The sequence below is a fragment of the Streptomyces tailanensis genome (assembly GCF_008386495.1).
GTDB lineage: Bacteria > Actinomycetota > Actinomycetes > Streptomycetales > Streptomycetaceae > Streptomyces > Streptomyces tailanensis.
Map to the genome: position 1 here is coordinate 1 of NZ_VTHJ01000008.1, position 57,671 is coordinate 57,671.

Annotated in this window: 49 protein-coding genes and 3 pseudogenes (1 of these 52 running past the window's edge); 42 read left to right on the forward strand and 10 right to left on the reverse strand. The window is 69.4% G+C overall.

Going from position 1 to position 57,671, the window contains the following annotated elements:
- Positions 1-132: 132 nt before the first annotated feature.
- Positions 133-1,344: pseudogene (locus F3T56_RS08630) on the reverse strand (MFS transporter).
- Positions 1,345-1,545: 201 nt separating this feature from the next.
- On the opposite strand from F3T56_RS08630, the gene F3T56_RS08635 reads away from it, so the two are divergent.
- From F3T56_RS08635 to F3T56_RS08730, 20 genes are all read left to right on the forward strand, one after another.
- Entirely contained in the window at positions 1,546-2,139 is a 594-nt protein-coding gene (locus tag F3T56_RS08635; protein ID WP_149824117.1) for a TIGR03086 family metal-binding protein, read from the forward strand.
- Positions 2,140-2,205: 66 nt separating this feature from the next.
- The gene (locus F3T56_RS08640) at positions 2,206-2,955 is read left to right on the forward strand and encodes an MBL fold metallo-hydrolase (RefSeq protein ID WP_149824118.1); all 750 of its coding nucleotides are present in this window, start codon (positions 2,206-2,208) and stop codon (positions 2,953-2,955) included.
- 183 nt (positions 2,956-3,138) lie between these two features.
- On the forward strand, positions 3,139-3,786 hold the full coding sequence (locus tag F3T56_RS08645; RefSeq protein WP_149824119.1) for a GntR family transcriptional regulator: 648 nt from the start codon (positions 3,139-3,141) through the stop codon (positions 3,784-3,786).
- 72 nt (positions 3,787-3,858) lie between these two features.
- Complete coding sequence (locus tag F3T56_RS08650) at positions 3,859-4,770, forward strand: dihydrodipicolinate synthase family protein (protein WP_149824120.1); 912 nt, start codon at positions 3,859-3,861, stop codon at positions 4,768-4,770.
- Positions 4,767-6,497, forward strand: a complete 1,731-nt coding sequence (araD, locus tag F3T56_RS08655; protein WP_149824121.1) for an L-arabinonate dehydratase — start codon at positions 4,767-4,769, stop codon at positions 6,495-6,497. The genes F3T56_RS08650 and araD overlap by 4 nt, the downstream gene beginning before the upstream one ends.
- A gap of 204 nt (positions 6,498-6,701) precedes the next feature.
- Entirely contained in the window at positions 6,702-7,646 is a 945-nt protein-coding gene (locus F3T56_RS08660) for a carbohydrate ABC transporter permease (protein ID WP_149824122.1), read from the forward strand.
- Positions 7,643-8,545, forward strand: a complete 903-nt coding sequence (locus F3T56_RS08665; protein ID WP_149824123.1) for a carbohydrate ABC transporter permease — start codon at positions 7,643-7,645, stop codon at positions 8,543-8,545. The genes F3T56_RS08660 and F3T56_RS08665 overlap by 4 nt, the downstream gene beginning before the upstream one ends.
- Positions 8,542-10,029, forward strand: a complete 1,488-nt coding sequence (locus tag F3T56_RS08670; protein ID WP_246203498.1) for a pectate lyase family protein — start codon at positions 8,542-8,544, stop codon at positions 10,027-10,029. The genes F3T56_RS08665 and F3T56_RS08670 overlap by 4 nt, the downstream gene beginning before the upstream one ends.
- A complete protein-coding gene (locus tag F3T56_RS08675) occupies positions 10,026-11,183 on the forward strand; it encodes a Gfo/Idh/MocA family protein (RefSeq protein WP_149824124.1) in 1,158 nt (385 codons plus the stop codon). The genes F3T56_RS08670 and F3T56_RS08675 overlap by 4 nt, the downstream gene beginning before the upstream one ends.
- Positions 11,183-12,028, forward strand: coding sequence for a DUF6807 domain-containing protein (locus tag F3T56_RS08680; protein WP_149824125.1), 846 nt, complete (start codon positions 11,183-11,185; stop codon positions 12,026-12,028). Before F3T56_RS08675 ends, F3T56_RS08680 begins: the two co-directional genes overlap by 1 nt.
- The gene (locus F3T56_RS08685) at positions 12,025-13,533 is read left to right on the forward strand and encodes a glycoside hydrolase family 43 protein (protein WP_149824126.1); all 1,509 of its coding nucleotides are present in this window, start codon (positions 12,025-12,027) and stop codon (positions 13,531-13,533) included. The genes F3T56_RS08680 and F3T56_RS08685 overlap by 4 nt, the downstream gene beginning before the upstream one ends.
- A gap of 34 nt (positions 13,534-13,567) precedes the next feature.
- The gene (locus F3T56_RS08690; RefSeq protein WP_149824127.1) at positions 13,568-15,553 is read left to right on the forward strand and encodes a pectinesterase family protein; all 1,986 of its coding nucleotides are present in this window, start codon (positions 13,568-13,570) and stop codon (positions 15,551-15,553) included.
- A 48-nt stretch (positions 15,554-15,601) separates the two neighbouring features.
- Positions 15,602-16,957: an ABC transporter substrate-binding protein gene (locus tag F3T56_RS08695; protein WP_149824128.1), complete on the forward strand. Its 1,356-nt coding sequence runs from the start codon at positions 15,602-15,604 to the stop codon at positions 16,955-16,957.
- Between the two features lie 163 nt (positions 16,958-17,120).
- Entirely contained in the window at positions 17,121-17,921 is an 801-nt protein-coding gene (locus tag F3T56_RS08700) for a rhamnogalacturonan acetylesterase (protein ID WP_149824129.1), read from the forward strand.
- 74 nt (positions 17,922-17,995) lie between these two features.
- Positions 17,996-19,267 carry a pectate lyase family protein gene (locus F3T56_RS08705; protein ID WP_425473552.1) on the forward strand — a complete coding sequence of 424 codons (1,272 nt, stop codon included), beginning with the start codon at positions 17,996-17,998 and terminating at the stop codon, positions 19,265-19,267.
- A gap of 107 nt (positions 19,268-19,374) precedes the next feature.
- The gene (locus tag F3T56_RS08710; protein ID WP_149824131.1) at positions 19,375-20,508 is read left to right on the forward strand and encodes a pectinesterase family protein; all 1,134 of its coding nucleotides are present in this window, start codon (positions 19,375-19,377) and stop codon (positions 20,506-20,508) included.
- A gap of 1 nt (position 20,509) precedes the next feature.
- On the forward strand, positions 20,510-21,538 hold the full coding sequence (locus F3T56_RS08715) for a pectinesterase family protein (protein WP_149824132.1): 1,029 nt from the start codon (positions 20,510-20,512) through the stop codon (positions 21,536-21,538).
- A complete protein-coding gene (locus F3T56_RS08720; RefSeq protein ID WP_172638859.1) occupies positions 21,531-22,793 on the forward strand; it encodes a pectate lyase family protein in 1,263 nt (420 codons plus the stop codon). Before F3T56_RS08715 ends, F3T56_RS08720 begins: the two co-directional genes overlap by 8 nt.
- Positions 22,780-23,841, forward strand: a complete 1,062-nt coding sequence (locus F3T56_RS08725) for a dienelactone hydrolase family protein (RefSeq protein WP_149824133.1) — start codon at positions 22,780-22,782, stop codon at positions 23,839-23,841. Before F3T56_RS08720 ends, F3T56_RS08725 begins: the two co-directional genes overlap by 14 nt.
- 55 nt (positions 23,842-23,896) lie before the next feature.
- The gene (locus F3T56_RS08730; RefSeq protein ID WP_149824134.1) at positions 23,897-25,009 is read left to right on the forward strand and encodes a right-handed parallel beta-helix repeat-containing protein; all 1,113 of its coding nucleotides are present in this window, start codon (positions 23,897-23,899) and stop codon (positions 25,007-25,009) included.
- Between the two features lie 5 nt (positions 25,010-25,014).
- Here F3T56_RS08730 and F3T56_RS08735 read toward each other — a convergent pair whose 3' ends face one another.
- Entirely contained in the window at positions 25,015-27,231 is a 2,217-nt protein-coding gene (locus tag F3T56_RS08735; RefSeq protein ID WP_149824135.1) for a glycoside hydrolase family 43 protein, read from the reverse strand.
- Positions 27,232-27,466: 235 nt separating this feature from the next.
- Between F3T56_RS08735 and F3T56_RS08740 the strand changes: the two genes are divergently transcribed.
- From F3T56_RS08740 to F3T56_RS08750, 3 genes and pseudogenes are all read left to right on the forward strand, one after another.
- Positions 27,467-28,621 carry a right-handed parallel beta-helix repeat-containing protein gene (locus F3T56_RS08740; protein WP_149824136.1) on the forward strand — a complete coding sequence of 385 codons (1,155 nt, stop codon included), beginning with the start codon at positions 27,467-27,469 and terminating at the stop codon, positions 28,619-28,621.
- Between the two features lie 600 nt (positions 28,622-29,221).
- A complete protein-coding gene (locus F3T56_RS08745; RefSeq protein WP_172638860.1) occupies positions 29,222-30,691 on the forward strand; it encodes a carboxylesterase/lipase family protein in 1,470 nt (489 codons plus the stop codon).
- A 161-nt stretch (positions 30,692-30,852) separates the two neighbouring features.
- Positions 30,853-32,507, forward strand: a pseudogene (locus F3T56_RS08750) (IS1182 family transposase).
- Between the two features lie 110 nt (positions 32,508-32,617).
- Here F3T56_RS08750 and F3T56_RS08755 read toward each other — a convergent pair.
- From F3T56_RS08755 to F3T56_RS08770, 4 genes are all read right to left on the reverse strand, one after another.
- Complete coding sequence (locus F3T56_RS08755) at positions 32,618-34,300, reverse strand: rhamnogalacturonan lyase B N-terminal domain-containing protein (protein ID WP_149824138.1); 1,683 nt, start codon at positions 34,298-34,300, stop codon at positions 32,618-32,620.
- 30 nt (positions 34,301-34,330) lie between these two features.
- On the reverse strand, positions 34,331-35,161 hold the full coding sequence (locus tag F3T56_RS08760) for a pectate lyase (protein ID WP_149824139.1): 831 nt from the start codon (positions 35,159-35,161) through the stop codon (positions 34,331-34,333).
- A gap of 83 nt (positions 35,162-35,244) precedes the next feature.
- A complete protein-coding gene (locus F3T56_RS08765; protein WP_149824140.1) occupies positions 35,245-36,123 on the reverse strand; it encodes a hypothetical protein in 879 nt (292 codons plus the stop codon).
- Positions 36,120-36,752, reverse strand: a complete 633-nt coding sequence (locus F3T56_RS08770) for a SigE family RNA polymerase sigma factor (RefSeq protein ID WP_149824141.1) — start codon at positions 36,750-36,752, stop codon at positions 36,120-36,122. The genes F3T56_RS08765 and F3T56_RS08770 overlap by 4 nt, the downstream gene beginning before the upstream one ends.
- Positions 36,753-37,021: 269 nt before the next feature.
- Between F3T56_RS08770 and F3T56_RS08775 the strand changes: the two genes are divergently transcribed.
- Positions 37,022-38,473, forward strand: a complete 1,452-nt coding sequence (locus F3T56_RS08775) for an NCS2 family permease (protein WP_149824142.1) — start codon at positions 37,022-37,024, stop codon at positions 38,471-38,473.
- A 71-nt stretch (positions 38,474-38,544) separates the two neighbouring features.
- Here the strand turns inward: F3T56_RS08775 and F3T56_RS08780 are convergent.
- Together F3T56_RS08780 and F3T56_RS08785 are read right to left on the reverse strand one after the other, a co-directional pair.
- Positions 38,545-39,006 (reverse strand): annotated as a pseudogene (locus F3T56_RS08780) (penicillin-binding transpeptidase domain-containing protein); the annotation flags it as partial.
- A 381-nt stretch (positions 39,007-39,387) separates the two neighbouring features.
- On the reverse strand, positions 39,388-40,161 hold the full coding sequence (locus tag F3T56_RS08785) for an IclR family transcriptional regulator (RefSeq protein WP_149824143.1): 774 nt from the start codon (positions 40,159-40,161) through the stop codon (positions 39,388-39,390).
- Between the two features lie 111 nt (positions 40,162-40,272).
- Here F3T56_RS08785 and F3T56_RS08790 point away from each other — a divergent pair, with 111 nt between their 5' ends.
- From F3T56_RS08790 to F3T56_RS08820, 7 genes are all read left to right on the forward strand, one after another.
- Positions 40,273-41,802 carry an aldehyde dehydrogenase (NADP(+)) gene (locus tag F3T56_RS08790; RefSeq protein ID WP_149824144.1) on the forward strand — a complete coding sequence of 510 codons (1,530 nt, stop codon included), beginning with the start codon at positions 40,273-40,275 and terminating at the stop codon, positions 41,800-41,802.
- An 89-nt stretch (positions 41,803-41,891) separates the two neighbouring features.
- The gene (locus tag F3T56_RS08795) at positions 41,892-42,500 is read left to right on the forward strand and encodes a DUF1349 domain-containing protein (RefSeq protein WP_149824145.1); all 609 of its coding nucleotides are present in this window, start codon (positions 41,892-41,894) and stop codon (positions 42,498-42,500) included.
- A 250-nt stretch (positions 42,501-42,750) separates the two neighbouring features.
- The gene (locus tag F3T56_RS08800; protein WP_172638866.1) at positions 42,751-43,263 is read left to right on the forward strand and encodes a GNAT family N-acetyltransferase; all 513 of its coding nucleotides are present in this window, start codon (positions 42,751-42,753) and stop codon (positions 43,261-43,263) included.
- A 79-nt stretch (positions 43,264-43,342) separates the two neighbouring features.
- Positions 43,343-44,059 (forward strand): DsbA family oxidoreductase, encoded by a 717-nt coding sequence (locus tag F3T56_RS08805; protein WP_149824146.1) that lies wholly within the window; start codon positions 43,343-43,345, stop codon positions 44,057-44,059.
- A gap of 106 nt (positions 44,060-44,165) precedes the next feature.
- Positions 44,166-45,218 (forward strand): aminotransferase class V-fold PLP-dependent enzyme, encoded by a 1,053-nt coding sequence (locus tag F3T56_RS08810; protein ID WP_149824147.1) that lies wholly within the window; start codon positions 44,166-44,168, stop codon positions 45,216-45,218.
- Between the two features lie 45 nt (positions 45,219-45,263).
- Positions 45,264-45,872 (forward strand): RNA polymerase sigma factor, encoded by a 609-nt coding sequence (locus F3T56_RS08815; RefSeq protein ID WP_149824148.1) that lies wholly within the window; start codon positions 45,264-45,266, stop codon positions 45,870-45,872.
- 76 nt (positions 45,873-45,948) lie between these two features.
- Positions 45,949-46,980: a maleylpyruvate isomerase family mycothiol-dependent enzyme gene (locus F3T56_RS08820; protein ID WP_149824149.1), complete on the forward strand. Its 1,032-nt coding sequence runs from the start codon at positions 45,949-45,951 to the stop codon at positions 46,978-46,980.
- 297 nt (positions 46,981-47,277) lie between these two features.
- Here F3T56_RS08820 and F3T56_RS08825 read toward each other — a convergent pair whose 3' ends face one another.
- A complete protein-coding gene (locus tag F3T56_RS08825) occupies positions 47,278-47,847 on the reverse strand; it encodes an N-acetyltransferase (RefSeq protein ID WP_246203499.1) in 570 nt (189 codons plus the stop codon).
- Positions 47,844-49,118: an NsdA family TPR-like regulatory protein gene (locus tag F3T56_RS08830; RefSeq protein WP_484422098.1), complete on the reverse strand. Its 1,275-nt coding sequence runs from the start codon at positions 49,116-49,118 to the stop codon at positions 47,844-47,846. The genes F3T56_RS08825 and F3T56_RS08830 overlap by 4 nt, the downstream gene beginning before the upstream one ends.
- Before the next feature lie 314 nt (positions 49,119-49,432).
- Between F3T56_RS08830 and F3T56_RS08835 the strand changes: the two genes are divergently transcribed.
- From F3T56_RS08835 to tgmC, 11 genes are all read left to right on the forward strand, one after another.
- Complete coding sequence (locus F3T56_RS08835; RefSeq protein ID WP_149824151.1) at positions 49,433-49,954, forward strand: hypothetical protein; 522 nt, start codon at positions 49,433-49,435, stop codon at positions 49,952-49,954.
- A 159-nt stretch (positions 49,955-50,113) separates the two neighbouring features.
- Complete coding sequence (locus F3T56_RS08840) at positions 50,114-50,500, forward strand: DUF6415 family natural product biosynthesis protein (RefSeq protein ID WP_216372937.1); 387 nt, start codon at positions 50,114-50,116, stop codon at positions 50,498-50,500.
- A gap of 69 nt (positions 50,501-50,569) precedes the next feature.
- The gene (locus F3T56_RS08845; protein WP_149824152.1) at positions 50,570-51,226 is read left to right on the forward strand and encodes a hypothetical protein; all 657 of its coding nucleotides are present in this window, start codon (positions 50,570-50,572) and stop codon (positions 51,224-51,226) included.
- The gene (locus F3T56_RS08850) at positions 51,223-52,398 is read left to right on the forward strand and encodes a GntR family transcriptional regulator (RefSeq protein WP_149824153.1); all 1,176 of its coding nucleotides are present in this window, start codon (positions 51,223-51,225) and stop codon (positions 52,396-52,398) included. The genes F3T56_RS08845 and F3T56_RS08850 overlap by 4 nt, the downstream gene beginning before the upstream one ends.
- Positions 52,399-52,536: 138 nt before the next feature.
- A complete protein-coding gene (locus F3T56_RS08855) occupies positions 52,537-53,457 on the forward strand; it encodes a phosphotransferase (protein ID WP_149824154.1) in 921 nt (306 codons plus the stop codon).
- Positions 53,458-53,466: 9 nt separating this feature from the next.
- A complete protein-coding gene (locus F3T56_RS08860) occupies positions 53,467-53,724 on the forward strand; it encodes a hypothetical protein (protein ID WP_149824155.1) in 258 nt (85 codons plus the stop codon).
- Positions 53,721-54,635 (forward strand): lactate/malate family dehydrogenase, encoded by a 915-nt coding sequence (locus tag F3T56_RS08865; RefSeq protein WP_149824156.1) that lies wholly within the window; start codon positions 53,721-53,723, stop codon positions 54,633-54,635. The genes F3T56_RS08860 and F3T56_RS08865 overlap by 4 nt, the downstream gene beginning before the upstream one ends.
- On the forward strand, positions 54,626-55,756 hold the full coding sequence (locus tag F3T56_RS08870; RefSeq protein WP_149824157.1) for a phosphoenolpyruvate carboxykinase (ATP): 1,131 nt from the start codon (positions 54,626-54,628) through the stop codon (positions 55,754-55,756). The genes F3T56_RS08865 and F3T56_RS08870 overlap by 10 nt, the downstream gene beginning before the upstream one ends.
- Before the next feature lie 93 nt (positions 55,757-55,849).
- Positions 55,850-56,146 (forward strand): putative ATP-grasp-modified RiPP, encoded by a 297-nt coding sequence (gene tgmA / locus F3T56_RS08875; protein WP_149824158.1) that lies wholly within the window; start codon positions 55,850-55,852, stop codon positions 56,144-56,146.
- Positions 56,143-57,096 carry an ATP-grasp ribosomal peptide maturase gene (tgmB, locus tag F3T56_RS08880; protein ID WP_149824159.1) on the forward strand — a complete coding sequence of 318 codons (954 nt, stop codon included), beginning with the start codon at positions 56,143-56,145 and terminating at the stop codon, positions 57,094-57,096. The genes tgmA and tgmB overlap by 4 nt, the downstream gene beginning before the upstream one ends.
- A protein-coding gene (tgmC, locus tag F3T56_RS08885; RefSeq protein ID WP_149824160.1) for an ATP-grasp peptide maturase system methyltransferase crosses the window boundary here: on the forward strand, positions 57,093-57,671 show its 5' portion. It continues 552 nt past the right edge of the window; 579 of the gene's 1,131 nt are visible here — the first part of the coding sequence; its start codon is at positions 57,093-57,095; its stop codon lies beyond the right edge, outside the window. Before tgmB ends, tgmC begins: the two co-directional genes overlap by 4 nt.

Consider the following 57,671-nt stretch of genomic DNA (forward strand, 5'->3'; position numbering starts at 1 on the left):
CTACCGGATCCGCCACACCGCGCGGGCCGGATCCGCCAGATTGATCGAAACCAGATACGCGCCCTAGAGCGCGCCTTTGATGACCTCGCAACGGCGTATCCCGTTACGCCTCCGGCCGAACTGTTGGAACGCTTACGGCAGCACTCCGCGTACATCGCCCCCTCTCTCTCGCCGGTCGCCAGCAGCCACGCCCCGGACAGTACGAAGGCCGAGCCCAATCCCACCAACAGGGGCCCGGAGATCCACCAGGTCCACCACTTCCGCGCCGATCGCCATTCCCAGCGCGGTCGGGGCGAAGAGGAGGGTGTGGGCGGTGGCGGTCGCGCGGCCCAGTAGGGCGGGTGGGGTTTCGTGTTGGAGGAGGGTGAGCGTGGCGGTCAGGGCACAGGGGAGGCCGAGGCCGATCGCGGTGCTGCACGCGAGGGCGATCGTGTCGTCGGGGATCGAGCGGAGTGCGACTGCGGCTCCTGTCATGGCTGTGCCGTAGGCCGCGAAGGGGAGTTCGCCGAGGCGGCGTAGGAGGGTGCCCGTGGTCAGGCCGATGGCGGTCGAGCCCACGCCCTGTGCCGCGTAGAGGAGGCCCGTGTACGCGGGGAGTGGCCCAGGGATTCCGCCACCGTGTAGATCAGCGCGCCGTTGCTGCCGGAGAGCAGCACGGTCGTGCCGCCGGCCAGGAGGAGGGGGCGCAGGCGTGGGTGTGTCAAGAGGTAGCGGGCGCCTTCCGTGGTGTGGGCGCGGGGTTTTCTGGTGTGAGTCGGCTTAGCCTCGTGGGCCCGCAGCAACCCGTACAGCCCCGCCGCCACCGCGAACGTGATCGCGTCCAGGAGTGCCACCGTCGCGCCGCCGTACGCGGCGTAGAGGCCCGCCCCGGCCAGCGCTGCAACGAGTTTCATGCCCTCGTTGGCCGTCATCCGCAGGCCGTTGAAGTCGGCCAGGAGGGTCTTGTCGACCGTCGTGGCGACGAGGGCCGACTCGGCGGCATCGTGGACGACGCCTGCGGCTCCGTACGCCAGGAGGACCAGGTAGAGGAGCCACAGGTCGGCCGGTGCGGCCACCGTGCAGAGGGTGAGGAGGAGGGCGGCCAGGCCCAGGTTGGTGGTGATGAGGAGGGGTGGCGGGGGGCGTGGTCCGCGAGGGTGCCCAGGAGGGGCCGGCGGCCATCGGGGCCCACAGGGTGAACCCGCACAGGGCCGCCAGCGCGTCCGAGCCGGTGAGGTCCTTGACCCAGACGCCCGCCACCAGCCACATCGCCGAGGAACCGAAGCCCGAGACCACCACTCCGGCCAGGTATAACCCGGCGTCGCGGTCCCGAAGCACACGCGTCATCGGCCAAGTCGTCCACATAGTTCGTGCCGTCCACGTCGTTCGTGTCATGGCTGGTCAGCGTGGGGCCAAGGCTTCGCCGGGCGGATCGGGCGGATGCCTTAGAACCCGTCGCTCGGTGGGATGGGCGCGTGGTGAGCGATGAGTTTCCGGTGCGCCGTCGGTCTACAGGAGAACAGGAGCGGAATTCCGCGCCCCTGGCAGGCCCGTGAAGGAGCAGAGATGACCGACAGCGGCACGACGACCCTCGACCTCGGATCCCAGGCGCGGATCATCGCCCGGCTCGTGCGCGGTGTGAGCGACGAGCAGCTCTCCGGGCCGACCCCGTGCCCGGAGTACGCGGTGCGCCACCTGCTCGGGCATCTGCTCGGCCTCGCCATCGCCTTCCGTGACGCGGGCCGCAAGGATCTGGGCCCCACGACGGACACCAGCCCGACCACCGCCCTGCCGGACATCGAACCCGGCTGGCGCGAGACCCTGCCCAAGGTGCTCGACGAGCTCGCCGAGGCCTGGCGTGACCCGGCCGCCTGGACCGGGGAGACCCGGGCGGGCGGGGTGGACCTGCCGGGTGCCGTCGCCGGTGCCGTGGCCGTCGACGAACTCGTCGTGCACGGCTGGGACCTCGCCCGTGCCACCGGCCAGACGTACGAACCCGACCCGGCGGCCCTGGACGCCACCCACGGTTTCCTCGCCGCGGCGGTCGACGATCCCTCCCGCGGCGAGATCTTCGGCCCCGTCGTGACCGTGCCGGACGACGCGCCCCTCCTCGACCGCGTGATCGGGCTGAGCGGACGCGACCCGGGCTGGAAGCCGTAAGAACGCTCAGGCCTAAGAACGCTCAAAGGGAGCGCGCGGCCACGCCCGCCTCCGTACGCTCCCCACATGCCCCTGAGCCTCACCGTCCTCGGCACCGCCTCTCCGTATCCGCAGCCCGGCCGGCCCGCCTCCGGGTATCTGCTGCGCGGGGGCGGGGCCGAGATATGGGTGGACGCGGGGTTCGGGACGTTCGCCGAGTTGCAGCGGCACACGGATCCCACACGGCTCACCGCGATCTGGATCTCCCATCTGCACGCCGACCACAGCGCCGACCTGGCGGCCGCGATGTACGGCTTCGCGTACGGCGGGCTCACCCTGCCCGCGCCGCTTCCCGTGTATGCCCCGGCCGGCTGCGCGCGGCGGCTCGCGGGGTTCTTCGGGCGGCCGGACACGGAGTTCCTGAGCGGCGTCTTCGACTTCCGGACCCTGTACGACGGCCATTCGGCGCGGCACTGGAACCTCACCCTCACCGCACACACGGTCGTCCACGACGTCGAGGCGTACGCGCTGCGCGCCGAGTGCCAGGGGCGCGTCTTCGCGTACTCCGGGGACAGTGGACCGTGCGACGCGCTCACCCGACTCGCGAGCGGCGCCGACCTGTTCTTGTGCGAGGCGGACGTCGATACGCATCGCGATGGCGAACCCCGCGTGCATCTCACCCCCGAGGACGCCGGCTCGTATGCGAAGGGCGCGAGCCGGCTCCTCGTCACACACGTCAGCCCCACCCTCACCCCGCTGGCGGCCACCGCGCGCGCCGCCGTGGCCTTCGGCGGGCCCACCGAGTGCGCCCTTGAGGGCGACACCAAAATCGTGTGACGCCAAGATCGCGTGACACCAAGATCATCTGACGGCAACCACATCTTCTTTTGTCGGAAGCATTGACGAAACGCGGGGCCCCTCTTACCTTCAACGCGTCGTACTTCGTACGTCATATATGAGACGCGATACGTGAGATCAGATCCCCCGGGATCCGGTCCACGGAGATCCGAGAGGCCGCGCATGACCTCTGTGCCCATGCCGATCCCGTCCCGCACGCAGTTCGTGCTGGAGGGGATCAAACACCGCATCCTCACCGGACAGTTGACACCGGGTCAGGCCCTGGTGGAGACCGAGCTGGCCGCGCAGTTCGGGGTGTCCAAGACGCCCGTGCGCGAGGCGCTCAAGACGCTGGCCGGGACGGGGCTCGTCGTGATGAGCCAGTACAAGGGCGTCACGGTGCGCATGGTGGACGCGGACATGGCACGCGAGGTCTACGACGTACGGCTCCTCCTGGAGCCGGAGGCCCTGCGGCGCTCGGTGCGGCGCGGCACCTCCTGGGACGCGGCGAGCGACGCGCTGGCCAGGGCCGACGCGGCCACGGACACCGCCGAACGCTCGCTGGCCAACCGGGAGTTCCACCGCGCCCTGTACGTGCCCTGCGGCAATCCGCTGCTCGGCCGGATGCTCGACGAGGTGCGCGACCAGGCGGCCCTCGTCTCGGCGGTCGCCTGGGCCGCCTCCCCCTCCTGGGAGCGGGAGGCCGGCGAGCACCGGGAGATCCTGCGGCTGGCTCTCGACGGCGACGCCGACGGCGCGGCCGCCGCCCTCCACGCCCACATCGCCTCGTTCGTCGAGCGCGCCTTTCCCGAGGCCCGCGAGGACGAGTAGACCCGGCCGAGCACCGCCACCCTGCAAGCCCCCACAGTCCAGTACTCGCATCCTCGAAGAGGAAGGTCATCAATGAGCAGCGTGACGTTCGAGACCCAACGGGCGGCTCTGGCCGACGTGGTGGCCATCCCGGTGACTCCGTTCGCCGAGGACGGCACCGTCGACCAGGGCGCCCACCGGGCCCTGCTGCGTCGGCTGCTCGACGGAGGCATCACGACCCTCACCCCGAACGGCAACACGGGCGAGTTCTACGCCCTCACCCCCGAAGAGCGGCGCCTGGTCACCGAGCTGACCATGGACGAGGTCGGCGACCGGGCCGTGATCCTGGTCGGTGTCGGCCACGACGTACCGACCGCGATCGCCTCCGCCGAGCATGCCCGCGAGGCAGGCGCCCAGATGGTGATGGTCCATCAGCCCGTCCATCCGTACGTCGCGCAGGGGGGCTGGGTCGACTACCACCGGGCCATCGCCGAGGCCGTGCCCGAGCTGGGCGTCGTTCCGTACATCCGCAACGCGCAGCTCACCGGCGCCCGCCTCGCCGAACTCGCCGACGCCTGCCCGAACGTGATCGGGGTGAAGTACGCCGTCCCGGACGCCGCCCGCTTCGCCGCCTTCGCCCGCGACGCCGGGCTGGAGAGATTCGTCTGGGTCACAGGACTCGCCGAGCCGTACGCCCCCTCCTACTTCTCCGCGGGCGCCACCGGGTTCACCTCCGGCCTGGTGAACGTCTCCCCGGCCGTTTCGCTGAACATGATCGAGGCGCTTCGATCGGGTGACTTCCCGGCCGCCATGAAGGTCTGGGAGCAGATCCGCCGCTTCGAGGAGCTGCGGGCCGCCAACGGCTCCGCCAACAACGTCACCGTCGTCAAGGAGGCCCTCGCCTCCCTCGGCCTCTGCCGCCGCGACGTCCGGGCGCCCAGCAAGGAGCTGCCCGAGGACGAGCGCGCCGAGGTCGCCGCGATAGCCGCCGGGTGGTCGATATGAAGAAGCCGGAAGAACTCAGAAGCCACCAGTGGTACGGCAGCGGCGTCTCATCGGGTTTGCGCTCCTTCAGCCACCGCGCCCGTACCCGCCAGCTCGGTTACCTCCCCGAGGAGCACCTCGGCAAGCCGGTTATCGCGATCCTCAACACCTGGTCCGACATCAACCCCTGTCATGTGCATCTCCGTGACCGCGCGCAGGCGGTCAAGCGGGGTGTGTGGCAGGCCGGTGGCTTCCCGCTGGAGTTCCCGGTCTCGACCCTCTCCGAGACCTTCCAGAAGCCGACCCCGATGCTCTACCGCAACATGCTCGCGATGGAGACCGAGGAACTGCTGCGCTCATACCCGGTCGACGGGGCCGTGCTGATGGGCGGCTGCGACAAATCCACGCCCGCGCTGCTCATGGGAGCCGCGAGTGTCGACCTGCCGGCCGTGTTCGTGCCGGCCGGGCCCATGCTGCCGGGGCACTGGCGAGGCGAGGTCCTCGGCTCCGGCACCGACATGTGGAAGTACTGGGACGACAAGCGCGCCGGGCTCATCGGCGATTGCGAGATGACCGAGCTGGAGTCCGGACTCGCCCGCTCGCCCGGTCACTGCATGACGATGGGTACGGCGTCCACGCTCACCGCCGCCGCCGAGGCACTCGGGGTCACCGTCCCGGGCGCGTCGAGCATCCCGGCCGTCGACTCCGGGCACGACCGCATGGCAGCCGCAGCCGGACTCCGGATCGTCGAACTGGTCCACAAAGACCGGAAGTTGAGCGACATCCTGACCGCCGAGGCCTTCGAGGACGCGGTCACCACCGTCCTCGGACTGGGCGGCTCGACCAACGCGGTCATCCACCTGATCGCCATGGCCGGCCGGGCGGGCGTCAAGCTCACCCTCGACGACTTCGACCGCATCGCCCGTACGGTCCCGGTGCTGGCCAACGTCCGGCCCGGCGGACAGACGTACCTGATGGAGGACTTCCACTTCGCGGGCGGCCTCCCCGGGTTCCTGTCCAGGATCACCGACCTGCTGCACCTGGACCGGCCGACGGTCTCGTACGACACGATGCGCGAGCAGCTCGACGGCGTGCTCGTCCACAACGACGATGTGATCCGCACCCGAGACAACCCGGTCGCGGGCGAGGGCGGGGTCGCCGTGCTGCGCGGCAACCTCTGCCCGGACGGCGCGGTCATCAAGCACATCTCCGCCGAGCCGCACCTGCTCAAGCACACCGGCCCGGCGGTCGTCTTCGACGACTACAAGACGATGCAGCGCACCATCAACGACCCGTCCCTCAACATCACCGCCGACAGCGTGCTCGTGCTGCGCAACTCCGGGCCCAAGGGCGGCCCGGGCATGCCCGAGTACGGGATGCTGCCCATCCCCGACCATCTGCTGAAGCAGGGCGTACGGGACATGGTGCGGATCTCCGACGCCCGGATGAGCGGGACGAGTTACGGCGCCTGCGCGCTGCACGTGGCGCCGGAGTCGTACATCGGCGGGCCCCTCGCCCTGGTCCGCACCGGCGACTCGATCACCCTCGACGTCGAGGCACGAATGCTCCAACTCAACGTGGACGACGAGGAGTTGGAACGCCGCAGGGCGGACTGGACCCCACCACCCACCCGCTACGAGCGCGGCTACGGCGCCCTCTACAACGATCAGATCACCCAGGCGAACACCGGCTGCGACTTCGAGTTCCTGGCCAGACCGGGCAAAGTACCGGACCCGTACGCGGGCTGAACAGCACCGAGCAACCGCAGGCTTTTAAGGGGCGCGGGGAACTGCGCGACAAGCCTCCACGCACCCGCACTCGCCACCAGACCGCAAGACGCACCCCGTACCGCGAACCACCCCCCTCTGCACATCGAGAAAGCGCTTCCTGCACCACGACGCACCACGAGCACCACGACGTACCACGACGTACCCAGAAACGGAGCCCCAGTCATGGCCCAAGCCGCAGCCGTGGCGAAACCCCCCGCGCCACCCCGGCGGAGCCGTGCGCGCCGTGCCTCCGCGACCCCGCGCAGGCTGCCCTACCTGCTGATCGCCCCGGCCGTCCTGCTCATGCTGGGCTTCATCGCCTACCCGGTCATCAGCGTCTTCTACTACAGCCTGCAGAACTACAACCCCACCAAGCCCTGGCGGAACGGCTTCGCCGGCTTCGACAACTTCGTCCACGCCTTCACCGAGGACCCGCTGTTCTGGGACACGCTGATCTTCAGCGCCAAGTGGGTGGTCGTCGAGGTCGGACTCCAGCTGCTGTTCGGTCTCGCCCTCGCGCTGATCGTCAACCAGACCTTCGTGGGGCGGGCGATCGGCCGCGCGCTGGTCTTCTCGCCCTGGGCCGTCTCCGGCGTACTGACCTCCGCGATCTGGGTGCTCCTCTACAACTCCCAGACGGGCATCACCCGTTACCTCGCGGACATGGGCATCGGCGAGTACGGCACCAGCTGGCTCTCCGACACCTCCACCGTCTTCTCGGCGGCGATCGTCGCCGACCTGTGGCGCGGCGTCCCCTTCTTCGCGATCCTCATCCTCGCCGACCTCCAGTCCATCTCGAAGGACCTGTACGAGGCCGCCGAGGTCGACGGGGCCAGCCGCGTCCAGCAGTTCATCCACATCACGCTGCCGCATCTGAAGGACGCGATCATCCTCTCCACGCTGCTGCGCGCGGTGTGGGAGTTCAACAACGTCGACCTGCTCTACACGTTGACGGGTGGCGGACCGGCCGGAGTGACCACGACCCTCCCGCTGTACATCGCCAACACCTCCGTCGACGCCCACAACTTCGGTTACGCGTCCGCCCTCACCACGGTCGCGTTCGTGATCCTGCTCTTCTGCTCGATGGTCTATCTGCGGCTGAGCAAGTTCGGAGGCGAGTCCAAGTGATCACCAAGGACGCCGAGAGGACCGTACCGGTGACGTCCGCGCCCGCGGCAGAGGAGCCCCCTCAGCGGCCCCGCAAGGTCCGCCGCGCCTGGGACGAGGTGCCGCGCTGGCAGATCTATCTGCCGCTGGGGATCTACCTGGTCTTCACCCTCGTCCCCTTCTACTGGATCCTCCTCTTCGCGCTCCGCAAGCCCGGCTCGACCTCGCTCGTGCCGTGGCCGATCACCTTCGAGCACTTCGAGAAGGTGTGGAACGAGCGTTCCTTCGGCATCTACTTCCAGAACAGCGTCCTGGTCGGTGTCGTCACCCTGGTGATGACCACGATCGTCGCGCTGGCCGGCGGCTACGCCCTCGCCCGCTTCGACTTCAAGGTCAAACGCGGGTTCATGCTGGCGCTGCTGTGCTCCCAGTTCGTCCCGGGCGCGCTGCTGCTCGTCCCGCTGTTCCAGATCTTCGCCGAACTGCGGATGATCAACTCCCTCGGCAGTGTCATCCTCGCCGAGACGGTGTTCCAACTGCCGCTGTCGATCATCCTGATCAGCAACTTCATCAAGAACGTGCCGTATTCACTGGAGGAGGCCGCCTGGGTCGACGGCTGTGGCCGGATGAAGGCGTTCCGGATCGTCGTCCTGCCGCTGCTGCGGCCCGGTCTGATCGCTGTCGGCTCCTTCGCCTTCGTGCACTCATGGAACCACTTCCTGTTCGCCCTGATGTTCCTCAACAACCAGGAGAAGCAGACCATCCCGGTCGGCCTCAACACCCTGATGGGCGCCGACAGCGTCGACCTCGGCGCGCTCGCCGCCGGCGGCATCGTCGCGGCCGTACCCGTGGTGATCGTGTTCGCCTTCATCCAGAAGTGGCTGATCACCGGCTTCAGCGCGGGGGCGGTGAAGGGATGAGACTCCGCCACATCATCGCCGCCACCGCCCTGCTGGGACTGCTCGGCGTCCCCGCACACGCCGACGACGCCAAGCTCTCTGCTGGGAGTGCCGTGATGGGCCGTCCATCGTCTGCGACACCGTCGTGGCTGGTCGCTCCGCTCTCGGCTTCGCTCGAGCGGGGAGACCCCCATCGCGACGGAGCCGCATATCGACACAGCCCCGCGCCCCTTCAGGACGCTGCCGGACCGCAGCGGACTTCGCCCGACCCGCTCAGCGACATCGGCCGCGACACCCTGCCCGCGAACGACGGCTGGGCGGCGGCCGACGGCGGTACCACCGGCGGTGCGGCGGCCGACGACGCGCACGTGTACACGGTCACCGACCGCGCCGGACTCGTCCGCGCTCTCGACGGCGGCAGCGAGACCCCGAAGATCATCAAGATCGCCGGGACGATCGACGCCAACACCGACGACGACGGCGACCGCCTCACCTGCGCCGACTACGCGACCGATGGATACAGCCTCAAGAAGTACCTGGCCGCGTACGACCCCCGCACCTGGGGAACCGCCAAGCCCAGCGGCCCGCAGGAGGAGGCCCGCAAGGCGTCGGCGGCCAGGCAGGCCGAGCGCGTCCAGCTGACCGTCGGCTCCAACACCACCATCGTCGGAATCAGTGACTCCAAGAACACAGCCGTCCTCAAGGGCGCCAGCCTCCAGCTCAAGGGCGCGAACAACGTCATCGTCCGCAACCTCGAACTTCGCGACGCCTACGACTGCTTCCCCGTCTGGCAGCCCAACACCGGCGGCCTCGGCGACTGGAAGACGGCGTACGACAACATCTGGCTGCGCGGCGCCACCCATGTGTGGATCGACCATGTGACCGTCAGCGACAAGGGCCACCCGGACGAGAAGGAACCCACCTACTTCGCCCGCAACTACCTCCGCCACGACGGCCTGCTGGACATCACCAACGCCTCCGACCTGATCACCGTCTCCTGGAGCCGGTTCGCCGACCACGACAAGGCGATGCTCATCGGCAACGGCGACACGGCGACGGGCGATCGCGGCCGGCTCCGGGTCACCCTGCACCACAACGAGTTCGAGTCCGTCGTCCAGCGCGCGCCCCGCGTCCGCTTCGGACAGGTGCACCTCTACAACAACCGGTACGTCGTCCCGGCCGACACCCACGACTACCGCTACTCCATCGGCGTCTCCACCGAGTCCGGTGTCTACGCCGAGAACAACGCCTTCCACACCCCCGGCCACATCGAGGTCGCCGACCTGGTCAAGAGCTGGAACGGCACCACCTTCCACCAGACCGGAACCCTCTTCAACGGCTTCCCGGTCGACTTGCTCGCGATCTACAACGCCTACAACTCCGGCAGCGAACGTGATCTCACGGCCGACGTCGGCTGGACACCTACCCTGCACGGAAAGATCGACAGCGCCAAAGCGGCCGACCGAGAGGTGGCACGCGGCGCGGGCGCAGGGAGGATCCCATGAGCACTGCCGTACCCATCGTCCTGGCGGGCGCGCGCGGCCACGGCCGCTGGCACCTGGACAACATCCGCAGGCTCCAGGACAAGGGGATCGTCCGCCTGGCGGGCATCTGCGAGCTGACCCCCCTGACGAAAGCGGAGCTCCCGGAATGCCTGGGCACCCCTGAGCAGTCCGCCGACTTCGGCGCCCTCCTCGACTCGACCGGCGCCCGGATCGCGGTGATCTGCACGCCGATCCCGACCCACACCGACCTGGCCCTGACGGCCGCGCGGCGTGGCGTGCACATCCTGCTGGAGAAGCCGCCGGCTCCCTCGTACGCCGAGTTCCGGCGCATGGCCGACGGGGTCGCCGAGGCCGGGGTCGTCTGCCAGATCGGCTTCCAGTCGCTGGGCTCGCACGCCGTGCCGGCGATCCGGACGCTGATGGCCGAGGGTGTCATCGGCGAGGTGGTCGGGATCGGCGGGGCCGGTGCCTGGGCGCGGGCCGAGGCCTACTACCGGCGGGCGCCCTGGTCGGGCAAGCGGCGCCTGAACGGCGTCGACGTGATCGACGGGGCGCTGACCAACCCGCTCGCGCACGCCGTCGCCACCGCCCTCGCCCTGGGCGACACCGTGCGCGCCGAGGACGTCACCGCCATCGAGACCGAGCTGCTGCACGCCAACGACATCGAGTCCGACGACACCTCCTGCGTCCGCGTCACCACCGCGCAGGGCCGCCCGGTCGTCGTCGCCGCGACGCTCTGCGCCGAGGACCCCGACGACCCGTACGTCGTCGTCCACGGCGAACGCGGGCGGATCACCTTCTGGTACAAGCAGGACCGCGTCCTGCTCCAGCGCGCGGACCATGGCCCCGAGGAGTTCGAGCACGGCCGCACCGACCTGCTCGAGAACCTGGTCGACCACCTCACCGACGGCACCGACCTGCTGGTCCCCCCGGACACGACCGGCGCCTTCATGAAGGTCGTCGAGGCCATCCGGCTGGCCCCCGACCCGGCCCCGCTGCCCGAGCAGGCCTGGCAGCTGCTCCCCGACGAGCAGCGCCGGGTCGTCCCCGGCATCGACGGCCTGGTCGCGGCCGCCGCCGACACCCTCGCCCTCTACTCCGAGCTGGGCGCCCCCTGGGCTCTCCCGGCGAGAACGAAAGAGGTGAGCACCTGATGACCCCCCACGACACCGCGGTGCTGCGCGTCGCGGGCCGCCCCGTCGGCCGGTACGTCACCCGGCCCGAACTGCCGGCCCGGCTCTCCCCACGCCCGTACCTGCACCCCGTCACCACCCTGGCCGGTACGGCGGTCACCGAGCTCAGCCCCGCCGACCACACACACCACCTCGGCGTCGGTGTCGCCGTTCCCGACGTCGAGGGGCACAACTTCTGGGGCGGACGCACCTTCGTCCGCGACCAGGGCCCGACCGAGCTGGACAACCACGGCGTCCAGCGGCACACCGGCTTCCAGCTGCGCGACCCCGACGGCTTCGTGGAGGAACTGCGCTGGGTCGCCTCGGGAGCCGAGCTGCTGCGCGAACGCCGTACGGTCGCGACCACCGAACTCACCGACACGGCGTGGGCGTTGGACTTCACCTTCTCGCTGACCAACGTCACGTCCGACCCGCTGTCGATCGGCAGCCCCGCCACCAACGGACGCCCCGGCGCCGCCTACGGCGGCTTCTTCTGGCGGGCCCGGAAGGAGGACTCGGAGCCGGACGTCTTCACACCGGACACCGAGGGCGAGGAAGCCGTCCACGGCAACCGCGCCGACTGGCTGGCCCTCGTCGGCACCGGCTGGACGCTGGTCTTCGCCGGGGCGACGGACCGGACCCGCCGGGACCCGTGGTTCGTACGCACCGCCGAGTACCCGGGCGTCGGCTCGTCCCTCGCCCACGGCGAGCGGGTGCCGATCGAGCCGGGCGACACCGTCGTACGACGTGTCGTCACCGTCGTCGCCGACGGCCGCCTCGACCGCGACGCGGCGGGCGCCCTGGTCCGCAAGGCGGTGAGCCCATGACCACCGGGACCTACACCAACCCGATCCTCGACGCCGACTGGTCCGACCCGGACGTCGTCCGCGTCGGCGACGACTTCTACCTGACCGCCTCCAGCTTTGGCCGCGCCCCCGGGCTTCCCCTGCTGCACTCCCGGGATCTGGTCAACTGGACCCTGGTCGGCCACGCCGTCGAACGCCTGGAACCAGCGGAGGAGTTCGCCGCGCCCCGGCACGACTGCGGCGTCTGGGCACCCTCCCTCAGGCATCACGACGACCGTTTCTGGATCTTCTGGGGCGACCCCGACCAGGGCATCTTCCAGGTCAACGCCCCCGAGATCCGCGGCCCTTGGACCAAGCCGCACCTGGTGAAGGAGGGCAAGGGCCTGATCGACCCCTGCCCCCTCTGGGACGACGAGACCGGCGAGGCCTACCTCGTGCACGCCTGGGCCAAGTCCCGCTCCGGGGTCAAGAACCGCCTCACCGGCCACCGAATGCACCCCGACGGCACCGGACTCCTCGACGAGGGCAAGCTGATCGTCGACGGCGACCGGATCCCGGGATGGTTCACGCTCGAAGGCCCCAAGCTCTACCGGCACGACGGCTGGTTCTGGATCCTCGCGCCCGCCGGGAGCGTGGAGACCGGCTGGCAGGGCGCCTTCCGCTCGCGCGAGTTCTTCGGGCCGTACGAGGAGAAGATCGTCCTCGAACAGCAGGACACCGACGTCAACGGCCCGCACCAGGGCGGCTGGGTGCGCACCCCGTCCGGTGAGGACTGGTTCCTGCACTTCCAGCAGCGGGGCGCGTACGGCAGGGTCGTCCACCTCCAGCCGATGCGCTGGGGCTCCGACGGCTGGCCGGTGCTCGGGGACGACGGCGCCCCCGTCGCCGTACACGCCAGACCCGACCTGCCGCCACAGCCGGCCGCCGCGCCCGCCACCGACGACGACTTCCCCGGCGGACGGTTCGGCCGCCAGTGGCAGTGGACGGCCAACCCGCAGGACGGCTGGGCCACCCAGCACTCCGGGGACGGCCTGCGGCTGACCTGCGTCCGCTCGGCCGACGCGCACGACCTGCGCAGACTGCCGAACGTCCTCACCCAGCGGCTGCCGGGCACACCGTGCGCGGTCGAGGTCGAGCTGCGACTCGACAGTGACGAGCCGGGGGCGCGGGCCGGGCTCGCGGTGCTCGGGGACGCCTTCAGCTGGATCGGGCTCCAGCGGGGCGCGGACGGGGCGGTGCATGTCGTGCACCGGTTCGCGGAGGCGGTCGCGGAGCAGGAGCGGGACGCCGATCATCCGAGGCTCGCGCCCGAGGGGTGGGTACGGCTGCGGATCGAGATCGGGGCCGGGGCGCGGTGCCGGTTCTTCTACGACGTCGGTGACGGCCCGCGGTCGTCGGGTCCCGTCTTCGCCGCCACCCCGTGGCGCTGGGTCGGCGCCTTACTGGGGTTGTTCGGTCTCGCTCCCGCCGGTCAGGGACACGCCGGCGCGGGGACGTTCACGCAGTTCAGGATCAACGCCTTGTAACTCACCCCCCTTGTACAGCTGTTTAGGAGCCGCAATGACGCACCTCCAAAGCAAGCGCTTGCCGGGAGCCGGCAGAACCCTGGCCACCGTCATGGGCCTGGTGGCAGCCCTGGGCCTCGGGGCGATCGGGGAGGCGAAAGCCGCCCCTGCCGCCTCGGACACCACAACGTCGGCCGCCCGCTGGACCGACCGGCCCCACGGTTTCGCCTCCGTCGCCGGCGGCACCACCGGCGGGGCGGGAGGCAAGGTCGTCACGGTCACCGACCAGGCCTCGCTCGTGAAGTACGCGGCGGCGGAAGAGCCATACATCATCCGGGTGTCGGGGTCCATCGACGTCGAACCCTTCGGCTCGAACATCGTCGTCGGGTCGGACAAGACCATCGTCGGCGTCGGCGACACCGGCGAGATCGTCCACGGCGAGCTGCATCTCAACCCCGGCACGAGCAACGTCATCATCCGCAACCTGACGATCCGCGACTCCTACGTCGAAGGCGACTGGGACGGCAAGACCACCGACTTCGACGCGATTCAGATGGACACCGTCGACCACGTCTGGATCGATCACAACCGCTTCACGCACATGGGTGACGGGCTGCTCGACATCCGCAAGGACAGCCAGTACGTCACCGTCTCCTACAACCAGTTCACGAACCACAACAAGGCGTTCGGGATCGGCTGGACCACCAACGCCAAGACACAGATCACCATTGACCACAACTGGTTCACCGGCACGAAACAGCGCAATCCCTCCGCCGACAACTGCGCCTACGCGCACCTGTACAACAACTACTTCACGGAGCAGGTGCGCGACGGCGACCCGGTGTGGACGTACGGCAGCTGGGCGCGCGGCCGGACCAAGATGGTCCTGGAGAACAGCTATTACGACGGCGTCCAGCACCCCTACCAGGCGGACGCGACGGCCGAGTTGGTCGAGCGCGGGTCGATCCTGAGGAACACCACCGGGCGGCACGACGAATGGGGTGACGCCTTCGATCCGCGGGAGTTCTACGGGTACCGGCTGGACCCGGCCGCCGCCGTCCCGGCGCTGGTGACGCAGTTCTCCGGGCCGCAGACACGGATCGGTGACTCCGTGACGCTGCACGTCCCGGGCGACTACCCGACCGTGCAGGCCGCCGTGGACGCCGTGCCGAGCGGGAACGCGAGCACGGTGACGATCGCGGTCGCGCCGGGCACGTACCGGGCGAAGGTGCACATCCCCTCGAACAAGCCGAACATCGTGCTGCAGGGGACTGGACAAGATCGGTCCGACACCGTCATCGTCTACGACACGCCTGCCGAGTACGGCGGTTCCACCGGAAGCGCCACCGTGCGGATCGACGCCAACGACGTCACCGCGCGCAACCTCACCTTCAGCAACGACTTCGACGAGGCCGCGCACGAGCTCAGGGGCGAGCAGGCGCTGGCGATGAAGACGAACGGTGACCGGATCGTTTTCGAGAACACCGCCTTCCTGGGCAACCAGGACACCCTGATGACCAACAGCCCCAGGCTGAACACCGTCAGCCGGGTCTACATCCGCGACTCGTACATCGAGGGCGATGTCGACTTCATCTACGGACGCGCGACCACCGTCATCGAGCGCTCCGTGATCCGGGCGCTCAACCGCGGCTCAACCACCAACAACGGCTGGATCACCGCCGCCTCGACCTGGACGGGGAATCCGTACGGCTTCCTGATCACGCGGTCGGAGATCGTCAGTGACGCGCCCGACGGGAGCTTCCACCTCGGGCGGCCCTGGCACCCGGGCGGTGAACCGGAGGCCGTCGCGCAGGTGCTGATCCGGGAGACCGAACTGCCGGCGGCGATCAAGTCCTCCCCCTGGACCGACATGAGCGGGTTCTCGTGGAAGGACGCGCGGTTCACCGAGTACCAGAACTACGGACCGGGAGCTGCTGTCACCGCGGACCGGCCGCAAATGAGCGACGAGGACGCCCGAAGCCACACCGTCGCCGACTACCTCAAGGGCACTGACGGCTGGATGCCGTACGCCCGTCACTGACCCCCACAACTTCACATCTCTGTTTGATCCAGAAGAAGAGAGCCGACCATGAAGATCAACAATCGCAGGAGCAGCACAGGCGGGCGCCGCATGTCGGCCGCCGTCGCCCTGAGCGCCGTGCTCGCCCTGACCGCCACCGCCTGTGGTGACAGCGGCACGAGCGGCGACACGGGCGACGAGGGCAGCGGCAAGGGAGAGATCGTCTTCTGGGACAACAACGGCGGTGTCCGCACCGACATCTGGAAGGAGATCATCGCCGACTTCAAGAAGGCGAACCCGGACATCAAGGTCGAGTACGTCGGGATCCCGTCCACCGACTACCAGTCCAAGGTGGACACCGCCATCCAGGGCGGCGGCCTGCCGGACGTCGGCGGCGTCGGCGCGGCGATGCTCGCCGGGTTCGCCGCGCAGAACGCGCTGGAGCCGCTGGACGACCGGTTCGCCAAGTCATCGCTGAACGGCAAGCTCAACGAGGACATGCTGACGTCGATGAAGGCCGCCGGCGGCGGTGACGACAAGCTGTACTCGGTTCCGACCTCCGCGAACAACGGTGTCCTGTACTACCGCACCGACCTGTTCGACAAGGCGGGTCTGGACGAGCCCACCACCTGGGACAAGTTCTACGAGGCGGCCGAGAAGCTCACCAACGCCAAGAAGAACGAGTTCGGTTACACCATCCGTGGTGGCGCCGGCTCCATCGCCCAGGCGCTGGACGCGATGTACGGACAGTCCGGCATCACGTCCTTCTGGGACTCCAGCGGTGAGAAGACGACCGTCAACGACCCGAAGAACGTCGAGGCGCTGGAGAAGTACGCGGCCCTCTACAAGAAGGTCACGCCGGCCGCCGACCTCAACAACGACTTCACCAAGATGGTCGCGCAGTGGGACTCCGGCACGATCGGGATGCTGAACCACAACCTCGGCTCCTACCAGGACCACGTCAAGGCGCTCGGGGTCGAGAAGTTCCGCGGTATCCCGCAGCCCACGGGCCAGGGCGGCAAGCGGGTCCAGATCTCCAACCCGGTCGACGGCCTGGGCGTGTTCAAGAGCTCCAAGAACAAGGAGGCCGCCTGGAAGTTCATCGAGTTCGCCGTCTCGCACGAGTCGAACTCCAAGTGGAACGAGTCGGCCGGTGCCATCCCGTCCCACACGGAGGCCGCTGAGGACGCCTGGATCTCCAAGGCCGAGCCGACCAAGCTGGCGGCGGAGGCGCTGAACGACGGGTCGACCACGATCGTGCAGCTGCCGTACTACCTGCCCGACTGGAACTCCATCTCCAAGGCCGACAACGAGCCGAACTTCCAGAAGGTGCTCAACGGGGACATGAGTGCCAAGGACTTCCTGGACACGATGGCCGAGCAGCTCAACGAGGCTCAGACCGAGTGGAATTCGCGTAACGGCTAAGAGCTCGGCCGCACCTGTGCGCGGCCGGCTGCGGGTTGTTCGTGGCCGGTCGCGCCCACGTGGCGGAGCCGCATCTTGAGCACAGCCCCGCGCCCCTGAGGGGCGCGCTGCCACCCCCCACGTTTGAAAGGCACCACAACATCTCCAGAAAGGCACTCCCCCCGTGTCGCTCACCCGTAGACAGATCACCCTGGCCGCCATGGCCGCCGCTCCGCTCGCTCTCGCGGCCACCGGTACGGCTCACGCCGGATCGGGTCACCGCCCCCGCACCCTCTTCATCGCCGGTGACTCCACCGCCGCCCAGAAGTACGCCGCCGCCGCACCCGAGACCGGGTGGGGTATGGCTCTCCCCTTCTTCCTGCACAAGGACCGTCCCGTTTCCAACCACGCGGTGAACGGGCGCAGTTCGAAGAGCTTTGTCGATGAAGGCCGGCTCGATGTCATCCTGAACGAGATCCGGCCGGGCGACTTCCTCCTCATCCAGTTCGGCCACAACGACTCGAAGGCCACCGACCCCGCTCGCTACACCGAGCCGTGGTCGACATACCAGGACTACCTGCGCCTCTACATCGACGGCGCCCGCTCCCGTGGCGCGCGGCCGGTGCTGGCGACGTCTGTCGAGCGTCGGAGGTTCGACTCGGCCGGCAACGCCAGGCCGAGCCACGGCGAGTATCCGGCGGCGATGCGCGCGCTCGCCGAGCAGGAGGGCGTGCCGCTGCTCGACCTCCAGGCCCTGTCCCTCGCGCTGTGGCAGCAGCTCGGCGTCGAGGAGACGAAGAAGTACTTCAACTGGACCGCCACCGAGCAGGACAACACGCACTTCAACCCGCCGGGCGCGATCGCCGTGGCGCGTCTCGGGGCACAGGAGCTGCTGCGCACGCGTGTGCTCGGCCCGCAGGACCTGCACCGGCTCGACGAGGAGATCCCGGAGTCCTGGATCACCTGGCCCGAATCCGCCGCGTAACCGAGTCCCCCAAGAGCAGAAGAGAGAGCCGCACAGTGAACGCACATGTATGGCATGCACATGCCATAGGAAGAATGGCCGTGCTCATCGGCTGCACCGCGCTCGTCCTCGGCGTCACCGGGGCGAGTGCTCAGGCACACGGCCGTGATCTCGGTCGTGAGGTCCTCGCCGCGGGCGACGGCTGGGCCTCGGAGGGTACGGGGACGACCGGCGGTTCGGCCGCCGACTCCGCGCACGTCTACACCGTCACCACCTGGGAGGAGTTCAAGACCGCTCTGAAGGATGGCGGCGACGCGCCCAAGATCGTCAGGGTCAAGGGCGTGATCGACGCCGTCTCCCGGGGCTGCGACGCCTTCGCGGTCGAGGGTTACGACTTCCAGCAGTACCTCGCCGACTACGACCCCGCCGTCTGGGGCCACGACACCCCGGTCAGCGGCGAGCAGGAGGACCTGCGCGACGCGTCCGCCGACAACCAGGGCAGGGCCATCAGGGTGAACGTCCCCTCCAACACCACCATCGTCGGTGTCGGGAAGGGCTCCGGGATCCTCGGCGGCAGCCTGCAGATCAAGGGCGTGGACAACGTCATCCTCCGTAACCTCACCGTCGAGGCCCCGATCGACTGCTTCCCGCAGTGGGACCCGACCGACGACAACAAGACCGGCGCCTGGAACTCCGAGTACGACGGTGTCGTCGTCTACGGCTCCACCCATGTGTGGCTCGACCACAACACCTTCACCGACGGGCGCTACCCCGACAGCTCCCTGCCGTCGTACCTCGGCAAGATCTACCAGCAGCACGACGGCTTGGTCGACATCGTGCGCGCCGCCAACCACGTGACCGTGTCCTGGAACTCGTTCAAGAACCACGACAAGACCATGCTGATCGGCAACAGCGACAGCGCCGCCGCGACCGACGCCGGCAAGCTCAAGGTCACCCTGCACCACAACCGCTTCGAGGGCATCGTCGAGCGTGCGCCGCGCGTGCGGTTCGGGCAGGTCGACTCGTACAACAACCACTTCGTGGTGACCGAGGACCAGAAGTTCGGCTATGTCTTCGGCATCGGCATCGAGTCGCGGCTGTACGCCACCGACAACGCGTTCTCCCTGCCGCCCGGCGTCAGCGCGGCCCGGACGCTGAAGAAGTGGAAGGAAGCGCCGCTCACCGCAGAGAACAACTACGTCAACGGCAAGCTGACCGATCTGATCGCCGTCCACAACGCCGAGATCCCCGAGGAGACCCTGCAGTCGGGCGCCGGATGGACGCCGACCCTGCGGACGAAGGTCCATTCGCCACAGGCGGTGCCGTGGATCGTCGACGCCCTCGCGGGCGCCGACCGGCTGTACTGACGTACCCGTCGGGCCGGGGCGTACGTCGCCGCCCCGGCCCCCACCCCCCACGGCGAGGAAGAACCCCGACGCCCCCAGCACGACCCGCACTGCGAAGGAGCACCATCATGGCCGCGCCCCGCCGCCCCCGACTTGCCCTGTCCAGAAGAGGCTTCCTGCTCGCGACCGCCGGTGCCGGCGCCGTTGTCGGCCTCGCCCCGGCCCCCGCGCAAGCCGCCGCGCCTGCCCTCCCGTTCGGCCGCTACGGCTCCCCGTCCGCGCGCCTGAACGCGCAGACCCTGTACGTCGACCCGTCCGGCCAGGGCGACTTCACCTCCGTCCAGGCCGCCGTGACCGCCGCGACCGGCAGCGACTGGACTCTCGTCATCGCGCCGGGCACCTACCGGGAGACGGTCTCCGTCGACCGCACGCGCACGGAGATGACCTGGCTCGGCGCCGGCGACGGCCCGCGCGACGTCGTCATCGTCTACGACAACGCGGCCGGCACCCCGAAGCCGGACGGCTCCGGCACCTACGGCACCACCGGCTCGGCCACCACCACCGTCCGGGGGGACGGCTTCACCGCTCACCGGATCACCTTCGCCAACGACTTCCTGCGCGAGGAGCACCCCGGGATCAGCGGCACCCAGGCCGTCGCCATCAAGGTGATGGGCGACCGCTCGGCCTTCCACCACTGCCGCTTCCTCGGCCACCAGGACACCCTGTACGCCGACTCCAACTCCTCCACCCTCTTCGCCCGCCAGTACTTCTCCCACTGCTACGTCGAGGGCGACGTCGACTTCGTCTTCGGCCGGGCCACGGCCGTCTACGAGCACTGCCACTTCCGCACGCTGAACCGCACGGACCGCTCCTCGGCCCCGTACGGCTTCGTCTTCGCGCCCTCGACGGAGAGCGCCAACCCGCACGGCTACCTGGTCCTGCACAGCCGCGTGACGAGCGAGGCGCCCGACGCCTACTACAAGGTGGCCCGCCCCTGGGTGCCCAGCTCCAGCACCACCACCCGCCCCATGCTCACCGTCCGGGAGACCTGGCTCGGCCCCGGCATCGACGCGGTCGCGCCCTACGCCAACATGCGCGACGCCCACCCCTGGCAGGACCAGCGCTTTGCCGAGTACCGCAACACCGGCCCCGGCGCCGAGATCACCGTCCCCGAGAACCGGCCCCAGCTGACGGACGAGGAGGCCGCGGCGCACACCCGCGAGGGCTACCTCGGCGACTGGATGCCGTGGAAGGAGTGCTGAGATGCGCCGGCGCACACTGCTCGCCGGAATCGCCGGCGGCCTGGTGGCCGCCGGTACCACCCCCGCCTTCGCCGACGCCCGCCGCCGCGTCCTGCACGTCCGGCCCGGCGACTCCGTCCAGGCGGCAGTGGACACGGTGGCCGGGCCCGGCTGGACGATCGTCGTGCACCCGGGGACGTATCGCGAGGTCGTCAAAGTCCCGCAGGACAAGGCCGAGCTGACGATACACGGGGCCAGTCGCGACCCGCGGGCCGCCGTCATCGTCTACGACAACGCCAACGGCACCCAGAAACCAGACGGTTCGGGCACCTACGGCACCGCGGGCTCCGCCACCTTCACCTCGGCGGCTCCCGGGCTGACGGTCCGCGACCTGACCCTCGCCAACGACTGGCTGCGCGCCGAGCATCCCGACATCACCGGCACCCAGGCCGTCGCCGCCTATGTGACGGGGGACCGGTCCCACTTCGAGAACGTCCGGCTCCTCGCCCACCAGGACACCCTCTTCACCGACACGAGCGCGCTGGACGCCTTCGACCGGCAGTACTTCCACCGCTGCTACATCGAGGGTGACGTCGACTTCGTCTTCGGCCGGGCGACGGCCGTGTTCGAGGACTGCCACTTCCGCACGCTGCGACGGGACGTCGACTTCACTCCCAAGGGCATGGTCTTCGCCCCGTCCACGGCCCGCGCCAACCCCTACGGCATCCTCGCCGTCCGCTGCCGCATCACCTCCGGCGCGGAGGACGCCGCGTACAAGCTGGCCCGGCCCTGGGTGCCGTCGTACGAGACGACCGCCTGGCCGTCCCTGGTCGTGCGGGACACCCGGATCGGGCACGGCATCGACGCGGTGGCGCCGTACACCAACATGCGGGAGGCCTATCCCTGGCAGACCATGCGGTTTCGGGAGTACGGCAACACCGGCCCGGGTGCGGTGATCACTGTTCCTGAGAACCGACCTCAACTGACGCCCAGTGAAGCCGAGTTGCACACCAGGAAGGCGTATCTCGGCGACTGGCGCCCCCGTGCGTAGGGCGGCGGTCGCGGCCCTGCTCGTCTGTCTGTCCGTGGCGACCCCGGCCGCCTCCGCTGCCGAGCGCGAACCCGTCGGCTGGGGATCCGCCACCACCGGAGGCGCCGGCGGCACCACCCGCACGGTGCACACCCGCGCCGAGCTCAAGGCGGCCCTCGCCAACGACGGCGACCCCACCGCACCCAAGGTGATCCGCGTCGTCGGCGACATCAACGGCCATGAGGCGGACGACGGTTCGCTGCTCGACGAGCAGGACTACGCGCCCGGCTACGACCTCGGCAAGTACATGTCCTGCTTCGGCGCGGACGGCGCCGTCTGGTCCGACACCCGCCACGACCACTGCAAGCAGCAGCGTCAGCTGCGCCAGAGCGGGTCGGGCAAGGAGAAGACGCAGATCCAGCTGACCGTGCCGAGCAACACCACCCTCGTGGGGGCCGGCGACGACGCCCGGCTGCTCGGCGTCTTCCTGACCGTCAACACCGGCACGAACATCATCGTCCGCAACCTCCAACTCGAAGCGCCCGTCGACCACTTCACGACCTGGTCCCCGGGCGACGGCACCCAGGGCAGCTGGAACGCCCGCTTCGACGCGCTGACCGTGATCACCGGCAGGAACATCTGGATCGACCACTGCACCTTCACCGACGGCCGCTTCCCGGACCGCGAGGCGCCTCCCGGCTTCCACGGCGAGCGGGTCCAACGGCACGACGGACTGCTGGACATCGAGGACGGCTCCGACTTCGTCACCGTCTCCGACAGCCGCTTCACCGACCACGACAAGGCGATCCTCATCGGGTCGGGGGACGGGCGCGGCGACCGCGACCGCGGCCACCTCAAGGTGACCTTCGTCCGCAACCTCTTCACCGACATCCGGCAGCGTGCCCCGCGCGTCCGCTTCGGGCAGGTGCACGTCGTCAACAACGTGTACCAAGGGAGGGCGGACGGCACCCTCTACGCGCTCGGCGTCGGCGTGGAGTCCTCGATCTTCTCCGAGCGCAACGTGTTCCGCTACCGGGAGGGCTCCCCGTCCCTCGCCGTCGCGCACTACGGCGGCGCGCACTTCCGCGACACCGGCTCCTGGTTCAACGGCCGCCCCGCCCACCTGAACGAGGTGGCGACCGGCCTCGGCCTCAGTACCGACGTCGGCTGGCACCCGGCCGACGTCTACGACTACCGGCCCCTCACCTCCCCGTCGGCGGTCGAGCGGTACGTCCTGCGGCACGCCGGGACTGGGAGGCCGTATGGACACCTGTGAGCTCCCCGGCTTCCACCAGGCCCTCAAGGACGAGCTCCGCTTCCCGCTCGCCTGGGGCACCTCCCCGATCCGCGACTTCCGCACCTGGCGGCGGGTGGCGCGGGAAACGGTCGAGGAGCATCTGTTCGTCGCCCGGGACGACACCCCGTACGACCCGGAGTTCGGCGAGTGGCGTGCCGAAGGCGACGGCTTCACCCGCGAGTTGGTCACCTTCTCCCTCACTCGTTACGGCCGTGTCCGGGCCGCCCTGCTCACCCCGCACGGTCCCGGCCCCTTCCGGGCCGTGCTCCTCCTGCACGACCACGGCGCCAAGTTCGACATAGGAAAGGAGAAGCTGGTCCGGCCCTGGTACGACGACACCCGCCTGACCTCCGCGCAAGGATGGGCCGACCGCTACTTCAGCGGGCGGTTCGTCGGCGACGAACTGGCCCGGCGCGGCTACGTCGTCCTCGCCGTGGACGCGCTCGGCTGGGGCGACCGGGGGCCGATCACCTACGACCAGCAGCAGGCCCTCGCGAGCAACCTCTACAACTTGGGCTCGTCGCTCGCCGGGCTCATGGCCAGGGAGGACGTGCGCGCGGCGGACTTCCTGGCTGGGCTCGACCGGGTCGACCGGCACCGGGTCGCGGCCCTCGGCTTCTCCATGGGCGCCTTCCGTGCCTGGCAGACGGCCGCGCTCAGCGACGCCATCGCGGCCGCGGCCAGCGTCTGCTGGATGACCGGCCTCAAGGAGGTCATGGTCCCCGGCAACAACATCCTGCGCGGCCAGTCCTCCTACTACATGCTCCATCCCGGGCTCGCCCGGCACCTCGACTTCCCCGACGTGGCGAGCATCGGCGCCCCCAAGCCGATGCTCTTCTTCCACGGCGGCCAGGACTCCCTCTTTCCCACCGAGGGCGTCCGGGTCGCGTACGAGAAGCTGCGCGCTGTCTGGCGCTCACGTCATGCCGAGGAGCGGTTGACCCTCAGGACCTGGCCCGACCTCGGCCATGTCTTCGTCGACCGCATGCAGGACGAGGTCTTCACATGGCTCGACCACGTTCTGTGAACACCCCTGTCCTGTGCACTCCCCCCACCCCTGAACGACGAAAGGACCCGCACTCATGTCCCGTCGTACCGCTCTCTCGGCCCTCGCGGCCCTGACCCTCGGTGCCGGCCTCGCCGTCCTCCCCACCCAGGCGCAGGCTGCCACCGTGGTCGTCAGCAACTCCACCGACCTGTCCAACGCCATCAAGAACGCCACCGCCGGTACCACCATCCAGGTGCGCGGCGGCACGTACTACCCGACGGCGACCCTCCAGTCCACGGCCAATGGCACCTCGTCCAGCCGCATCTACCTCCAGCCGTACGGCTCCGAGACCGTGAAGATCGACGGCTCGAACCTCCCCGACGGCGACTGGATCTTCAAGCTGACCGCCGACTACTGGACCGTCTCCGGGATCACCTTCCAGAACTCCCCGGACAGCGCGGTCGTCTGCCAGTCGTGCGCCTCCACGGTCTGGGACAACATCAAGACCGTCAACGGCGGCGACTCCGGTTTCACCCTCACCGGCGACAGCACGACCAACAACCTGGTCCGCAACATCGACTCGTACGGCCACTACGACGCGGCCAACCACGGGGAGAACGCCGACGGCATCGCCGTGAAGTACGGCTCCGGATCCGGCAACCTCATCACCGGCGCCCGCCTCTACAACAACTCGGACGACGGCCTGGACTTCTGGTCCTTCTCGTCCCCCGTCACCGTCGAGCACACCTGGGCGATGGGCAACGGCAAGAACCGCTGGTCGGACTCGGCCTTCGCGGGCGACGGCAACGGCTACAAGCTGGGCGGCGACGGCGAGACCGTGGCCCACGTCGTCAACAACTCCGCCGCCTGGGACAACGCGGGCAACGGCTTCACCGAGAACAGCAACAAGGGCGCCATCGTCATCAACCGCACCACCGCCTACGCCAACGCCAAGTGGGGCTACTACTTCGCCACGGGCGCGGCCCGCCTCGGCAAGAACCTGGCCGTCTCCAACGGCAGCGGCTCGGTGAACAAGGGCTCGTCGGTCGTCTCGTCCGGCAACAACTGGGACTCGGGCATCTCGACGCCCGCGTTCCGCTCGACCGACGCCTCGTCGACGTACAACGCCCGCTCATCGAGCGGCACGCTGCCCGCGACCACCTTCCTGACCACGGGCAGCACGACAATTGGGGCAACGATGGACTGAGCCGGTTACTTCCTGACCGGTTTGATCGATTCCAGGGTCGGTACCACCGGCTTGATCGTCCCGTCCGCCGCGAACTCCATGCGGTCGATGGTGGTTTCCCGATGCATGCCGTCCCCACCGGACTTGCCGGGCCCGTTCAGGGCGAACCGGTGATAGACCATGTACCAGTCGTCGGTACCCGGCGCGTTCACCACCGAGTGGTGGCCCGTGGCGAGGATGCCGTACTCGGGCCGCTTCGACAGGATCGTCCCCCGCTTGGTCCACGGGCCGAGCGGGGTCGGTCCGGTCGCGTACGCCACGTGGTAGTTCTCGCTGCGCGTGTCGTCCTCGGACCACATGAAGTAGTACGTGCCGTTGCGCTTGATGACGAAGGAGCCCTCCCGGAAGTTGTCCGGGGTGATGTCCTTCACCTTGGCCGAGTCGAACGACACCATGTCGTCGTTCAGTGGCACGACGTACCCGTGCCCGTTGCCCCAGTAGAGATAGGCCTGTCCATCGTCGACGAAGACCGACGGGTCGATGGCCTGACCGCTGTACTGGCCCTTGGCGACGAGGGGTTTGCCGAGGGCGTCCTTGAACGGGCCGGCGGGGGAGTCGGCGACCGCGACGCCGATGTTCCCCTCGGCGCAGAAGTAGAAGTAGTACTTGCCGTCACGTTCGGCGATCGCCGGGGCCCAGGCGTTCTTGTCGGCCCAGGTCACATCGGGGCCGAGATCGAGGATCAGGCCGTGGTCCGTCCAGTGGACCAGGTCCTTCGACGAGAACGCCTTGAACTGGGTGCCGCTCCAGCCGGGGAAGCCGTCCGTCGTCGGGTAGATCCAGTAGCGGCCGTTCATGTACTTGACGTCGGGATCGGCGTAGAGACCGGGGAGGACCGGGCTGCGGGTCGGCACCGCCTCGACCGTCCAGACGCGTTTCGTGCCGTCCGCCGCCGTGACCGTGTACTTCTGCGGCTTACGGAAGTCGCGAGGCGTGCCCGACCTCGGGCTGATCGTCGCGCCCTCACCCAGCCACAGCTTCGGCGCCAGCCGCCGGAGGTTCGCGTCGGGCTCCATCGGCAGGACGACCTTCGAGGAAGCCTCCGTGACGATCGCGTACCCCTCCTGGTCCTTCGCGGTCGCGTCCACGACCGAGGTGGGGCTCACCGGATACGCGGCCAGCAGTCGGTCGTACTCCTCCTGCGTGACCGGGATGACCGTGCCGTGCCGGGGGCTGGCGGGGAGCTGGTAGTTCGTCGACGGGGTCCACTTGCCGGAGTCGAGGTCGGTCGTCTCGAAGGGCAGGTAGCCGCGGCCGCCGTACTCGTCGATGAACAGGTACCACTTCTCCTCGGTGTTCGACTTGAACACCGTCGGTCCCTCGCCGCGGTCCATGGCGCCGTTGCCGATGCAGTCGGCCACGAAGTCGTACTTCGTCGAGGTCAGCGACGTCGACTTCTCCCCGGTGATGAACTTCGCGCAGGGGCTGGAGGAGTTGGGGTCGCGCTCGTCCTTGGTGTAGCGGTAGTAGGTGCCGTCGTGCTTGACGACCGTGGAGTCGATGACCGAGTAGCCCGGGTCGTTCCAGACCTTCGGCTCGCTGAAGGTGCGGAAGTCCTTCGTCGTCGCGTACAGCATCTTGTTGTACGTCGAGCCGGTGTGGTCCGGGTCGTCCTCGGCGTACAGCTTCGACGCCCAGAAGACGACGTACGCGTCGAGGCTGTCGTCCCAGTACGCCTCCGGGGCCCAGGTGTTGCCCGCGGTGTCGGGGGAGACCTTGACGAGGCGCTGGTCGGTCCAGTTCACCAGGTCCGTGGACTCCCAGACCATGATGGACTTGCTGCCGTGGCGCTGGACCTGGTCCCAACTGCCGCTGCTGTTCTTGTACATGCGCAGATCGGTCGCGATCATGTAGAACTTGTCGCCCTCGGGGGAGCGGATCACGAACGGGTCGCGCAGGCCCTTCTCACCGATGGTGGACGAGAGGACGGGCTTGCCGGCGTTCAGCTCCCGCCAGTGCAACGCGTCGTTGCCACGGCTGAGGGCGTAGCGGATCTGCTCGCCGTCGGCGGTGCCCTCACCTGTGAAGTAGGCGAAGAGATAGCCGGCGTACCCCGTTCTCTGTATGGACTTCCCTGAGCTCTGTGGTTGTCGTTCGGGTTGTGCTGCTCCTGGCGGAGCCGCCAGTAGGCCGAGGAAGAGGGCCAGGAGGGGGAGCAGGAGCGTACGGGCGGTGGGGCGCATGACACATCCTGTGTGAGTCTGGTGGATTCTGTTGGCCGAGCTGTCCTCGGAGTCTGATCAGTGGGGTTCAGCGCGTCAATCGGTGTGCGTGTGAAGACTGGGAGCGAAACTTTCGAACGATTTCGCATGGACGCGGCAACCCTTTCCGGCCGGGCGGCGACCAGTGATCAGAAGCGGGCCGGGGCGGCCCCTCCGGCCCGCTTCGCTCTCTCCGTCCCCTCAGAAAGGAACGCCCGTGCGTCAGAGCATCGGACGCCATCGCAGAACCCGCACCCTGTCGATCGCCGCCGCCGTGGCCGTCGCCGCGGGGGCGGGCGGCGTCTACGCCGGCCTCTTGAACGATGGTGCCGAGGCCGCCGCCACCACGGTCACCGTCTCCAGCACCGCCGAGCTGGAGTCGGCCGTCGCGAAGGCGGTCGCCGGTACGACCATCCAGGTGCGCGGCGGCACGTACCAGCCGGCGAAGTCCCTGAAGTCCACGGCGAACGGCACCGCCTCGGCCCGGATCACCCTCACCGCGTACGGCAGTGAGAAGGTCAAGATCGACGGGTCCAAGCTCGCCGCCGGTTCCTGGCTCGCCGGGATCTACGGCGACTACTGGACCGTCCAGAACCTCACCTTCCAGAACTCCCCGGCCCAGGGCTTCGTCGTCACGTCTTCGGTCGGCGGCGTCTTCAAGAACCTCGTCACCGCGAACAACGGCGACTCGGGCTTCACCCTGCGCGGCGACGGCACGACGAACAACCTCGTGCAGAACCTGGACAGTTACGGCAACTACGACGCCGCGAACCACGGTCAGAACGCCGACGGGATCGCCGTGAAGTTCGGCTCCGGCACGGGCAACAAGATCACCGGCGCGCGCCTCTACAACAACGCGGATGACGGCCTCGACCTCTGGCAGTTCTCCTCGCCCGTCACCATCGAGCACAGCTGGGCCTTCGGCAACGGCAAGAACCGCTGGAACGACTCCGCGTTCGAGGGCAACGGCAACGGCTTCAAGCTGGGCGGCGGCGGCGCGTCGGTCGCGCACTCGGTCAACAACAACGCCGCCTGGGACAACACCCTGCACGGCTTCACCGAGAACTCCAACACCGGCGCCATGCTGCTGAACCGGAACACCGCGTACGCCAACAAGTCGAACGGCTTCTACTTCGCCACGGGGAAGGCCCGGCTGGCCAGAAATTTGGCGGTGAGCAACGGGGCCGGGAAGGCGAAGCTGGGCGGCTCCACTGTATCGGCCGCCAACAACTGGGACAGCGGGGTGGCCACACCGTCGTTCAAGTCGACGGACGCGGCGAGTGCGTATGGGGCGCGGAAGCCGGATGGCTCGCTGCCGACTACCACGTTTTTGACCACGGGCTCCACGGCTATCGGTTCGCAGATGAACTGAGCTGCCGCGCAAGGTGTGTGAGGGACTGCGGGCCGTCTGTGGCTGGTCGCGCAGTTCCCCGCGCCCCTGAAGGGGCGCTGCACTCACCGGCAGCATGAAGGAACGCCCCCCGCCAGTCGTCACGACACTGTTGGCGAATCCGACCCGTTGAGGGTCTACTCGGTGCGAGGGCAACGGCAACGGCTTCACCGAGAAAGCCAACACCGGCGCCCTCCACCGTAATACCGCTTACGTCGGCACTGGCTTCTTCTTCGCCACGGGCAAGGCGCGGCTGAGAGGGGGAGCCGCGCCGTGGGCAACAAGGGGGGGCCGGGTCGAGCTGGTGCCATCGACGGTGTCCGTCGGCAACACCTGGGACCAGCCGCTCTCCCGGCGAGTGGGCAGTTCCGCTTTTTCGACCACAAGACCTTGAGTCTTCAATATCCTTCCAGTGCTGCCTACTGCACAACTGCAGTACGTCAAGCAGTGGAAGGACAATCCCCCATGTTCCGAGCCCGTCGCACAGCTGCCGTAGCGTGTCTCGCGACCCTGCTGGCTGTGCTCACCCCTGCCTCTGCCTCTGGCGCTGATCCCGCGCGGACCGCGTTAGGCAAGTCCCCGGTGATACAGACCACCGCCGGCCCGCTCCGGGGCCAGGCGACCGTCGAGGGGCGGCAGTTCCTCGGCGTTCCGTACGCCGCCGATCCGGTCGGCGCGCTGCGCTGGCGTCCGCCACAGCCCCACCCGGCATGGAAGGGCATACGCGACGCCACGGCGTTCGGCCCTCGCTGTCTGCAGGGCACGAACCCCCAACAGGGCACCTACACTGAGAACTGCCTGAACCTGAACGTCTACACTCCGGCGAGCCCGCGGCGGCTGCCCGTGATGGTGTGGATCCATGGCGGCGGCATGATCCAGGGCGGCGGCAAAGACTACGTCGCCGACCGTTTCGCCGCGGACGGCAACGTGATCGTGGTGACCATCAACTACCGTCTCGGCGCCTCCGGCTTCCTCACCCTGCCCGGTGTGCAGGGCAATTACGGCCTGCTCGACCAGCAGGCGGCTCTGCGCTGGGTACGCGCCAACATCGCTCGCTTCGGCGGCGACCCGCACGCGGTCACCATCGCCGGTGAGTCCTCGGGCGGCCGTGCCGTGTGCACCCAGCTGGCCTCGCCCACCGCACGCGGGCTGTTCCGGGCCGCGATCAGCCAGTCCGCCTCCTACCGCGACTGCGCCGCGATCCCCGTCAAGAGTGCCGAGACCACCGGTCGCGCCTACGCCGACGCTCTGGGCTGCACGGACACCGACTCGGACGCCGTGCTGGACTGCCTGCGCACCAAGACCCCGCAGGAACTTCTCGCCGCACAGTCCGGTCGCGGCTGGGGACCCGTCGTCGGCGACCGCGTGCTGCCGCGCCAGCCTGCCGAGACCTTCGCGGCCGGTCAGCAGGCCAAGGTGCCGGTCCTCTTCGGCACCACCCGCACCGAGGGACGGTACTTCGACTACTTCGACTTCGACGGCAGGGGACAGCCGCTGACGGCGGAGCAGTATCCCCGGACCATGCGCGACTGGTTCGGTGAGGACATAGCCGACGAGGTGCTGGCGCGCTATCCGCTGACGGGGCACCCGACCCCGACGCTGGCGCACGCCGCCGCCCGCGGCGACCGGGACTACTCCTGCCCGACCGCCCGCGTCAGCCGGCAACTCGCTCAGGAGGCCCCGGTGTATCAGTACGAGTTCGCGGACGTGACCGGTCCGCCCGCCGAGAACCTCCGCAACCAGAACACCGACTACGACTTCGGAGCCACGCACACCAACGACCTCCAGTACCTCTTCCGGCACAACGGACGCGAGGCGCCGTTCAACGCCGAGGAGTGGCAGCTGTCCCGGCAGATGATCCAGTACTGGTCGTCGTTCGTCGCACACGGAGTCCCCCGTGCCCCCGGCCTCCCCGACATGGCCGACCAGCGCCTCCGTCCGGGCGAGGTGATGGTCCTGCAGACCGCGTCGGCCGGCGGCCCGCGCCCGGCCGGTGACTTCACCGCCGCCCACCACTGCGCGCTGTGGGACAAGGTCGCGGCCACCGGCTGAACTGGCGGCCACCGCCCCGGCTGCGCCGCGCCCGTCCGTAGCCTCGGCAAGCAGGGACACCCCGCCGGGTAACCGTTGGCGACTCCTGGGGACGAACGTGACGTCGGCGTTCATGACCCGTTGTGGTCGTGAAGGCCGACGTTGCGTTTGGGGAGGTGTCGGTGTCGTTGCACGCCAGGAGGATCGACGGGGTTCCCAAGGAGACGTCCCGGGTGGCGCGGGCTGCGTTTCCGAAGGGCAGCCTGGCCATGCGGATCCGTGACGAGTTGGGCGAGCTGTTCTCGGACGCGGACTTCGCCGAGTTGTACCCGAACAGAGGGAAGCCCGCGTGGTCGCCGGGCAGGCTGGCGCTCGTCTCAGTCATGCAGTTCGCCGAGAGCCTGTCGGACCGGCAGGCCGCGGACGCGGTGCGCGGACGGCTGGACTGGAAGTACCTGCTGGGGCTGGAGCTGGCCGATCCGGGCTTCGACCACTCGGTGCTCACCGAGTTCAGGGACCGGCTGATCGCGGGAGACGCCGGGGTTGAGCTCTTGGACCGCGTCCTTGAGGCCGCTGCGGAGCACGGCTTACTCAAGGCCGGCGGCCGTGCGCGCACGGACTCCACGATCGTGCTGTCCGCCGCGCGGCAGATCAACGGGCTGGTGCGGCTCGGTGAAACCCTGCGGGCTGCCTTGAACAGTGTGGCGGCCCACGAGCCAGAGTGGCTGACTGGGTGGCTTCCGCCTGAATGGTTCGACCGGTACGCGATCCGGTTTGAGGACACCCGGCTGCCCAAGGGGAAGGCCAAGCAGACCGAGCTGATCGAGCAGATCGGCGCCGACGGGTTGAGATTGCTTTCTGCCCTGCATGCGCCCGATGCCCCAGCGTCCCTGCGGCTGCTCGACCGGGTCCAGACCCTTCAGCAGATGTGGATCCAGCAGTACTTCGTCGACAACGGACATGTCCGTCGCCGGGACCTCAAAGACCGCCCGCCGGGCGCGGAGCGGCTGGTCACGCCCTACGACACTGACGCGCGGGGCAGCGTGAAGCGCGGCGTCTTCTGGGACGGCTACAAGGTTCACCTCACCGAGACCTGCGAGCCGGACAGCCCGAACCTGATCACTCACGTCGCCACGACCGACTCCACGGTCCAGGACGTGCGGCTGGTCGCCCCGATCCACGCCCACCTCGCCGAGCGCGACCTCCTACCTGATCGACACCTGGTCGACGCGGGCTATGCCACAGCCCGAGAAGTGGTCGCCGCCCGGCGCGATCACAAAGTCAACCTGGTGGGTCCAATCCTCGCTTCCACCAGCTGGCAGACCAAGGACGGCGGCTTCTCCCAGGCAGACTTCGCCATCGACTGGGAGAACCGGCAGGTGACCTGTCCCAACGGCGCGACCAGCAGCCGTTGGGCCGAAGACCGCTCCCAGGAGGGGACGGCCGTGGTCCGAGCACGCTTCCCGACGGCGGCCTGCCGTCCCTGCGAGACCCGAGAGCAGTGCACCCGCTCCAACAGCAAATGGGACATGGGCCGTCGGATCACCCTCCGCCCGCAAGCGGAGTATGAGGTGATCCAGCAGGCACGGGCCCAGGAAGACACCCAGGAGTGGAAAGCGCAGTACGCACACCGGGCCGGTGTCGAAGGCACCATCTCCCAGGGAGTCCGGGCCTTCGGCCTGCGGCGATGCCGGTTCAAGGCCTGGCTAAGGCACGGCTGCAGCACCAGCTCACCGCCACCGCTATGAACTTCCACCGCCTCAACGCCTGGTGGACCGAGACCCCACGAGCCCGCACTCGCACGTCCCATCTGGCAGCCCTCCGGCCCGACGAGTAGAACTCGGCGACCCGGATTCGCCAACAGTGTCGTCGTCACTGGCGGGGGGCGTTCTCTGTCGTGCCGACCGAGGGGGGCTCAAGTCGGCACTGCTGCCGGCCGAGGGGGGCTCAAGCCAGCAGGTCTATGCAGTCGAACGAGGTGCCGGGGCTCAGGAAGGTCGTGCCGCTCGATCCACTGACGATGTTGAGCTTCAGGACGTTGTACTCACTGGTGTTCGATTTCCACGCACTCGCCGGGACGTTGTACGTGAACGTGTGGTTGTTCCCCCGGTAGGAACCGGTCGTCAGGGAACGGGTCGAGGGCTGCTTCGGGACCGTCGGGATCGGTGAGACCCAGTCATTGACGGATACCCGCGGGCGGCCGTTGGAGAACGCGTCCGTCACGCCGATGCGCAGGGTGTGCGCGGCGGCGGCCTGGGCGGCGGTGAGCTTGAAGTAGAGGAGGATGCCGTCGTTGACGGCCTTCCACATGTAAGCCGGGAAGGACGCGGCCGCGTCGCCGCCGCCGATCGTGACGTTGCCCGTCCACTTCGCCGCGCGGGCGTCGGAGGGGTGGGCGTACGTCATCAACTTGGCGTTCTTGAACTCGCCGGGCGTGCCGTCCCAGTCGCCGAGCCGCCACACCGTCTTCGCGGCGGACGGGTCACCCGTGATGGTGATGCTGTGCAGCGCGGTCGAACCGCCGGCAGTCACCTTCACCTCCTGGGTGTGCACGGCGAGCTCGCCCTTGTAGACGGTCAGCGTGTACGTGCCCGGCAGCATCCCCTTGCATGAGAAGGCACCGGTGCCCGAGGCGGCCTTCGCCCAGTACTGGGCGGTGGAGTTGGCGAAGCCGACCGTGTAGGCGTACTTGGCGTCCATGCCCTTCAGACCCACCCCGGCGACCTTGCCGCGGCCCGCCCTGCCGACCCAGCCGGTGATGCCGAGGCCGCCCACCCAGGAGGTGTCCAGCTTGCTGTGCGACAAGGAAGAAGAGGGCGCCCCGCCGTCGGTGAAGGCGAGGACGTACGGGCCCTGGAGGCCGAAACGTGCCGGCTCGGTCTGGGCCTGGTTGTAGTGCAGGATCTCGTAGAGCCCGGCGCCCAGGTCGTTGGAGTGGCGCAGCAGCGAGCGGTAGAAGGGGCCGCCGGAGGCCTTCTCGTGGTTGGAGCGGACGATCCACAGGCCGACCGAACCGGTGGTGAAACCGATGTGGTCGTAGTCGATGACCCGCTTGCCCGAGTAGTGCTTGGAGTGGGTGGTGCCGTCCGCGCGCTTCCAGACGTCACCGGCCTCGATGACCTTGTCGGAGGCCTCGATCCAGGAGTCCGGGCCCTCGTTGGGGAACATCCCGGGCTTGAGCCGGACGAGGAACCGGGTCGCCGTGAAGGAGGCGTCCGCCTTGTTCGTCCACAGGTAGACGTTGTTCTGGCCGCTGCGGGCCGCGTACCACTGGGTGATCGCGCCGTGCACGACCTTGATCAGGATCGTCGACCCCGACTGCTTGATCGTGACGGTGGACGCCCCCAGCCCGGACTCGACGTGTGAGTGCTTGCCGCCGTAGCCCTCGTACTCCTTGCCCTTGTAGACCAGGGACGTGAGGTCACCGGTGGTCTTGGAGACCTTGAAGACGAGGGAGGCACCGGTGTCCACGACGTAGTTCTTGCCGTCGTCGGAGTAGCCGAAGCCGGCGGCGGACGCCGACGACAGGAGGCCGGCGCCGCCCGCGACGGCGGCGCCGGTGGCGGCGACGCCGATCGCGGTGGCCCCGAGTACACGTCGGCGTGTGAGGCGTCTCTTGTGCGTGCTCAAGGGAGATCTCCGGGATTCGTGGATCTTGTCTTACTTGTACGTGATGTCAGAGGACTTGTACTTGCAGGTGGTTCCATAGGGGCCGCTACCGAGCGTCTTCGGTTCCTTGCCGGAGTTGTTGCCCTGGAACCGGGTGCACACCTTGAGCTTCTTGCCGGTGTCCCCGTGGATGCGGATCTTGGAGAGCGTGGCGGTGTCGCCGTAGTTCTGGTTGACGCCGACCAGCGACTTCCCGGGCGCGGTCGCGTCGATGTCGCTCAGCACGATCGTGCGCTTGTACTGCTTGCTGCAATTGCCGCAAGAGCGCACCAGCTTGCCGAAGTTGCTCACCTTGAAGCCGGTGATGCTGAGCTTCCCCGCGCCGTTGAACTGGAAGACCTTGTCCGAGGCCTTCCTCGCACCGCCCCCGACGACCTTGTACACGGCCTTCGACGACTTGCTCTTGAAGCTCGCGGCGTCCTCGCCGACGTCCAGCCACCACACGTTCTTCAGCGTGCAACTGCCCTTGCAGTGCACCCCGTCCGCGCCCGGGACGCCGATGATCACGTTCTTCAGCACGGCACCGTCGGCCAGCTCGAAGATCGGGTCCTGGCCCTCGTCCTGGCTGCCGTCGCCGAGCGCGCCCTTGCCGAAGAACTTCTTCAGCTTGCCGTCGTACGTACCCGAGACCTTGATCGTCGAGGAGACGGCCTTGCTGCCCTTGGCCGTGGGCCAGCTGGTGGCGGCGCCGGCGGTGGACAGCAGCGACGTCGTGGCGAACGCGGCGCCGGTGAGGCCGAGGGCGGCCACCGACGCGATCACGGCCCGCCGCTTGGTGACCCGGCGGCGGTGCCGAACGCGCTGCTCTGCAGGTGCGGTCATGTACCCGATCCTTGGTGGTGGTGACTCTTGCGACTCCTGGTCGCCACCGGTGCAGAAAGGGTTGCCGCGGCTACAGAACTTTTTTACGAATCGCCTGCGTCCGTCGAGTCGTTGTCGTCCTGGCCCTCGAAGTCGCCCGCCACCGCGAGGTCTTCGCCAGCAGCGTTCTCGGCCGTTGCTGCCATCGCGTAGCTGTCGTCGCCCGCGTCGCGGCCGCCGCGCTCGTGGTTGTACTGCCCGGCGAACACGAACTCGCCCTCCGGGACCGTACGGCCGTCCTTGAGCACCCAGGTGTAGACCAGGAAGCCGTCGTCCTCCGCGACCGTGAGGTCGAAGTCCTGCTCCGGCAGCGAGCGCCAGGCGCCGGCCGAGGTGACCCCGCCGGTCTGGGCGATCCGCAGCTGGACGGTGAGTGCGGTGAGCTCTTCGCTCGTCTTCAGGGTCAGGTTGCTCTGCGCCCAGAAGTCGTTGCTGTGCGGGTCGACCGAGCCGTCCGACCAGAGCGGGCCGTCCTCCTCGCCCGCCGAGGTGGACAGCTCCGGTGCCGGGGCCTTGGCGGTGGCCGACGGGGGGCTCGACGGCGTCGAGCGGGGCTCCTCCTTCGAGCCGCCACGGGTCGGGCTCGGGTCCGGGTCCGGCTGGACCGGCGCCCGGCTGGTCGCGGCGGGGGACTCGACCGGCGTCGGCGACACCGCGACGGTCTGGTCCGCCGGTTTCTCCTCGCCCTTCACCGCCGAGGCGACCGCGTAACCGCCGACCGCGAGCACGCCCGCGACCCCGGCGGTGGCGCTGACCACCCGCACCCAGGCCCACAGCGGTGGACGCGTCGCCTTCCGGCTGCGACGCTCCTCGGGGGCGGCCATACCGCGCTCGATGCGGGCCAGGATGCGGGCGCGATCGGGCTCGTGCGCCCCGGCCGACTCACGCAGCCGGGCACGCAGCTCCTCGTGCACGTCCCTCATCGGTCCCTTCCTCCGCTGCCCGGCACACCGGCGCCGGCCCTCCTCGCGCCCGGCACACCCGTACCGGCCACGCCCCCGCCCGTCACGCCCGCGCCCGTCATGCCGGCAGGCATACGGCGCGGCCCGTCCCCGGTGCCGAGGAGCTTCTGCAACTCGGCCATCCCCTTGGACGTCTGGCTCTTCACCGTACCGACAGAGACCCCGAGGGCGAGCGCCGTGTCCTTCTCCGAGAGATCGAAAGCATGCCGCAGCACCACACACGCCCGCTTGCGGAACGGCAGTCTGCGCAGCGCCGACTGGACGTCGACCACGCCGGCCACATCGGGATTCTCGGTCTTCTCCTCGCGCTGCGACCAGAACAGGGTGATCCTACGGCGCTCGCGGACCGCGCTGCGGATCCGGGTGCGCGCCAGATTGGCGACCACGCCACGGGCGTACGCCACCGGGTGGTCCGCCGAGCGGACCCGGTCCCAGCGGTGCCACATCGCGAGCAGCGCGTCCGCGGCCAGATCGTCGGCGGCGTCGGCCTCACCGGTCAACAGGTGTGCCAGACGGGACAGTTCGGCATAGTGCCGTTCGAAGAAGGCGTGAAACTCCACGGAGGCTGCGTCGTCGACGACAGTGCCCACGGACGACCTCTCTCCTCGCTGCTCGTAGACACCCCGGGCGGAATGCCTGTGTATGTCATGTGAATGACATGTGGGTGTCCGGGGGCGACCCGGACGAGATCCGGAAGAGTAGCAGTGATCGTGAAGGGCGTTCGTACGGGACTTCGAACGCCGTCTTACAGGGCGAACTCCGATTCCGTAACACGGGGAAAACCTGAATAGGGTTCAACGGGGGAACAATTCAGCCAGCATCTGCGCGTAGAACGACACACGTCCCTAGGAGTACCGCCATGTCCGACGCACAGAAGGTGGCCGACCGGCAGAGCGCCGAGCCACCCGGGGCGAACAGCGTCGATCGCTTCTTCAGGATCACCGCCCGCGGGTCCACCTTCGCCCGGGAGATACGCGGCGGCTTCGCCACCTTCTTCACGATGGCGTACATCCTTGTCCTGAATCCCATCATCCTCGGCAGCGCCAAGGACAAGTACGGGCACACCCTCGACGGGGCCGAACTCGTCACCGCCACCGCCCTCGTGGCCGCCGTGATGACGGTCATCATGGGCGTCGGTGGCAACCTGCCGCTCGCCCTCGCCGCGGGCCTCGGACTCAACGCGGTCGTCGCCTTCCAGATAGCCCCGCTGATGAGCTGGGCGGACGCGATGGGTCTGGTCGTCCTCGAAGGCCTGCTGATATGCGTACTGGTGGTAACCGGCCTGCGCGAGGCCGTCATGCACGCCATCCCGCAGCCGCTCAAGCAGGCGATCAGCGTCGGCATCGGCCTGTTCATCGCCTTCATCGGCTTCGTCGACGCCGGGTTCGTCAGCCGTATCCCGGACATCGCGAACACCACCGTCCCGGTCCAACTCGGCGCCACCGGCTCGCTGTCCGGCTGGCCCGTCCTGGTCTTCTGCCTCGGCGTGCTGCTGACCATCGCCCTGCTGGCCCGCAAGGTCAAGGGCGCGATCCTCATCAGCATCCTGACCATGACGGTCGTTGCGATCGTGATCAACTCGGCGGCCGACATCAAGAGCTGGGGCCTGACCACCCCGAAGGTCCCCGAAGACATCGTCGCCGCCCCCGAGTTCGGGCTGATCGGCGACTTCAGCCTCTTCGGTGCGTTCGGCGAGACCACCGTCATCACGGTCGTCCTGCTGATCTTCACCCTGCTGCTGTCCGACTTCTTCGACACCATGGGCACGGTCGTCGGCATCACCGCCGAAGCCGGTCTGCTCGACGAGCAGGGCAAGGTCCCGAACCTCGGCCGCGTCCTCCTCATCGACGGCACCGCGGCCGTCGCGGGCGGTGCCGCCTCCTCGTCCTCGGCGACCTCCTACATCGAGTCCGCCGCCGGTGTCGGTGAGGGCGCGCGCACCGGCTTCTCGAATCTGATCACCGGCGGCCTCTTCGCGGTCGCCCTCTTCCTGACCCCGCTGCTGACCATCGTCCCGATGCAGGCCGCCGCCCCCGCGCTCGTCGCCGTCGGCTTCCTGATGATGACCCAGGTCAAGCACATCGACTGGGACAAGTACGAGATCGCCATCCCCGCGTTCCTGACCATCGCCGTGATGCCGTTCACCTACTCCATCACCAACGGCATCGGCGCCGGCTTCCTCGCGTTTGTCCTGATCAAGACGGTCCTCGGCAAGGCGAAGGAGGTCCACTGGCTGCTGTGGGGCACCTCGGCGCTGTTCCTGGTGTACTTCGCGATCAACCCGATCCAGCAGCTGTTCGGGGTCAAGTAGGCGAAAGGCCGCCCCCCGGGGGGAGAGGGGCGGCCCTTCCTTTATTCAGATGGCTTTCGCGCGGCGGAGGTTCACTGCTCCAACGCCGCCTGCATCACAGCCTTGGCGACCGGCGCGGCCAGACCGTTGCCGCTGACCTCTGAGCGCGCCGCGTCGGACTGCTCCACGACGACCGCGACGGCGACCTCCTTGCCGTCGGCCTTCCCATACGACGTGAACCAGGCGTACGACGTCTTGCTGTTGTTCTCGCCGTGCTGGGCGGTGCCGGTCCTGCCGCCCACGATCGCCCCGCTGATCTGCGCGTTCGTGCCCGTGCCGTCCTCGACGACCGTCTGCATCGCCGACTGCAACTGCTCGGCGGTGGAGGAGCTGACAATCTCCTTGGTCTCGGCCCCGGAGTCGTAGTCCTCCAGCGCATCGCCGCCGCTATCGGTGATCTGCGCCACCATGTGCGGCGAGACCGGCTTGCCGCCGCCCGCGATCGCCGCCGACACCATGGCCATCTGCAGCGGGGTCGCCGTGACGTCGTACTGCAGCGACCCTTCCGGCCGCAGGAGCAAGTACGGGACTCGCTCGGGTTGTTGGCGACTCGGTTGTCGCCCCCAACTGGGCACTGAGCGTGCCAGGTGCATTACGGAGTGATGCGCCGGTGCTCAGCATCGCCGGGCCGAGGATGCGCTTCACCACCGCCGTAAACAGGGGGTGCGCTGGGCAAGATCAGAGGTGGAAGCGCACCCACGTCGCCCGTACGGGCAGAGCGAGCACGAGCGGCAGTGAGAAGACGGCGCTGCGCCTGATCGTCTTGTTCATCCCACTCAGGCAGACGGGCGGGATGTGATCAATCGTTCCCTTCCGTCCGGTTTCTCGTGGGGTCCTCATGAACCCGGGGGTCGCCGGGAGCCCGAGAAACCGGCTCACAGCCTCCGCGTCGCCAGCGTCAGCCGGTCGCGCGCGTCGAAGAGGGCGTCCTTGACCAGCTGTTCGTGGGCCGGGGTCAGCCGGGCCACCGGGACGGAGCAGCTGATGGCGTCGCGGGCCGGCGTGCGGTACGGGATCGCCACGCCGAAGCAGCGCAGGCCCAGCGTGTTCTCCTCGCGGTCGACGGCGAAGCCCTGCTCGCGGACCTGGCGGAGCTCCTCGATGAGCTGCTCGCGGTCGGTGATGGTGTGCTCGGTCAGCGCCGGGAGGGTCTCCGGGAGCATCTTGCGGACCTGCTCGTCGGTGTGGGTCGCCAGGAGCGCCTTGCCGAGCGAGGTTGAGTGGGCGGGCAGCCGTCGGCCGACCCGGGTGAAGGGGCGCAGGTAGTGCTGGGACTGGCGGGTGGCGAGGTAGACGACGTTCGTGCCGTCGAGCCGGGCCAGGTGGATGGTCTCGGTGGTGTCGTCCGAGAGCCGGTCGAGCGTGGGCCGCGCCAGCGCGACCACCTCGTCACCGTCGATGTACGACGTACCGACGAGGAGCGCCCGTACGCCGATGCCGTACCGCGTGCCCGTCGCGTCCGTCTCGACCCAGCCGAGCTCCACGAGGGTGCGAAGGAGCATGTAGAGGCTGGACTTGGGGTAGCCGACGGCCTCCTGGACCGCGGCGAGGGAGTGCATACCTGGGCGGCCGGCGAAGTATTCCAGCAGCTCAACCGTCCGCACCGCGGACTTGACCTGCGCCCCGCCCCCCGTCTCGCCAGCCGACATCGCCCTTGACCCCTTCGTTCGACGGGAAATAGTCTCGACAGCATATTCACCATCAGAGACGGCGTTCAGCATATCGAACGCCGCTGATGCAAGCACTTGAAGGGACCCGCGGTGGCAGCAGCACCAGTCTGGAGTGTCGACCCCCGTACCGGGAAGCAGCGTGAGCAGGTTGCGGTGGAGGCCACAACCCAGGAGGTGGACGCCGCCGTCCGCGCGGCGCACGCCGCCCGGGGTGCCCTCGCCGACCGCACGGTCCGCGCGGCCTTCCTGCGCACCGCCGCCGACCAGCTCCAGGCGGCCAAGGACCAGCTCGTCGAGGTCGCCGACGCCGAGACCGCGCTCGGCCCGGTCCGGCTCACCGGCGAGCTCGCCCGCACCAGCTACCAGCTGCGGGCCTTCGCCGACATCGTCGACGAGGGCGCCTTCCTCGACGTGGTGATCAACCACCCCGACGACACCGCCACCCCGCCCATCCCCGACCTGCGCCGCTACAAGGTCCCGCTGGGCGTCGTCGCCGTCTACTCGGCCTCCAACTTCCCCTTCGCCTTCTCCGTCCCCGGCGGCGACACGGCGAGCGCGCTGGCCGCCGGGTGCCCGGTGGTCGTCAAGGCCCACCCCGACCACCCGGCCCTGTCCGAGCTGGTCGCGATCGTGCTGCGCCGCGCCGCGGCCGAGCACGGCATCCCCGAGGGCGTCCTCGGCCTCGTCCACGGCTTCGAGGCGGGCGTCGAGCTGGTCAAGCACCCGCTTGTCACGGCCGCCGGGTTCACCGGTTCCGTACGCGGCGGCCGGGCCCTCTTCGACGCGGCGGCCGCGCGGCCGGTGCCGATCCCGTTCCACGGCGAGCTGGGCTCGCTGAACCCGGTCCTCATCACGGAGGCCGCGGCGGTCGAGCGCGCCGAGGCGATCGGTGCGGGGCTGGCCGGCTCCATGACACTGGGTGTCGGTCAGTTCTGCGTGAAGCCCGGCCTGGTGCTGGCGCCGGCCGGCCCCGCGGGCGACCAGCTGGTGAAGTCCCTGACCGACGCGGTCAGCGCCGTCGACGCCGGCGTCCTGCTCGACCACCGGATGCGCGACAACTTCGTCGCCGGTGTCGCCGAGCGCGCCGAGCTTCCCGACGTGGAGTCGCCGGTGACGGCCGGCTCGGGCGGCGAGCACACCGTCAGCCCCGGGTTCCTCACCGTCCCCGCCGGCAAGCTGGCGGCCGAGGGCGAGCACGACCTGCTCCTCGAGGAGTGCTTCGGGCCGCTCACGATCGTGGCGCGCTACGAGGACGAGGACGAGGCCAAGTCCGTACTGTCCCGCCTGCCGGGCAACCTCACGGCCACGGTGCACGTGTCCGGCGAGGAGGCCGCCGGCGAGGGGCGTGGACCGGAGCTGCTGGCCGAGCTGACGCCGCTGGCCGGGCGTGTGCTGGTCAATGGGTGGCCGACGGGTGTGGCTGTGGCTCCGGCCCAGCACCACGGTGGGCCGTACCCGGCGACGACTTCCACGTCCACGTCCGTGGGCGGTACGGCCATTGAGCGGTGGCTGCGGCCGGTGGCTTATCAGGGGGCGCCCGAGGCGCTGCTGCCGCCGGAGCTGAAGGACGACAATCCGCTGGGGCTGCCGCGCAGGTTCAACGGCCGTCTGGAGCGGTAGCGCTCTGCGGTAGCGCCGTAGGGGCGTGGGTGTTTCCCCGCGCCCCTTAAGGCCTGCTGTAGTTGGCCGGGAGCTGTAAGAATCGCCCAATGGACCTCGAAATTCCCGAACTCCCGTTCCCGCTCCGCACATACGGCCCCGACGGGCACTGGTCCTATGAGGACGGGGTGCTCACCGGCTGGGCCGGTGCACGGCAGGACCGGTTCGTTCCCCCCACCGACGAGGGGCTGGACCCCGCTACGGACGCGCCCAGGCTGTTGGGGGCGCCTGAGGGGGACTTTCAGCTGATGGCCCGTGTCACGGTGGGCTTCGCCGCCGGGTTCGACGCGGGGGTGCTGTATGTCCATGTGGGGGAGAGGGCCTGGGCGAAGCTCTGTCTGGAGTACTCGCCGGATGTGCCGACCGTGTGCACGGTGGTCACCCGGGGGCACTCCGACGACGCCAACTCCTTCACGGTGGAGGGAAGTTCGGTGTGGCTGCGGGTCAGCCGCACCGGCCGGGCCTTTGCCTTCCACGCCTCACGCGACGGCAAACAGTGGACCTTCGTCCGGCTCTTCACCCTCGCCGGCGAGAAGGAGAGCGGCGCCGCCCTCGTCGGCTTCATGACCCAGTCCCCGATGGGCGAGGGCTGCGTGGTCACGTACGAAGAGATCGAGTTCCGCCCGAACTGGCCGCAGGACCTGAGAAACGGCAGCTGAGCGCCCCTTCAGGGGCGCGGGGCTGTATCAATATGCGGCTCCGCCGCGTGGGCGCGAACAACCCCCACCCACCCGCACCCGCCAATGCAACCGATTGGACCGAGCTCTCCCGCGGGGGTCGAAGGGGCGGAGCCCCTGGGGATGATGGGGGTCCCCCGCTCGAGCGAAGTCGAGAGTGGGGGAGGGCAGGGGCGGCGTGGGCGAAACAGCTCCCCGGAACCACGCCGCCCCCAGCCACGTCCTCACCGGCATGATCAAGGACCGTGTGAACCGAGTGACCGGCGCGCGCGTGATCAGGACCGCGCTCCCCGCCGAGGCCCAGGACATCACCGCGCTGCACGCCCGCGCCCGGGCGACCTACTACCCGGACGGCGCCCCCGACGACGGCACGGACTGGCTCGCCTCCTGGCAGCGGGCCATCGAACGCCCGGACGGCCACGTGCTCTGCGCGGTGGAGCACGGCCGGATCGTAGGCATCGCATCGTTCCGTACGGCGGACGGCTCACCCGCCGACACCGTGTACCTCGCGCAGTTCCACGTCGACCCCGACCAGTGGCGCCGCGGCACCGGCCGCGCCCTGCACGCGGCCTGCGTGGAGGAGTGGCGCGCGGACGGCAAGCGCACGGCCGGCCTCTCCGTGCACATGGACAACGACCGGGCCCGGGCCTTCTGCGCGGGTCTGGGCTGGACCCCGGACCCGCACCATCCGCCCGCCCCGGGCGACCACCACCTTCTGCTCACTTTCGAGGTGACCGGGGAATGAGCCGGGCTGCTTGAACGTTCACCAACCGTAGAAGCGGAGGGCATCTCCGCACCCGTACGACCTGGAGAGAGCTGACACCATGCGCGTCGAGATCTGGAGCGACATCGCCTGCCCCTGGTGCTACGTGGGCAAGGCCCGCTTCGAGAAGGCGCTCGCGGCCTTCCCGCACCGTGACGGCGTCGAGGTGGTGCACCGCTCCTTCGAACTCGACCCGGGGCGCGCCAAGGACGACATCCAGCCGGTGCTCACCATGCTGAGCAAGAAGTACGGCATGAGCGAGGCCCAGGCCCAGGCCGGCGAGCACAATCTCCGCGAGCAGGCCGCCGCCGAAGGGCTCGACTACCGTGCGGAGGGCCGTGACCACGGCAGCACCTTCGACATGCACCGGCTGCTCCACTTCGCCAAGGAGCAGGGGCGGCAGAGCGAGCTGCTCCAGCTCCTCTACCGGGCGAACTTCGCCGAGGAGCGGTCCGTGTACTCCGGCGCCGACGAGTACCTGATCGAGCTGGTCGTCGAGGCAGGGCTCGACGAGGACGCGGCCCGCAAGGTCCTGGCCGACCCGGCCGCGTACGCCGACGCCGTCCGCGCGGACGAGCGGGAGGCCGCGGAGCTGGGCGCGAACGGGGTGCCGTTCTTCGTGCTGGACCGCAAGTACGGGGTTTCCGGGGCGCAGCCCGCGGAGGTCTTCGAGCGGGCGTTGGTCCAGGCGTGGGGTGAGCGGCCGCCGTTGAAGCTGGTCGAGGCCGAGGCCGCCGAGGCCTGCGGGCCCGACGGATGTGCCGTGCCGCAGCACTGACCCCTGGCTGATCAGTGCAGGTGGGGCGGATCCATAAGCGTTGCTTGGGTCGTCCTCGTAAATATTCGCAATGGACGGGGAGGTTTCCGGGGCCCACAGTGGTCCCATGGAGACCTTCGAGAGCCTCGTCCGTGCCGAGTTCGCCCCGAAGAACACCTTTCTGAACACCGCGAGCAGCGGGCTGCTCCCCGCCCGTACGGTGGCCGCCCTGCGGGAGGCCGTGAGCCTCCGTGCCGAGGGCAGACCGCTGGACCCGCTGCACGCCGATGTGGAGGCCGCCCGCGCCTCCTTCGCCCGGCTGGCCGGAGTCCCGGTCGGCCGGGTGGCGGCGGGGTCGTCGGTCACCGCCCACACCGGGCTGGTCGCCGCCTCGCTGCCCGCGGGCGCCGAAGTCCTCACCGCCGAGGACGACTTCAGCTCCGTCGTGAACCCCTTCCACACTCGCGGCGACCTCAAGGTGCGCATCGTGCCCCTGGAGCGGCTCGCCGAGTCCGTGCGCCCCGGCACCGCGCTCGTCGCGGTCAGCGCCGCCCAGTCCGCCGACGGCCGCATCGCCGACCTGCCCGCCCTCCGCGAAGCGGCCCGGGACCACGGGGCCCGGACGTACGTCGACTTCTCCCAGGCCGCCGGATGGCTGCCGATGGACGCGGACGCGTACGACTACACCGCCTCCATCTGCTACAAGTGGCTGCTCGGCCCGCACGGGGCGAGCTTCCTCGTCGTGCCGGAGGACTTCGGCTCCCTGACGCCGGTCCTGGCCGGCTGGGTGGCGGGGGAGAGGCCCTGGGACAGCTGCTACGGACCCGTCACCGAACTCGCCCACTCCGCCCGCCGGTTCGACCTGCCGCCCGCCCTCTTCAGCTACGCCGGACTGCGCCACTCCCTCGCCCTCGTCGAGGAACTCGGCGTGGACGCCATCCGCGCCCATGACCTCGCCCTCGCCGACCGCTTCCGCGCGGGCCTCGCGACCCTCGGCCACGCGCCCCTGCCCGCACCCGGCTCGGCGATCGTGTCGGTGCCCGGACTCGGCCACCGCCAAGGCGAGTTGAGCGCGGCGGGCATCGAGGTCTCCAACCGTGCGGGCAACCTGCGCGCCTCCTTCCACCTGTACAACACGAGCGCGGACGTCGATCGGATCCTGGACGTCCTGTCTTCGTGAACCACTGGCGCGAGCCGGGCCGGGGCGCTAGGAAGGGCACCAGGGGTGGTGGTGCCGGTGGAGCCGACGCTCGAACAGCCGTCCATCGATGTGGAGTTGCATCGGCGGCTGGTGTACGGGGACGAGTCCGCGTTGCGTGAGGCGTACGCGACGTACGGGGGACTCGTCCGGCGGGTGGCCGTCCGGGTCACCCAGAGCACGGCGGCGGCCGAGGACGTGGCGCAGGAGGTCTTCGCGCAGCTGTGGAGCAGACCGTATGGCTTCGACCCGCGCCGGGGCTCGCTGCGCACCTGGCTGTCCATGCTCGCCCACCGGCGGGCCGTGGACTGGGTGCGCAGCGAGTCCCGGCACCGCAAGGACGCCCGCGCGGACGACTCGGCGCTCGCCGCCATCCCCGACACCGGACCCGGCCCGGACGAGGCGGTCGTCGACCGCGAGCGCTCCCTCCTGCTGCACACCGCCCTCGCCGAACTCCCGCGCACCCAGCGGGAGGTGGTCCACCTCGCCTACTTCGCGGGCCGCACCTACCGCCAGGCCGCCGTGGAACTGGGCATACCCGAAGGCACCGCGAAGACCCGGCTGCGCTCGGCCCTGCGCAAACTGGCGGAGTCCCTCGCGGATCCACCCGACCCGGCGTCTGTGAGGGGCGCGTGATGGGGCCGTGCGGGATGTACCCGGACATACGGGCCGTGCGTATCGTCGGACCGGCAGGGCGAAAGGGCGGCGCGCGATGACCAACGACCACGACGGCGTACGGGGGCTGCTGGCCGCCTGGGCGGTCGGCGCGCTCCCACCCGGCGACGCCCGGACGGTCCCGCCGCACCTGGCCGGGTGCGAGAGCTGCGCGACGGAGGCCGAGCGGCTCCGGGACACCGTACGACTGCTGGACGGAGGGCCGTCGGACGGCCGACCACCGACGAGTGCCCTGAACGGGAGCGGGAGCGCCGACGGCGCCCTGGCCATGGCCCTCCGCTCCCGCGGCCCCCGCACACCCGGGGTCGCCCCGCACGCGGCCCCGTACGCCGCCGCCGTCGCCGGACTCCAGGCGCTGGTACGGGAGTTGGACGGCCGCTGGGGTACGCCGGTCGTGCACGACTGGGACGCGCAGGCCACCGTCGCGCACCTCATCGCCGCCGACGAACACCTCGCCGTGGCACTCGGCGTCGCACCACGCCTGCCCGCCTCGCACATCCCCGAGGGCACCCCCGCGGGGGACGCCTGGGACCGGCGCACCGCCGACGTCATCGCCCACGAGCACACGCGTACGCCCGAGGAGACCGTCGCCACCTGGGCCGCCCAGGCCGCCGCGCTGCTGGCCACACCCGAGGCCTGGGACCCCGAACCCGCCGCGCGCGCGGTGACCGTGATGGGCCTGCGGCTCCCCGTTACCGACCACTTCGTGATCCGCGCCTTCGAGGCGTGGATCCACACCGACGACATCGGCCGCGCCCTGGGCCTGCCCGTACCGCCACCGCCCGACAAGCACCTGGACCACCTCGTCCGCCTCGCCGTCCGCATCCTCGGCCTGGCCCTCCACGACGCACCCCCGGTCCTCTTCGAGGTCACGGGCCCGACCGACACCAGCTGGGTCCTCGGCTCCGGGGACGATCCCGTCACCGCCGAACTGACCCTTGACGCGGTCGACTTCTGTCTCCTGGTCGGCGGCCGCTACGCCCCGGCCGAGGTACCGAGGGCCGAGACGGGCGACACGGGGGCGGTACGGAACGTACTGGAGACGGCGGCAGCGCTGGCGTGGCTGTGAGGCCGTGAGCACAAGACAGGGCCGGGCGGTCTCTGTGTCGGCCAGGCCCGCCGCGCGCAGCTCACGGGCGAGTGCGATCCAGTCGCCTCGCTCATCAAGCTCGTACGTCTTGAGGCAGGTGGATGCAGTCGATGATCTATGGATTACGCGGGCCTGAGACCTTCACCCGGGATCGCCTGCTGCGTGGGAGCTGACGGCGGGAGGCATTGCGCGCCTTGCCGATCGGCGGCGTAGCAGCCACAGTGGGTCACAGGCGACTGACACCCCGTCGCCGTTCCCCAGGCTCCGCACTCGTCGCTACTGGTGCAGTGGTTTCCGCAGCATCGTGGCGAAAACCGGCGAGTCATTGAATGGCTGCTGGGCGCCGATGTCCCGATACCCCCAGGATTCGTAGACCGCCTTCAGTCGGCCGTTGGAACGGGTGGGGTCGACGAGGAGCGTGGCCCGCTCCTCGGTGCGCTCGGCAAGCAGAGCCTCGTGCAGTAGGCGGGAGGTCCCCGCGCCCGCCGTACCTCGGAACGCCTCACGGACCAAGACCTCTTGGACAGCGAAGGTGCGGCTGCCGGTCTCGCGGGTGAAGTTTTCGGACTGGGGCTCTCGCATCGAGGACCACCACAGCGATCCGCGCATGAGTGGCGAGCCGAAGATGTAGCCCGCCGGCTCGTCGGCCTGGTAGGCGATGATGACCTCCCAGCCGTCCCGGGACGCGTAGCTGGTCAGGCGCTCGTCGAATCGGTCCACGGCGTTGAAGGGGTCGTCCATCAGCCCGAACTGGGTGCGGACCTCCACGTGGATGTCGAGGATGAGCTGCCGGTACTTGTCCACGTCGCTGGTGCGCAGGAGGTGCAGGGAGCCGGTGTCCGTCATGCGACCGCCGTTCGGTAGAAAGCCTGCCAGTCGCGGGCCTCGGGGTTTCGGGGGGCGAGGGTGGTGACCTGTTCGGTGAAGCGGTCCAGGAGTCCGCGAACGCGAGCGTGCCGCATCATCCCCTCGGGGATGCAGTGTGCGGTGGCCACAGCCTGTTCAAGGTCTTGCTGACCGAGCTGTGCGACGGCGAGGTTCGCGCGTAGGAGGGCCTTGTTGCGTTGGAGGTCGGGCCGTACGTACGCGAGGCTGCGGTGTGCGTGTTTCTCGGCCTCGGGCCAGCGGGCGAGTTGCATGCTCGTGACCATGGCGAGGTGATCATGCTCGGCTTGGTCGTAGTAGTGAATCCAGGTCGGGCGGTTCTTGTTCGGGTCGGAGCGCTCGAGTGCCTTCTGGGCCAGGTCCAGGTAGCGCATGGCGCTCCTGTCGTCGCCGAGCTCGGCGTGGTTGACCGCTATACGGGACATCGAGAGCGAAGCGAACAGCGGGTCACGCCGTGTGATGGAACACGTCCGGGCCCTTTCGGCTGCGGCCAAGGCGTCGGCCGGGCGGCCCAGGTGCCGAAACAGAACGCTGGCGTGGCCCCATACGCGGAACTCGGTGGCCGGGTCCCCAGAGAGGCCAGCGAGGCGGATGGTTCTGTCGAGGTGGTATTCCGCCGACTCGAAGCGCTCACCGTCGATGGCTGCCCACATGGCGCTGTTGGAGAAGGCCGCGGCAACCGTATACAGCTCGGAGCGGATACGGGCTGACGAGGTGTTCGCCTGCTGGAGGCCGATCACGTTGTCGGTGATGTCCGCCGCCCGCTTCTCCAGCTCCCGGGTGCCGCCCTGCATGCTCTCTGCGGTGGTCCAGGCTACGAGTTCAGCCTTCAACACCTCGACGTCATTGGAGTTGAGGCGGTGGCGTCGGGGCCCTGTGAGAGTTGGCGTCGTAGCGGAGACACCAGCGGCGGTGGCCGCGGCCAGAAAAGTGCGGCGATACAAGTCGTCGTCCTCGGGTGCTGGGGAAGGGCTTGAGTTCTTTCTCCCCCGGGGGGTGAAGCCTAACGCTGCGGCTGGAAGGCCCGTGGTCCTCTCCAGCGCGGTTCTCAACAGAGCGTTGGGGGACCGGTGTTCACCCTTGAGCAGTTTGAAGACGTGTCTCTCGTTGACTGTGCCCGGGTGGCCGGTCAACTTCTCGATTTCCGTGTTGACCAGGGCCGTTACCTCCCTGACCTTCAGCTTGTGCGTCGTCATCCATGACGCGAGCGCCTCGTTCCGTGTCCCCGGCATAACAGAACGTTAGAGGGACTCGTCGAAACGACGAGTAAAGGGATGGTCAAAACGGCAGGGTGCTTGCAGGCAACTCGGGGTCGATACGGCAGCGACAACGGCAGCGGTGCGGCGGTTGGCTGAATACCCAAGGACGAGCACCACCGTGGACCAGGGAGTCCCCCGATGCCCCACCCCAGAGATGCAGGACCAACCAGCGCCCTACTGGCTCCGGCCGCGTCCGAAGGAGCGGTGCGGTGACACCCGCTGCCCCGCTGTCGCCAGTTCCGTTGCGAGGGGAAGAGCGGGTTCGCCGCACGGCAGTGGAGGCGTGGATGTACCAGGCGGCCCCGTCCCGGGAGGTGGCCGCCAAGGACTGGACAGATCACGGCGTGACGCTGCTAAAGGCCGGCGTCGTGTGGGACGCGGTCCGCGTGCCGTACGCCATCCTCGGCCAGGGTCTCGACCGCGAGACCGCCCCGGACACGTTGCGCTGGCGGATGAATGAACTGGGGCTCACCGGTCCGGCCTTCTGCGACCCGTACCGGCCGTACGTCTACTTCCTCGTACCGCCGGAAACCGACCAGCAGTGGCCCCGCACCCTCGCTCCAGCAGGCATCGAATGCCTCGGCGGCACCCAGCCATACATCCACCATGTAGGGGTCCCGCGCCTGAACCGGACCGCACCGCCCGGTCTGTATTGGCTGCTGCTCCCGGACAACACCATCTGGCACGCCGACCCGCAGCGCCTGGAGCAGGTTCTGTGCGCGCAGTTGGCCGAGGCAGCGAAGCAGGAGACGGCCCCCGACGGTCAGCTCGCCGGCTCACCGAACGTGCCCCCGCTGGGCACCGCATAGACCGGCGTCGGCCGCGTGTGGTCCTTCCCAGGGCGCGCGGCCGACGTCTTCCCCACCTTCCCCCCATCACCGGGAGAGAGACATGCCCGAACTCCTCCTTCCCCAGAGCCTCCCTGTCCGTCCCACGGTCCCCGCAGCGGGGCCGTGATGGTCGCAGTGATGAGTGACGTCGCCGCGCCGCTGCCGAATCTTCAGTGGCGTACCGGCCCCGAGGTGCTCGAAGCGCTCCAGTGGGCGCTGCTCCGTTCCCTGGCCCTTGAGTCTCTCGACCATCAACTGTTCGAGGACCTGGAGGCTGTGCTCGGCGAGCACGCGCACCCCACCTCGTGGCAAATCGTCGCCATCGCGGAGCGGCTTCGGGAGGCGACCACGAGGCTGGTCGAGTTCGTGCCGTACCTCGTGAGGCCGTATCCCCTCGACGAGATCATGCGTCTGGTCGACCTGAGTGCCGAGCACCCCATCTCCGAGCACGCGCATGGTCACGTCCGCCGGTTCGCCCTGGCCGTCCTCGCGCTCATCGACCTGGTGGGAGATGACGCCACATGACACGCGCTCCTCCTCGATGCGTCCGGCCGGTCCATTCCACTTTCCACCTCCGTCACCGCGAGAGAGAGCATGCTCGAACGCCTCACCTACAAGGGCCATCCCGTCCCCTACATCGCCGCATGGAGCGGCGAGCGCCTGCCACAACCGGGCATCGTGACCGCCGCCGACGGCATCGCCTTCAAGGGCGCAGTCGCCGCCAACGGAAACGCCCAGGGCCGGGACCCGAACGGGGTGCTGTGGCAACGATGGGCGCTGCGCCAGGGCGACGGGAAGCCCGAGTACAGCGTGGTGCACGGGCCCCGGCAGCGGCGCGCGATGCGGAAGTTGTTGTGCCAGGTGTGCGGCGGCGCCTCGGACCATGACGCGCAGGGCCACCTGTGGCTGCTGGAGGACTACCGGGGCGTGGCCGGCTGGCCCGAGAGGGAGGTCACGACGCATCCGCCGGTGTGCAACTGGTGTGCGCCTGTGGCCGCGCGCCTATGCCCGCACCTGGAGAACAAGGTCGTGGCGGTCCGTGCCGGTGAAGTGGTCGTTGATGGCGTGCACGGCAACCTCTACGAGCGCGGCAGGGGGCCGCTGCCGGTCGTGAAGGAGAAGAAGAAGGTGGTGTTCACCAGCGACTGGCGTGTGAAGTGGATGCTCGCCAACCAACTGGCGGCCACCCTCACGAACGTCACGATCGTCGACCTGCCCGGGGTGGGCGCACGAGAGGGGGCCGCTGCATGAGCCACAAGGCCAGAGAGGTGGCGAACGCCCTCAGGCAACGTATCCAGGGCGGCACGTACGCTCCGGGAGACTGGCTCCCCCAGACGCGCATACTCGCTGACGAGTTCGGCGTGGCGGCGAGCACCATCTGCCGCGCGACCGCGCGGTTGCAAGGGGAGAGACTCATCGGGTCCGGACGGCGGAGGCTGTACGTCATCGATCCGGAGAACCCGGACGCGTGCCCGCGATCGTCGGGGCGCCCTCAAGCGGGCAAGGCCGCAACGGTAGAGAGCGCCCTCAGGAAGCGAATCGCGGATGGCACGTACGCCCCCGGCGACTGGCTACCGACGCTGGACACGCTCGCTGACGAGTTCGGCGTGGCGGTAAGTACCGTTTCCGTGGCTACGGCGTGGTTACAGCAGGACGGGCTCGTCGGTTCCGGACGGCGGAGGCTGTACGTCATCGATCCGAATAAGCCGGACATTTCCCCGCGGCTCCCGCACACGGACATCGAGGAGATCCTCAGGAAGCGTCTGGCTGACGGCACCTACACGCCGGGGAGCCGGCTGCCGTCGCAGGCTGAACTGGCCAAGGAGTTCGGCACACACAGCAATATGGTCAAGGAAGCACTCAGGCCGATCAGATCCGCAGGTCTCGTCTACTACGACCAGCTGCGATGCGGGACCTATGTCGCCGACCCAGAGGGCACTCAGCCGGTCCCACACGGGGCTCGTCCCATCGAGGCAGCTGTCCGGAAGCGAATCCGGAACGGTACGTACGCCCCCCGGACGTGGCTCCCGTCCCTGAGAAAGCTGGGCGACGAGTTCAGCGTGTCGACCACCACCGTGTCGCTCGCTTTGGCGCCGTTGCAGCGGGAGAGGCTCGTCGGCGCCGCCAGCAGAAGCCGAGGGTTGTACGTCATCGACCCGGACAATTTCACCGCGCTCCCGGACGGGGCCTCGGCCCACACCTTGGAGGAGTTGGAGGGGTTTTTCCGAACCCGGCTGAGTGACGGCACCTACGAACCTGGAAGCCGCCTGCCGTCTCGGAGCGCACTGGCCGAGGAACTGAGCGTGGGAATCCAGACAATCACTCGGGCCCTCCAGCCGATCAGGGCGGACGGGCTGATAACCGTCAACGCCCGGGAGGGCACGTACGCCAGCCGCCGGGGACGCATACCGACGTCCAGCTGATCCCAGAACCCGCCTGCTGTAGCTCCCCTCTGCAAGTCGGTCCCCCTCCCCCGAGGGGGACCGCATCGGCCCCCGGCCTTTCTGCACCAGGCGGGCGGCCCTCCGCACACGCTCGGCCCCTGCTACCGAGGAGGCACCTTGACTGGCACCGCCTTACCGCAGCCCACCGACCTGTTCGCGCTCAGCACCGACCGGATACACCGTGCCGCAGCCGACCTGTGGCCCGACGAGCCGCTGACCCTGGGCGATCACGTCCCCTCGGTCACCGGCTACGTGCACCGTGCCCGCGTCGGCGGCCGGGAGGTGTTCGCGAAGGACTCAGTCCTTGGCCTGTCCCTCGTCTCTGTGCTGCGCGGCCTCGCGGGGGACCGGGACAGGGTCCGTGCGACGCAGGCCGCATACGCCGCCTCACCCATGTCGCTGCTCGCGCGGGAAGCCGCGCAGCTCCGCACCCTGGACGCTGCCGGGGTGAGCGTCGCCCGCTGCGCCGGTTACGCCTCGGGGGTGCTGTTCACCGTGCCCGTGACCGGCCCGACCCTCGCCGACCTGATCGCCAAAGACCCTGCCCGGACCTACGACTTGCTCACCGCGGCCGTCACCGGCCTGGAGGGGCTTCAGCACCCGCACGTGGCGGCCCAGGTCGACGCCGCGCCGATCCCGGAGCGGAGCATTGACGGCACGTTCCGCCGCAAGTTCAACGGCGTGTCAGGCCGCCTCTACATCGGACGCCTCGGCCTTGACCGGCTCGACGAGCGCACCCGCCAGGGCGTCACCGCCGTGGTCGGCGTGGTTGTGGCCCGGCTGCTGAAACTCCGCCTCGCCCCGCCGATCAGCCCCACCGTGATCGTCTACGGCGACTTGAAGCCGGAACACGTCCTGTTCCCCGACGGGCCGGACGAAGATCCGGTGTTCATCGACCCCGGCCTAGCCCGCGGGCCCGTGCACCACGACGCCGCAAAGCTCATCTCCCGCACGTTCCTCACGCTGATCGCCGCCCCGCTCCTGGACGCCCCGGCGTCCGCCGTGGCGGACGGGATCGCCGCGTTTGTGGCCGAGTAGACCCGGACCTTGCGCGGCACACTGCGCGGGCTGTGGCTGCGGCGGCTGCTCGTGACGTGGCTGATGGACACGGTGAACATCCTGTCCACCTACCTCACCGCCCCGGCCTCCCTGCCGCTGCCCGAGCACGCCCGAGCCGTCATCGACCGGACACAGGCCCTGTGCACGCTCCTGGACCAGGTGAGCGCCCAACTCGCGGCTGCGACGGACCCGGACGCGGCCTGGCGCCTCGCGCTGCGCGCCGTGGCGAAGGCGGCCGTCCGGTGACCGGCCGCACGATCGGGATCGTCGGTGCCGGCGCCGTCGGTCAGACCGTCGCCGCGCTCCTCGTCGGCGAAACGTGGTGTGAGCGGCTGCTGATCGCCTCACGCACGGCCGAGAGCGCCGCCGGGCTGGTCACCGATCTGGATGACATGGCCCACCTCGCCCGCACCGGCACGCGCGCGCTGGCCTGCGCGAGTATCGCCGAGCTGGACCGGGCGGACGCGCTGGTGATCTGTCCACGCGCCACGTTCACCAACACCGCCACCCACAACGTGCGCATGGCCGGACTGGCAGCGAACGCCCCCCTGATCGCCGACCTCGCCCACACCTTCACCGACTACAGCGGGCCCGTGGTGATGGTCACCAACCCCGTGGACGTCCTCTCGCGCCTCTTCGCCGCCATCAGCGGCGCGGCCACTTACGGGATCGGGTCGGCGACCGACACCGCCCGCTACCGCACCACTCTCGCCGCCCACCACCGCGTGCCCGTCGAAGCCGTGGACGGGTACGTGATCGGCGAACACGGAGACGGCGCGGTCATCTGCGCCTCAACCACCACCATCCATGGCCGCCCGTGCACCGTGCCCCTCGACGTCATACGCGCCGAACTCACCGACCGGCCCCGCCGGATCAACTCCGGCATCGGACGCACCCGCCACGGACCGGCCGCCGCCGTCCTCTCCGCGCTGCGCAAGCTCCTCGCGCAGGAGGACGGAACTGACGTCCTGTCCGTCAACCGCGCGGGTGTGTGGCTCGGAATCCGGTTGCACATCCAGGCGGGTCAGCCGACCGTGCAGCCCCTGGAGCTGGACCCGCACGAGACAGCGGACCTGCTCACCGCCCGAACGAAACTCGAAGCCGCCTACCGCAAGATCAGCCATCACGAACAGCAAGGAGCCCCCACGTGCCCCTGACCGCAACCCGCATCGCCGCCGACACGGCCACCGTCACGGTCGCCAGCCTGACCCCGGCCGTGGCCGACTGGTCGCGCCGCTACTTCGGCCCCTGGTGGAACGCCGCCGCCACCGAGGACGCGGGCCCCGCCGGCATCGCCGACGGCGGCGGCCTCGTCCTCGCCGACGTCGACGCCGCCCGCGTGGACGACATCGCCGCCCTCGTCACCGACTACGGCAACGACGAGACCACCTACGCCAACGCCCGTACCCTCATTGCCCGTCACGACGGGATCACGTACGCGGTACAGCCGGAGGAGCGGATCGGCTACCAGGCCCACGGCCGCCGCCTGGTCATCGTCGGCGACCAGCCTGAGCCGGTCGCCGTCGCCGCCGCGCGCCTGGCCCGCGAACTCGTCCGCGGCCAACTCCTCGCCGACGGCTGGACCGTGCTCCACGCCTCCGCCGTCACGCAGAACGGGGACGCCGTCCTCACCCTCGGCGACAAGGGTGCGGGCAAGACCACCACCGCCCTCCTGCTGGCACGCGCCGGATGGGAACTGCTGGCCAACGACCGCGTCTTCGTCCGCCCCGAGCCGGACGGCCGCGTGCGGGTGCTGCCGTGGCCGTCGGCCGCCGCTGTCGGCCTCGGCCTCCTCGACGCGACCGACCTGTACGCCCCGGTCCGCGAACGCGTGCTCGCCGGCGAACAGCTCCACCCCACCCAGCACCCCAAGGTGACCCAGGCCCTCCACGACGGGCGCCGTGAGCCGATCTGGCGCGAGGACGGCAAGGAACTGAAGCCGCAGTTCTTCCCGGACCAGCTCTCCACCTGGCTCGGCCTCACCCTCAGCACCGGCGCGAGGGCGGCCGGGCTGCTCTTCCCGGCCGTGAACCCGGAGGCGACCCCGGCCCTCGTCGCGGACGACCGTGCCCTGACCGAGGCGGACGTGTTCACCTCGAAGACCGAGGACCGCTACCCGGACATCTTCGGCCTCACCCCCACCACCACGTCCGGCGCCCAGACGGTGACCGAGCACCTGGCCCGCCTGCCTCGCCGCTCCCTAGTGCTCAGCCACGACACCGACGCGAACGCGGCGGTCCTGGTCAAGACCGCCGAGGAGATCACGGGCGCCCACTGAAGCGCCGCCGCACCCCCGTATGCCCCCGGCCGGGGCCGCCTCGTTGCTCCATACGCCCTGGCGGGTTCCATCACTGCGACACAGAGGAGAGGCATGTTCGTCCACTCTGACCGTCTGCCGACGAGCACGGCGGTCCCGCAGGGAACCATCACCCCGCTGCCGTGGGGAGTCGGCCGTATGGAGCCGTATCCCACGATGGCCCCCGGGTACGCCACCGTCCGACTGGACCCGGACACCCAGACCGCCACGTTCTTCGACGCGAGTGGTCAGGTCATGGAGATGCCCGGCCACGGCACCAGCACCGGCACCAGCCCCTCCACGGGCACCAGCCCCGACGGGCAGAACCAGGGCGCCACGGACAGCGACACCGGGAGCGACAGCGACCAGTGAGTGACACGCGTCCGGTGTTGGTCGTCACCAGCCTGAACGACCCCACCGCCGACGTGGTGATTCGCGAGCTGCACGGCCGGGACATCCCGGTCGTGCGGCTCGACTCGGGGGACTTCCCCGCATCGCTGTCGGTGGAGGCAGAGATCACCCTGCACGGGATCGAGGGCCGCCTCCTCACCCCCTCCCGCACCGCGGACCTCGCCGCCGTCCGCTCCCTCTACTACCGCCGGCCGACCGGGTTCGCCTTTCCGCACCTCAGTGACCAGGACGCACGGTTCGCCATTACGCAGGCCCGGTACGGGCTCGGCGGGGTGCTGGCCGCCCTGCCGGGCTGCCTGTACGTCAACCACCCGCACCGCATCGGGGACGCGGAGTTCAAACCGTCCGGGCTCGCCGAGGCGGTAGAAGCCGGCTTCTTGGTGCCGCCCACGCTCATCACCTCCAGCCCCGACGCGGCCCGGGCGTTCATCAAGCGGCACGGTTCGGTCATCTACAAGCCGCTGCACAACCCCGTCTATCGGGTTGACGGGGTATCGAACGTCGTCAAGGTCGCCGAGGTGTCGGCCGCGGACATCGATGACGGCGTGGCGGGCACGGCCCACCTGTTCCAGAAACGCATCCCCAAGACTGCGGACGTACGGGTGACCGTCATCGGCACCCGGGTGTTCTGCGTTCGCATCGACTCCGACCTGTTGGACTGGCGCACCCACTACGACCGGCTCACCTACACCCCCGTGGAGCCGCCACCGGGCATCGCGCTGGCACTGCGCCACTACATGGACCACTTCGGGCTTGTCTTCGGGGCTTTCGACTTCTGCGTGGCCGAGGACGGGCAATGGTGGTTCCTGGAGTGCAACCCCTCCGGTCAGTGGTACTGGCTGGAACCTGAGACGGGTCTGCCCATGTGCGCAGCCCTGGCAGACCTCTTGGAGAGGAAGACCACGACGTGACCGATGACGACAAGGCCCTGCGCCTCGCTCTCGCCGAGCGCCTGGCCGCCAGCGGCCACCTGCGCACCGAGCCTTGGCAAGCTGCCGTGGAGGCCGTGCCCCGGCAGGAGTTCCTGCGCAGCGGCTTCTTCGAACGGGTCGACAGCCCCGGCCCCACAGCGTGGCGGCCGATCCTCCCCGATGACCCCCGGTGGTTGGGTAGCTGCTACGAAGACACCTCCCTCGTCACCCAGATCGCCGGCACCATCGCCCCGCAGGACATCTGCGGCGAGATCCTGCGCGAGCCCACCTCGTCCAGCACCCTGCCCGGGCTCGTTGTCCGCATGCTCGAAGACCTCCAGGTCAAGGACGGCCACCGAGTGCTGGAGATCGGCACGGGCACCGGCTACTCCACCGGCCTGCTCTGCCACCGCCTCGGCGAAGACCTCGTGACGTCCATGGAGGTGGACCCGGAGGTCTCCATCCGTGCCCGTGCAGCGCTCGGGCACGCCGGGTATGCGCCGCTCCTGATCGCAGGCGACGGGCTGGCCGGCCACCCCGACGGCGGCCCGTACGACCGGCTGATTGCTACGTGC

Coding starts and splice junctions, on each gene's coding strand:
- F3T56_RS08800 (WP_172638866.1), top strand. CDS start 42,751: ATGATCAAGGACCGTGTGAACCGAGTGACCGGCGCGCGCGTGATCAGG.
- F3T56_RS08660 (WP_149824122.1), top strand. CDS start 6,702: ATGGCCCAAGCCGCAGCCGTGGCGAAACCCCCCGCGCCACCCCGGCGG.
- F3T56_RS08710 (WP_149824131.1), top strand. CDS start 19,375: ATGGCCGCGCCCCGCCGCCCCCGACTTGCCCTGTCCAGAAGAGGCTTC.
- F3T56_RS08680 (WP_149824125.1), top strand. CDS start 11,183: ATGACCCCCCACGACACCGCGGTGCTGCGCGTCGCGGGCCGCCCCGTC.
- F3T56_RS08685 (WP_149824126.1), top strand. CDS start 12,025: ATGACCACCGGGACCTACACCAACCCGATCCTCGACGCCGACTGGTCC.
- F3T56_RS08645 (WP_149824119.1), top strand. CDS start 3,139: ATGACCTCTGTGCCCATGCCGATCCCGTCCCGCACGCAGTTCGTGCTG.
- F3T56_RS08695 (WP_149824128.1), top strand. CDS start 15,602: ATGAAGATCAACAATCGCAGGAGCAGCACAGGCGGGCGCCGCATGTCG.
- F3T56_RS08775 (WP_149824142.1), top strand. CDS start 37,022: ATGTCCGACGCACAGAAGGTGGCCGACCGGCAGAGCGCCGAGCCACCC.
- F3T56_RS08725 (WP_149824133.1), top strand. CDS start 22,780: ATGGACACCTGTGAGCTCCCCGGCTTCCACCAGGCCCTCAAGGACGAG.
- F3T56_RS08845 (WP_149824152.1), top strand. CDS start 50,570: ATGCTCGAACGCCTCACCTACAAGGGCCATCCCGTCCCCTACATCGCC.
- F3T56_RS08820 (WP_149824149.1), top strand. CDS start 45,949: ATGACCAACGACCACGACGGCGTACGGGGGCTGCTGGCCGCCTGGGCG.
- F3T56_RS08715 (WP_149824132.1), top strand. CDS start 20,510: ATGCGCCGGCGCACACTGCTCGCCGGAATCGCCGGCGGCCTGGTGGCC.
- F3T56_RS08835 (WP_149824151.1), top strand. CDS start 49,433: ATGTACCAGGCGGCCCCGTCCCGGGAGGTGGCCGCCAAGGACTGGACA.
- F3T56_RS08635 (WP_149824117.1), top strand. CDS start 1,546: ATGACCGACAGCGGCACGACGACCCTCGACCTCGGATCCCAGGCGCGG.
- F3T56_RS08690 (WP_149824127.1), top strand. CDS start 13,568: ATGACGCACCTCCAAAGCAAGCGCTTGCCGGGAGCCGGCAGAACCCTG.
- F3T56_RS08805 (WP_149824146.1), top strand. CDS start 43,343: ATGCGCGTCGAGATCTGGAGCGACATCGCCTGCCCCTGGTGCTACGTG.
- F3T56_RS08825 (WP_246203499.1), bottom strand. CDS start 47,847: ATGACGGACACCGGCTCCCTGCACCTCCTGCGCACCAGCGACGTGGAC.
- F3T56_RS08810 (WP_149824147.1), top strand. CDS start 44,166: ATGGAGACCTTCGAGAGCCTCGTCCGTGCCGAGTTCGCCCCGAAGAAC.
- F3T56_RS08840 (WP_216372937.1), top strand. CDS start 50,114: ATGAGTGACGTCGCCGCGCCGCTGCCGAATCTTCAGTGGCGTACCGGC.
- F3T56_RS08850 (WP_149824153.1), top strand. CDS start 51,223: ATGAGCCACAAGGCCAGAGAGGTGGCGAACGCCCTCAGGCAACGTATC.
- F3T56_RS08730 (WP_149824134.1), top strand. CDS start 23,897: ATGTCCCGTCGTACCGCTCTCTCGGCCCTCGCGGCCCTGACCCTCGGT.
- F3T56_RS08765 (WP_149824140.1), bottom strand. CDS start 36,123: ATGAGGGACGTGCACGAGGAGCTGCGTGCCCGGCTGCGTGAGTCGGCC.
- F3T56_RS08640 (WP_149824118.1), top strand. CDS start 2,206: ATGCCCCTGAGCCTCACCGTCCTCGGCACCGCCTCTCCGTATCCGCAG.
- F3T56_RS08670 (WP_246203498.1), top strand. CDS start 8,542: ATGAGACTCCGCCACATCATCGCCGCCACCGCCCTGCTGGGACTGCTC.
- F3T56_RS08705 (WP_425473552.1), top strand. CDS start 17,996: ATGGCCGTGCTCATCGGCTGCACCGCGCTCGTCCTCGGCGTCACCGGG.
- F3T56_RS08830 (WP_484422098.1), bottom strand. CDS start 49,118: ATGCCGGGGACACGGAACGAGGCGCTCGCGTCATGGATGACGACGCAC.
- F3T56_RS08735 (WP_149824135.1), bottom strand. CDS start 27,231: ATGCGCCCCACCGCCCGTACGCTCCTGCTCCCCCTCCTGGCCCTCTTC.
- F3T56_RS08785 (WP_149824143.1), bottom strand. CDS start 40,161: ATGTCGGCTGGCGAGACGGGGGGCGGGGCGCAGGTCAAGTCCGCGGTG.
- F3T56_RS08675 (WP_149824124.1), top strand. CDS start 10,026: ATGAGCACTGCCGTACCCATCGTCCTGGCGGGCGCGCGCGGCCACGGC.
- F3T56_RS08760 (WP_149824139.1), bottom strand. CDS start 35,161: ATGACCGCACCTGCAGAGCAGCGCGTTCGGCACCGCCGCCGGGTCACC.
- tgmA (WP_149824158.1), top strand. CDS start 55,850: ATGTTCGTCCACTCTGACCGTCTGCCGACGAGCACGGCGGTCCCGCAG.
- F3T56_RS08795 (WP_149824145.1), top strand. CDS start 41,892: ATGGACCTCGAAATTCCCGAACTCCCGTTCCCGCTCCGCACATACGGC.
- araD (WP_149824121.1), top strand. CDS start 4,767: ATGAAGAAGCCGGAAGAACTCAGAAGCCACCAGTGGTACGGCAGCGGC.
- F3T56_RS08650 (WP_149824120.1), top strand. CDS start 3,859: ATGAGCAGCGTGACGTTCGAGACCCAACGGGCGGCTCTGGCCGACGTG.